This window comes from Pseudomonas tolaasii NCPPB 2192, from assembly GCF_002813445.1.
Taxonomy (GTDB): Bacteria; Pseudomonadota; Gammaproteobacteria; order Pseudomonadales; family Pseudomonadaceae; genus Aquipseudomonas; species Aquipseudomonas tolaasii.
In genome coordinates this window covers 1,834,618-1,890,013 of sequence record NZ_PHHD01000001.1, presented here as the reverse complement: position 1 = coordinate 1,890,013, position 55,396 = coordinate 1,834,618, and the positions used below count along the sequence as shown (strand labels likewise).

Genomic DNA, 55,396 nt, shown 5'->3' with positions numbered 1-55,396 from the left:
GCGCGACCGCCTGCTGCGCATCACCAAGGAAGAAGCGCAGTTGTCCAAGCAGGAAACCAGCAAAATGCTGGTGCGCGGCCTGGCCCATGAGATCAAAAACCCCTTGGGCGGGATTCGCGGCGCCGCACAGCTGCTGGCCCGCGAGCTGCCGGACGAAAACCTCAAGGACTACACCAACGTCATCATCGAGGAAGCCGACCGCCTGCGTAACCTGGTGGACCGCATGCTCGGCTCCAACAAGCTGCCGTCGCTGGCGATGACCAACGTGCACGAAGTGCTGGAGCGCGTCTGCCAACTGGTGGAAGCCGAAAGCCAGGGCTGCATCACCCTGGTGCGCGATTATGACCCGAGCATTCCCGACGTATTGATCGACCGCGAGCAGATGATTCAGGCGGTGCTCAATATCGTGCGCAACGCCATGCAGGCCATCAGCAGCCAGAACGAACTGCGCCTGGGCCGCATCAGCCTGCGTACCCGTGCCCTGCGCCAGTTCACCATCGGCCATGTGCGCCATCGCCTGGTGACCAAGGTCGAGATCATCGACAACGGCCCGGGCATCCCTGCGGAACTGCAGGAAACCATCTTCTTTCCCATGGTCAGCGGCCGCCCGGACGGTACCGGGCTGGGCCTGGCCATTACCCAGAACATCATCAGCCAGCACCAGGGTCTGATCGAGTGTGAAAGCCATCCCGGCCACACCACGTTCTCGATCTTTCTGCCACTGGAACAAGGAGCCCCATCGACATGAGCCGTAGTGAAACTGTCTGGATCGTCGATGACGACCGTTCTATCCGCTGGGTCCTCGAGAAAGCCTTGCAACAGGAAGGCATGACCACCCAGAGCTTCGATAGCGCCGACGGGGTGATGAGCCGCCTGGCTCGCCAGCAGCCGGACGTGATCATCTCCGACATCCGCATGCCCGGCGCCAGTGGCCTGGACTTGCTGGCACGCATCCGCGAGCAGCACCCGCGCCTGCCGGTGATCATCATGACCGCGCACTCGGACCTGGACAGCGCTGTCGCGTCCTATCAGGGCGGCGCCTTTGAATACCTGCCCAAGCCGTTCGACGTGGACGAGGCGGTGGCGCTGGTCAAGCGCGCCAACCAGCACGCCCAGGAACAACAAAGCCAGGAAGCCCCGCCGGCCCTGACCCGCACCCCGGAAATCATCGGCGAAGCGCCGGCGATGCAGGAAGTGTTTCGCGCCATCGGGCGCTTGAGCCACTCCAACATTACCGTGCTGATCAATGGCGAATCGGGTACCGGTAAAGAGCTGGTGGCCCACGCGCTGCACCGCCACAGCCCGCGGGCGGCCTCGCCGTTTATCGCGCTGAACATGGCGGCGATCCCCAAGGATTTGATGGAGTCCGAGCTGTTCGGCCATGAAAAAGGTGCGTTCACCGGCGCAGCCAACTTGCGCCGCGGCCGCTTTGAACAGGCGGATGGCGGCACGCTGTTTCTGGATGAAATCGGCGACATGCCGGCCGACACCCAGACGCGCTTGCTGCGGGTACTGGCCGATGGCGAGTTCTACCGCGTTGGCGGGCACACGCCGGTCAAGGTCGACGTGCGCATCATCGCCGCAACCCACCAAAACCTCGAAACCCTGGTGCATGCGGGCAAATTCCGTGAGGATTTGTTTCACCGCCTCAACGTGATCCGCATCCACATTCCCCGCCTGTCGGACCGCCGCGAAGATATTCCGACGCTCGCCCGTCACTTCCTCAGCCGCGCCGCGCAGGAACTGGCGGTAGAACCGAAGCTGCTCAAAAGCGAGACCGAGGAATACCTGAAAAACCTGCCGTGGCCGGGCAACGTGCGTCAGCTGGAAAACACCTGCCGCTGGATCACGGTGATGGCGTCCGGGCGCGAAGTGCACATCAGCGACCTGCCGCCGGAGCTGTTGAGCCTGCCGCAGGACTCGGCACCCGTGACGAACTGGGAACAGGCCTTGCGCCAATGGGCCGACCAGGCCCTGGCACGCGGGCAGTCGAACCTGTTGGACAGTGCCGTACCGGCGTTTGAGCGGATCATGATCGAAACCGCCCTGAAACACACCACCGGCCGCCGCCGCGACGCCGCCGTACTGCTGGGCTGGGGCCGCAATACCTTGACGCGAAAGATCAAGGAATTGGGGATGAAGGTGGATGGAGGGGATGACGACGAAGGTGATGAGGGCTAACCCCTCTTCCTGCTGCTGATCGTTCCCACGCTCCGCGTGGGAATGCCTCCCCGGACGCTCCGCGTCCAAGCCTCACCGCAACGTTAGATCTGTGCAATGGTGACGCGGAGCGTCACACAATGCATTCCCACGCGGAGCGTGGGAACGATCAACTTCCAGGACTGTGCACCGCTTCAATGCACCATGAACCGGCATCGGGCATGGATCCAACACCTGAAATCTCGGCTTTATTGATAAAAACCTGAAACCCGAACACACCAAAGCCCCGTATTCCGGGGCTTTGCGCTTTCTGGCGTAATTTTTTGGCACAAATTGCAAATTCTGGCACGCGCCCTGCAATAACCCTTGTACAACCCAGTTTCGGGGACCTTGGTACAGGCAGGCCGAGAATCCCCTCTTTACACCCGGGGTGCTTGATGCGAACCGCGTCGCGCTCCACACCGCTTTGGGGAACCCCGGTACAGGCAGGCCGGGGATTCCCTCTTTAACACCGAAGCCTCTGGCTTCACCCCGTTTTGGGAGCCCTGGTACAGGCAGGCCGGGAACTCCCTTCTTTACACCCGGGGCTTATGCGGCACAGCGCCCATAGCCCCAGCCCGTTTCGGGAACCTTGGTACAGGCAGGCCGGGGATTCCCTCTTTTATTGTTCCCGGAGATGGATCTCCAGCCGCCAGCGGCCATCAACCTTCTGTCCCCTCCACTCCCCGCGCAACGACCGAGCCGCCACCAGGTTCAGCAGCAAGCCGCCATCGGTCTTGCGGATGCGCCAGTTCACATCCTTGTCATTGACCTTGAGTTGCCCGCTGGCGGCCTTGCCCTGTGCGTCAAACAGCAGAGCGACGGTGCCGTCGATGTGCTCGCCGTGCAGCTTGGGTTCGCTGTTGAACCACACCACCACACCATCGGCGGCGGTCTCGACCTGCTGCAGCTCGACGGGGTCCGGCGTGGTCAGGCGGCCGATCATCAAGCCGATCATCAGCCCGACAATGGCCAAAGAGCCCATCACCCGTGGCAATAGCTTCGGTCTTGGGTCGTCTTCGGGGGTAGAATGCAGCGCATCTTTGCCTTCGGAGCCGTGCATGTTTCACGTCATCCTTTTTCAACCAGAAATTCCGCCGAATACCGGCAACGTTATCAGGCTGTGCGCCAACAGTGGCTGCCACCTGCATTTGATCGAGCCTCTGGGCTTCGACATGGACGACAAGCGCCTGCGCCGTGCCGGACTGGACTACCACGAGTACGCCACGCTCAAGCGCCATGCCGACCTCGCCAGTTGCCTGGAAAGCCTGGGCCACCCCAGGTTGTTCGCGTTCACCACCAAGGGCTCGCAGCCGTTTCATGATGTCAGCTTCGCCGAAGGTGATGCCTTCCTGTTCGGCCCGGAAAGCCGTGGCCTGCCGGCTGAAGTGCTCGACGCCCTGCCCGACGGCCATCGCCTGCGTTTGCCGATGCGCGAGGGTTGCCGCAGCTTGAACCTGTCCAACACCGTGGCGGTTGCCGTCTACGAGGGCTGGCGCCAACTCGGTTTCAAATAACACACAAACAAAATGTGGGAGAAGGCTTGTGTGGGAGCTGGCTTGCCTGCGATCGCATCCCCTCGGTATCACTGATACACCGAGGCGTCTGCATCGCGGGCAAGCCCGGCTCCCACACAAGCCCCCTCCCACATGGGGTCCTGCGTCGGGTTCGGCTTATTGAACCGTCGACGAACCTTCCTGTTGCATGCGCTGCAGCTCTTGGGCGTACAGGGCATCGAAGTTCACCGGCGCCAGCATCAGTGCAGGGAACGAACCGCGGGTGACCAGGCTGTCCAGGGTCTCACGGGCATACGGGAACAGGATGTTCGGGCAGAACGCGCCCAGGGTGTGGCTCATGGACGCTTCGTCCAGGCCCTGGATCAGGAAGATACCGGCCTGTTGCACTTCAGCGATGAAGGCCACTTCTTCGCCGTTCTTGACGGTTACCGACAGGGTCAGCACCACTTCGTGGAAGTCGCCTTCCAGGGCTTTTTGACGGGTGTTCAGGTCCAGCGCAACGCTTGGGGTCCATTCCTGGCGGAAGATAGCCGGGCTTTTCGGCGCTTCGAACGACAGGTCACGCACGTAGATGCGCTGCAGCGAAAACTGTGGGCCTTGGTCTTGCGCAGCTTCGGTGTTCTGTTGGTCAGTCATCGCAGATCCTTGTGATCTTGTGGTCTTTTAGGGGTTAGGCGAGCAGCGCATCAAGCTTGCCGGCGCGCTCCAGGGCAAACAGGTCGTCGCAACCACCGATATGCTTTTCGCCGATCCAGATCTGCGGCACGGACGTGCGCCCCGCTTTCTGGGCCATTTCGGCGCGCACCTGGGGTTTGCCGTCGACCTTGATCTCTTCGAAGGCAACGCCCTTCTTCTCAAGCAAGGCCTTGGCCCGCATGCAGTAAGGGCACCAATCGCTGGAATACACGACAACCTGGCTCATATCACTTCACCAGCGGCAGGTTATCGGCCTTCCAGCTGCCGATGCCGCCGGACAGTTTGGCGGCGGTGAAACCGGCCTTGAGCATTTCGCGGGCGTGGGTGCCGGCGTGCTGGCCTTGGGCGTCGACCAGAATGATGGTCTTGGCCTTGTGTTTCTCAAGCTCGGCCAGGCGTGCGATCAGCTTGTCCTGGGGAATGTTCAGGGCGCCAACGATGTGGCCGCCGGCGAAATCCTTGGCCGGGCGGATATCCACGACAACGGCCTCATCCTTGTTGACCAGCGCGGTCAGCTCCGACGTGCTCAGGCTGCGGCCACCGCGGCTCATTTCGTGAGCGATCAGCAGCGCCAGCAGGATGACGAAGGCACCCGCGAGCAGGTAGTGGGCAGTGGCAAATGCAATCAGGTGATCAACCATCAAGGAGGTTCCAGGGCGTTAAAATGGCGGTAAGTATACACAGCCGTCAGGGGGGGCCAACCCCCGTAAAGCGGTGACGCGGTTGGAACTTCGCTTTAAACTGCCACTCCCTTTTCAATTGTCTTCCTTTATTAGCGCCGCGAGAGGATCTATGACTACCACGCCTAAACCTTTGGTCCTGATAATTCTCGATGGCTTCGGACACAGTGAAAGCCACCACGACAACGCTGTGTACTCGGCCAACAAGCCAGTACTCGACCGCCTGACCGCTACCGTACCCAACGGTTTGATCTCCGGCTCCGGCATGGACGTCGGCCTGCCGGACGGCCAGATGGGCAACTCGGAAGTCGGCCACATGAACCTCGGCGCCGGACGAGTGGTATATCAAGACTTCACTCGCGTGACCAAAGCGATCCGCGACGGCGAGTTCTTTGAGAACCCGACCATCTGCGCGGCGGTCGATAAAGCCGTGGCCGCAGGCAAGGCTGTGCACTTTATGGGCCTGCTGTCCGACGGCGGCGTCCACAGCCACCAGGACCACCTGGTCGCCATGGCCGAACTGGCTTTCAAGCGCGGCGCCGACAAAATCTACCTGCACGCCTTTCTCGACGGCCGCGACACCCCACCGAAAAGCGCGCAATCGTCCATCGAACTGCTGGACGCCACCTTTGCAGCGCTGGGCAAAGGTCGTATCGCCAGCCTGGTCGGCCGTTACTTCGCCATGGACCGTGATAACCGCTGGGACCGTGTGGCCCAGGCTTACAACCTGATCGTCAACGGCGACGCCGAATTCAACGCCGCCACCGCCCAGCAAGGCCTGGAAGCCGCCTACGCCCGTGGCGAAAGCGACGAATTCGTCAAAGCCACCACCATCGGTGAGCCGGTGAAGGTCGAAGACGGCGACGCCGTGGTGTTCATGAACTTCCGCGCCGACCGTGCCCGCGAGCTGAGCCATGTGTTCGTCGACGCCGGTTTCAAGGACTTCGAGCGCTCGCGCCAGCCGAAAACCGAGTTCGTGATGCTGACCCAATACGCCGCCAACATCCCGGCCCCGTCGGCTTTTGCACCGGGCAGCCTGGAAAACGTGCTGGGCGATTACCTGGCAAAGAACGGCAAAACCCAGCTGCGCATCGCCGAAACCGAGAAATACGCCCACGTGACCTTCTTCTTCTCGGGCGGGCGTGAAGAACCGTTCCCGGGCGAAGAGCGCATCCTGATCCCATCGCCAAAAGTCGCCACTTATGACCTGCAGCCCGAAATGAGCGCGCCGGAAGTGACCGACAAGATCGTCGACGCCATCGACAATCAGCGTTATGACGTGATCGTGGTCAACTACGCCAACGGTGACATGGTCGGCCATAGCGGCAACCTGGAAGCGGCGGTCAAAGCCGTGGAATGCCTGGACACATGCGTTGGCCGCATCGTCGACGCCCTGGAAAAAGTCGGCGGCGAAGCGCTGATCACTGCCGACCACGGCAACTGCGAGCAGATGTCTGACGAAACCACTGGCCAGGCCCACACGGCCCACACCACCGAGCCTGTGCCGTTCATCTACGTTGGCAAGCGCGACCTCAAAGTGCGCGAAGGCGGCGTGCTGGCGGATGTGGCACCGACCATGCTGAAGCTGATGGGGCTGGAGAAGCCTGCGGAGATGACCGGGACTTCAATTCTGGTCTGATTTCTAGCGCACCCCAAAACACTGTGGGAGCGGGCTTGCCCGCGATAGCATTCTGCCAGTCAACTACACAGTTCACTGACACACCGCTATCGCAGGCAAGCCAGCTCCCACATTTGCATGTGGCGTCCGGGAGATATCTTGCCCCCCAGCCCGAATTGGGCGTTTTTTTTGCCGCGCTTGGCGGGCATACTAGGCCGTCCCTTTCCCTGGTGTCGCCCGCCTCTATGCTTCGCGCCTTGATTACCCTCGCTCTTGTCTGCCTGCTCCAACCGGCGTTTGCCGACGAGCGCGCACAAACCCAACAACAGTTGGACGCTACGCGTCAGGACATTACCGAGCTGAAAAAATTGCTCGGCAAGCTCCAGGAAGAGAAATCCGGGGTGCAGAAAGACCTGCGCGGCACGGAAACCGAGATGGGCAAGCTGGAGAAGCAGGTCCAGGAGCTACAAAAAGAATTAAAGAAGAGCGAGTCGGAACTGGAGCGACTCGACGGTGAGAAAAAAAAACTCCAGAGCGCACGCGTTGAACAGCAACGCCTGATCGCGATCCAGGCCCGCGCCGCGTACCAGAGTGGCCGCCAGGAATACCTCAAGCTGCTGCTCAACCAGCAGAACCCGGAAAAATTCGCCCGAACCCTCACTTACTACGATTACCTGAGCAAGGCGCGCCTGGCGCAATTGAAGGGTTTTAACGAAACCCTGCGCCAACTGGCCAATGTGGAGCAGGAAATCACTGACCAGCAGTCCCAGTTAAACGATCAAAAAAGCGCACTCGACGCCCAGCGCGACCAGCTCGACAAGGTGCGCAAGGAACGCCAGGTGGCTCTGGCCAAGCTCAATGACGACGTAAAAGCCCGCGACGCCAAGCTCCAGGCCCGCGAGCAGGACCAGGCCGATCTGGCCAAAGTGCTCAAAACCATTGAAGAAACCCTGGCTCGCCAGGCACGCGAGGCCGAAGAAGCGCGCCAGAAAGCGCTGATCGCCCAGCAGGAAGCCGAAAAAAAGCGCCAGCGTGAGGCCGAATTGGCGGCCACCACCGACGCTCCCGCGCCGCGCAAACCCGCGCACGCAGCGCCTGGCCCGCTGGTGTCCAGCAGCGGCGAGTCGTTTGGCGGGCCTTTTGCTTCGGCCCGTGGAAAACTTCCATGGCCAGTTGATGGTCGATTGCTGGCACGCTTTGGTGAAACCCGGGGCGATGACACCCGCGCCAAGTGGGACGGGGTGATGATCAGCGCCGCTGCCGGCAGCCAGGTCCACGCCGTGCACGGCGGGCGCGTGGTGTTTGCCGATTGGCTGCGCGGCGCCGGTTTATTGGTAATTCTTGACCACGGTAATGGCTATTTGAGCCTTTATGGCCACAATCAAACGTTACTCAAGTCGGCAGGTGATGTTGTAAAAGCCGGTGAATCCATCTCCACTGTGGGTAATAGTGGTGGCCAGGACACCCCGGCGCTGTACTTCGCTATTCGTCAGCAGGGTCGCCCGAGCGATCCCGCACAATGGTGCCGTTCCCAAGGATAGGGCCGCATCTACATTAGGAGTTCGTTCGACATGCTGCATTTGTCCCGCCTCACTTCGCTGGCCCTGACGATCGCCCTGGTGATCGGCGCGCCTCTGGCTTTCGCCGACCAGGCCGCACCGGCTGCACCTGCCGCCACGGCTGCGACCACCAAGGCGCCGCTGCCGCTGGACGAGCTGCGCACCTTTGCCGAGGTGATGGACCGGATCAAGGCAGCCTATGTCGACCCTGTAGACGACAAGACCCTGCTGGAAAATTCCATCAAGGGCATGCTCAGCAACCTTGACCCGCACTCCGCCTACCTGGGCCCGGAAGACTTCGCCGAGCTGCAGGAAAGCACCAGCGGCGAGTTCGGTGGCCTGGGTATTGAAGTGGGCTCCGAGGACGGCAACATCAAAGTCGTTTCGCCGATCGATGACACCCCGGCGTCCAAGGCCGGCATTCAGGCCGGTGACTTCATCGTCAAGATCAACGGCCAGCCAACCCGCGGCCAGACCATGACCGAAGCCGTGGACAAGATGCGCGGCAAGCTCGGCCAGAAAATCACCCTGACCCTGGTGCGCGACGGCGGCAACCCTTTCGACGTGACCCTGGCCCGCGCGACCATCACAGTCAAGAGCGTGAAGAGCCAGTTGCTGGAGTCGGGCTACGGCTATATCCGCATCACCCAGTTCCAGGTCAAGACCGGCGACGAAGTGGCCAAGGCCCTGGCCAAGCTGCGTAAAGACAACGGCAAGAAACTCAACGGCATTGTGCTCGACCTGCGCAACAACCCGGGCGGCGTGCTGCAGGCAGCGGTGGAAGTGGTCGACCACTTCATCACCAAAGGCCTGATCGTCTACACCAAAGGCCGGATCGCCAACTCCGAGCTGCGCTTCTCGGCCACCGGCAATGACCTCAGCGAAGGCGTGCCACTGGCCGTGCTGATCAACGGCGGCAGTGCCTCGGCCTCGGAAATCGTCGCCGGCGCCCTCCAGGACCAGAAACGCGGCGTGCTGATGGGCACCACCAGTTTCGGCAAAGGCTCGGTACAAACCGTGCTGCCGCTGAACAACGACCGCGCGCTGAAGATCACCACGGCGCTGTACTACACGCCGAACGGCCGTTCGATCCAGGCCCAGGGCATCGTCCCGGACATCGAAGTGCGCAAGGCCAAGATCACCAACGAGGTCGACAGCGAGTTCTACAAAGAGGCCGACCTGCAAGGTCACCTGGGCAATGGCAACGGCGGCGCCGACCAGCCAACCGGCAGCGGCACCAAAGCCAAGCCGATGCCCCAGGACGATGACTACCAACTGGCCCAGGCGCTGAGCCTGCTCAAGGGCCTGAGCATCACGCGCAGCCGTTGATATGCGCTTTGCCCTGATCATCGCCGTGCTGTGCAGCCTGGCCGGAGTCGCCCACGCGACCCCGGCCAGCGAGCCGTCCAAAGCCTACCTGACCCTCATCATCGACGACCTGGGGCAAAACCTGCCCCGGGACCGTCGCGTGCTTGCCCTGCCCGGGCCTGTAACCACGGCGATCATGCCCGACACGCCCCACGCCGCCGAATTCGCCCGCGAGGCGCACAAGGCCGGCAAGATCGTGATCCTGCACATGCCCATGGACCCGGCCACCGGCCCCTTTGCCTGGCACCCGGAACTGCCGATCGAAGAACTCGGCAAACGCCTGGACGCCGCCTTCAAGGCCGTGCCCTACACCGCCGGCATCAACAACCACATGGGCAGCCGCATGACCGCGCAACCCGAGGCCATGGCCTGGCTGATGGCCGAGTTGCAGCGGCGCAACAAGTTCTTCGTCGACAGCCGCACCAGCGCGCAAACCGTGGCGGCCGCCGAAGCCCAGAAGATTGGGCTGGCCCATGTATCACGGGATGTGTTCCTCGATGACGAGCGCACCGAGGCGGCCATCACCACGCAGTTGCAGACGGCAATCAAGCTGGCCCACAAGCAGGGCTCGGCGGTAATGATCGGCCACCCCTACCCACAAACCCTGGCGGTGCTTGAGCGCGAACTGCCCAAGCTCAAGGCCCAGGGTGTCGACTGGATTGATATCAAGCTGATGATCAGCGTGCGCAGCAATCAAGCCATGGCCGCGCACGGCAAAAACGGCACCTATCAACCAGCGCGTAGATAGTTACCGCTCAGGCCGGCACGCACTGCTCGATAGTTGGGGCTCCAACCAACTGGAGAGCTCTCCATGAAGCCCCTGCAATACAACGATCTGCTCATCAGCTTCACCAGCGAATTTCTGCCTCTGTGGAACGACAAGGGTTCGGGTGCACACCAAGCCGTCGGCCTGTGGCGCCCCACCACAGCCTCCGATGCGCTGGGTTCGTTTTTTTCTTTGGGCGACGTCGCGGTGGATCACTACCGCAATATCAATCAAGGCAAAGTCGTCGCAGTGGTCAGCGACACCAACAAAACCGATGGCACGGCCTTGCGCCCGCCGATCGACTATCAACTGGTGTGGCACGACGAAGGCAGCGGCGCGCGAAACAACGCGTCCATCTGGCGCCCACTGCCGCCCGAAGGTTATGTGGCAATGGGGCTGGTCTACGGCTTGGATTACGACAAGCCGTCACGCCATGCCGTGCGCTGCGTCAGGGAAGATCTGGTGATGATGGCCCAGGTGGGGGACCTGATCTGGAATGACAGGGGCAGCGGCGCAACCAACGACTTGAGCGTTTGGTCGATTTCCCCGTCCGATGCGTCCGCCGGCGAACTCTGCCTGGCGCCCGGCACCTTCATTGGCACTGACAGCTACACCAAAACGGGTCTTGCCGCCTATTCGCTGCGCCTCGCGCTGACCGCACAGTTCAGCGACGTGCCGCCGCCGCCCGCCCTCACCGGGCACGCCAGCCCGATGCAAGAGGAAACCATCACCACGCCACACGTGTGCGAGCTGCCATGGTTCTGTGTAAAAGACCCGGAGCTGACCGCAGTCGAACAGTTCGAGTCGTCGCCGGTTTATCGGCTGGAACGCGCCGACCGCCACCTGTTCGCGGGCTTCGGGCACAACACCGAAGCGACCAGTCAGCCGTTCATGTGGACGGCCACCAAAGGCGAAACGGGTGGCAACGCCAGGGCGCTGGCAGCCAACACCAGCATCGACCTGGGCAAGGTATGGCCGATGAGCGAGCACGTCTTCGAGCTGAATTTCTCGGCTCAATTGGACCCGAACTTCACCCACACACAACGCTCGGCGAAAGGCTGGGGCCAATCCTCGCCCCTGGAAATCATCACCTACGTGCCGCCGCAGAAAGCCGTCGCGGCGTACCTACTGCACAGTGAGTACCGTCTGCTGCGCCAGGATGGCAGCCAGGTCTGCGCCAGCGTCAACTACACCAACGGTGACCACGTATACATGAGCGAATCCACCGACGCCGAGCCGGTACCCGAGGCAATGCCGCCGGTAGAGCCTCCGCAGATGGAACCCGAGCTAGAGGTAGCGGGCCATGATCTGATCGACAATGCCCTCGTCCCGTAACTGATCGAGTGCCGCCTGCAGCCTGGCGACCACGTCATCCGGCACGTCTTTGTTGAGTGCCAGGTATAACTGGGCACTGTTGAAGCGCAAGACGGTTTTCAGCTGGGTCACCCCGACCTGCCGGGCCAGGTAACGCCCGGCCGGGTCGCCGGTGGCCCACAGGTCTATCTGGCCTTCCACCAGTTTTTGCGCATTGTCCTGGTCGCGCAGGGCAATGATCGGGTTGAGCCCCTGCTTCTCCAGAGTTTCGGCAATGGCGTCGCCTTTGTAGGCGCCGATCTTGTAGCGGCGCGCGTGCTCAAGGTCTTCCAGCTGGATCTTGCTGTCAGCCTTGGCCAGCATCACCCAATCGTCGGGGCCGATGGGGCCGACCCATTTGAACAGGGCTTCGCGGTCCGGCAGGCGCGCCATCACGAATACACCGTAACCGGGTTTTTCCAGGGCGAGTTTGTAGATTCGCTCCCAGGGGAAACGCAGGGTCAAGTTGTAGGAAATGCCGGCGCGCTTGAAGGTTTCGCGCACGATGTCCACGGCGATGCCTTCGATGTTCTCGTCCTTGGCGAAGTTCTTGCCGTTTTTCGCCATGTTGTAGGGCGGAAAGTTTTCCGTCAGCAACACCAGGGCGGTGTCAGACGGTGCTTCGGCACGGGCCGAGCCTGCCAACAGCAGGGAAGTACTGGCGAAGGCGAGCAGCAGGTGTTTGAACATGAAGGGTACCGAAATCCATGGCAAGCGCAGAGAGTGCCGCGCGCCTGCCATGGTGTCCAGCAGCGTTTAGCGAACGACGATACCGCGCGCCGCCATGTACGCCTTGGCCTCGGGCACGGTGTATTCGCCAAAGTGGAAAATACTCGCCGCCAGCACCGCACTGGCATGGCCTTCGGTCACGCCGTCAGCCAGGTGCTGCAGGTTGCCGACGCCGCCGGAGGCGATCACCGGAATGCCCAGCGCATCGCTGATGGCCCGGGTTACGCCCAAGTCAAAGCCGTTTTTCATGCCGTCCTGATCCATGCTGGTCAGCAGGATTTCACCGGCGCCCAGGCCTTCCATCTTCATCGCCCACTCCACCGCGTCCAGCCCGGTGGGTTTGCGACCGCCATGGGTGAAGATCTCCCAGCGCGGGGTTTCGCCCGGGCCCGAGACTTTCTTGGCGTCGATGGCCACCACGATGCACTGCGAGCCGAAGTGCTGCGCGGCTTCGCCGACAAACTCGGGGTTGAACACTGCGGCGGTGTTGATCGAGACCTTGTCCGCGCCGGCATTGAGCAGGTTGCGGATGTCTTGCACGGTGCGTACGCCACCGCCCACGGTCAGCGGGATGAACACCTGGCTGGCCATGCGCTCCACGGTATGCAGCGTGGTGTCGCGACCATCGACGCTGGCGGTGATGTCGAGAAAGGTAATCTCATCGGCACCTTGCTCATCGTAGCGACGGGCGATTTCCACCGGGTCGCCGGCATCGCGGATGTTCTCGAACTTGACGCCCTTGACCACGCGACCGTTGTCGACGTCCAGGCAAGGGATGATGCGTTTGGCCAGCGCCATGGTCAGTCCTCAGCCGTTGTAGGCGTCGCAGTAAGCCTGGGCTTCGGCGACGTCCAAAGTACCTTCGTAGATCGCGCGACCGGTAATGGCGCCGATGATGCCGGGCGCCTTGGCGTCCAGCAGCGACTTGATGTCACCCAGGTTGTGGATGCCGCCGGAGGCGATCACCGGAATCTTCGTCGCAGCCGCCAGCGCAGCGGTGAATGGCACGTTGCAGCCCTGCATCATGCCGTCTTTGGCGATGTCGGTATAAACGATGGCGGAAACGCCGTCGGCTTCGAACTGCCTGGCCAAATCGATGACCTGCACGGTGCTGATTTCAGCCCAGCCGTCGGTGGCGACGAAACCGTCTTTGGCGTCCAGGCCCACGATCACTTTGCCCGGGAACGCGCGGCAGGCCTCAGCGACGAAGGCCGGGTCTTTCACGGCTTTGGTGCCGATGATCACGTAGCTCACGCCCGCCTTGACGTAGTGCTCGATGGTTTCCAGGGAGCGGATACCACCACCGATCTGGATCGGCAGGTTCGGGTAGCGTTTGGCAATGGCGGTGACCACTTCACCGTTGACCGGCTGGCCTTCGAAGGCGCCGTTCAAGTCCACCAGATGCAGGCGACGGCAGCCCCCTTCCACCCATTTGGCAGCCATGCTCACCGGGTCATCGGAGAACACAGTGGAATCTTCCATGCGGCCTTGGCGCAGGCGTACACACGCGCCGTCCTTGAGATCGATAGCGGGGATAATCAGCATCTGGCAAACCTTATTCGATATTCAGCAATGCTTGGGAAATCAGGGTTTCTCAAGCGACCACAGGTCGCTTTCGAGGCTTTCGAACCTTTCTTTGAGGAGCGTCTGCGTGTCGAAAATCGCCCTGTTGTAATAGTGCGGCGCAACTTCGGTGGTAAACAGCTCAAGAATCTCGGCGACCTCGAACGAGCCCAATTTGAGCTCGAAACGGTCTTCCATGAAGCGCTTGATCTTCTGCGTGGCCTCACTCTCCTGCTCGGGCGTGAGGTTCAGGATTGGCGGCTTCGTCTTCTTGGCCATTTACCAGCGCCCGTCCCACGCAGCGAAGTTCTGCAGCAATTGCAGGCCATGGGTATGGCTCTTCTCCGGGTGGAACTGCACGGCAAAGCGCGAACCTTCGGCCAGCGCTGCGGCAAAATCGACGCCGTAATGCCCGCCGCCCACCACCTGGCGCGGGTTACCGGCGGTGATGTAGTAGCTGTGCACGAAATAGAAACGCGCCAGGTCCGGAATGTTGTGCCACAGCGGGTGATCCACCGCCTGGCTGACTTCGTTCCAGCCCATGTGCGGGACTTTCAGATGGGCGCCGTCTTCGTGCAGGTCTTTGCCGAAGAACTTCACCTGGCCGGGAAACAGACCGATGCAGTCAACGCCGTCGTTTTCTTCACTGCGCTCGAGCAAGGCTTGCATGCCCACGCAGATCCCGAGGAACGGGCGGTCCTGGCTGACTTCGCGTACCAGGCTGTCAAAGCCCAGGCGGCGGATCTCGCCCATGCAATCGCGAATCGCGCCAACGCCCGGGAACACTACCCGGTCGGCTTCGCGAATCACGTTGGCATCGCTGGTGATCAGCACCTTGCCGGCCCCTACGTGTTCGAGGGCCTTGGCCACCGAGTGCAGGTTACCCATGCCGTAATCGATAACCGCGACCGTCTGCATTACAGAACGCCCTTGGTCGACGGCATTTGCCCGGCCATGCGCTCATCGAGCTCCACGGCCATGCGCAGCGCGCGGCCGAACGCCTTGAACACGGTTTCGATCTGGTGGTGAGTGTTGGTGCCGCGCAGGTTGTCGATGTGCAGGCTGACGAGTGCGTGGTTGACGAAGCCCTGGAAGAATTCCTGGAACAGGTCAACGTCGAAGCCGCCCACGGTGGCGCGGGTGAAGGGTACGTGCATCTGCAGGCCTGGGCGGCCGGAGAAGTCGATCACCACGCGCGACAGCGCTTCATCCAGCGGGACATAGGCGTGGCCGTAGCGACGGATGCCTTTTTTGTCGCCGATGGCCTTGGCAAACGCCTGGCCGAGGGTGATGCCTACGTCTTCCACCGTGTGATGGTCGTCGATATGCAGGTCGCCCTTGCTGACGATATCCAGGTCGATCAGCCCGTGACGGGCGATCTGGTCCAGCATGTGCTCAAGAAAAGGTACACCGATATCAAATCGGGCCTTTCCGGTGCCATCCAGGTTGATCGAGGCTTTGATCTGGGTTTCCAGAGTGTCGCGCTCGACGGATACCTTACGTTCGGCCATCACCAGCTCCGCAAAATCATTGGGCGAAAAAGGCAGCCATTATAGGGGCGCGGGCGCCAAACAGAAACATCGGAGGGGATAAGACTGATGGAGTGTCGGGGATAGACATGTGCATACAACCGGGCGCTCCAGGATGGTGCACCCGACTGAAGAGAAATGAAGATCAAGTGTGGGAGCTGGCTTGCCTGCGATGCAGGCACCTCGGTCATTCAGCGAGACCGAGGTGATGCTATCGCGGGCAAGCCCGCTCCCACAGGGTTAGTGGAACAGTACTGCAGTTTTCTGCAGGGTCACCCACACGCCCCACGCCAGCGGAATACCCACCACCAGCCAGGCTGCAACAGCCATTGGCACGGTGCCGGGGGCCGCTTTCCACTCCAGCGAAGTGGTTGCGTCCGCGCCCTTGTCGTGGCCCAGCGCCTGCTCGGCTGCCAGTTCGGCGTCGGTCATGAAGTACTTGTCGGCCACCGGACGCACCAGCAGGTTGCAGATGAAACCCAGCACCAGCAGGCCGGCGAGGATGTACAAGGTGATGTCGTAGGCCGCAGCGCGCGGAACGCCGATGCTCAGTTGATACTCACGCAAGTAGTTCACCAGCACCGGGCCCAGCACGCCGGCAGCGGCCCAGGCGGTCAGCAGGCGACCGTGGATCGCGCCGACCATTTGCGTACCGAACAGGTCCGCCAGGTAAGCCGGAACCGTCGCAAAACCACCGCCGTACATCGACAGGATGATGCAGAACGCCGCCACAAACAGCGCCACGTTGCCCAGATGCCCCAGGTTCGGGATCAGCGCGTACAGGGCAAAGCCCAGGGCGAAGAACACGAAGTAGGTGTTTTTACGGCCCAGGTAGTCGGAGAACGACGCCCAGAAGAAACGGCCACCGATGTTGAACAGGCTGAGCAAACCGGTGAAACCTGCAGCGATGGCGGCGATGGAAGCCAGTTGGCCTGCATCCAGTTGGCCGAACGGCACATCCACGCCCAGCAACTTGCCACCAAACACTTCCTGCAACAGCGGCGAAGCCATGCCGAGGATGCCGATACCGGCAGATACGTTCAGGCACAGCACCAGCCACACCAGGCGGAATTGCGGGGTTTTCCAGGCCACGTTCACGTGCACGTGACGGTGGGTGATCATTGCGTTGCTGGCTTTCTTCGCCGGCGCGGTCCAGCCCTCAGGCTTCCAGCCGGTCGGCGGAACGCGGTACGACAACGCGCCACCGATCATGAACACAAAATAGATAACGGCCATGACCACAAAGCTCTGCCACACACCAACGCTGGTTGGCGACGCAAAGTGACCCATCAGGGCCGCTGCCAGCGGGGCGCCAACCATTGCGCCGCCGCCGAAGCCCATGATCGCCATGCCGGTGGCCATGCCGCGCTTGTCCGGGAACCACTTGATCAGGGTCGAGACGGGCGAAATGTAGCCCAGGCCCAGACCGATACCGCCGATCACGCCGGAGCCGATCCACATCAGCCAGATCTGGTGGGTATAAATACCCAGCGCCGAGATCAACAGGCCGCCGCACCAGCACAGCGCCGAGACAACGCCCGCCTTGCGTGGCCCGGCATGTTCCAGCCAGCCGCCCCAGATCGCTGCCGAGCAGCCCAGGAAGATGAAGAACAGGGTGTAGATCCAGCCCAGCATGGAAATCGGCCAGTCGCACTGGGACGAGAAGACTTGCGCGATAAAGCTCATGTCCGGCGCGCAGGCGACCGGCGCGGTGATCCCCAGCGCTTTGGACAGTGGCAGCCAAAACACCGAGAAACCGTAGGCCATGCCGATGCACAGGTGAATGGCCAGGGCGGCCGGTGGAACCAGCCAGCGGTTGAAGCCGGGCTTGGCGATTATGCGTTCCTTGGACAGGAACGCAGGCTGTGCAGCAGTTGAACCTGCCACAGTGCTAGTGCTCATTGGTGTTTCCCCCAGTTATTAGTATGTGTCCGCCAGGCGCTCTCTCCCTCGGCCTTGCACGCAGAGCGTTGGCCGTTGTTGTTGAGTAAAGCTCCATTTAAGCGCGACGTTGTGTCGCAGACGACAGACGAACCTGCGCAGATTAGCACCTGCCGATGACAGAAAAACCAAACTGATATCACCTTTTTCGCGTTACCTGATTTGTTTGACGCCAAAATCCTGTTTCGCACCCCGCAGATACAATGTAACGATCCGTGAACTGACGCACGTCGCCTGGCGTTATACTCTTCGGCTAAATTTTGAAATCGACATACAAGGACTCGCCCATGAAAGCGTTCGGCAAAATCCTGGGTCTGGTACTTCTCGGGCTGTTGCTGATCATTGTGGCCCTGGGCTTTGCCCTGACCCACCTCTTCGATCCCAACGATTACAAAGACGAGATTCGCCAGATTGCCCGCGACAAGGCCCACATCGAGCTGACGCTCAATGGCGACATCGGCTGGAGCCTGTTCCCCTGGCTGGGCCTCGAACTGCATGAAGCCAGCGTGGCGACCATGACCAACCCGACCCAGCCTTTCGCCGACCTGCAAATGATCGGCCTGTCGGTGCGCGTGCTGCCGCTGCTGCGCCGCGAAGTGCAGATGAGCGACGTTCGCGTGGAAGGCCTTAACCTGCGCCTGATCCGCGACAAGCAAGGCCACGGCAACTGGGAAGACATCGGCAAGAACGTCACCGAGACCACGGCCAACTCGCCGGTTCCTGCTCCGGCGCAAACCCCGGCAGAACCCGAACCGGAAAAACCGCCAAAACCGATCCGCCTGGACATCGACAGCCTGACCATCAACAACGCCCGCGTTGAATACAACGATGAGCAGACCGGCAAGCAGTTCAGCGCCGAAAGCATCCAGTTGAGCGCCGGCGCGGTCCACGAAGGGGCCAGCGTTCCACTCAAGCTCACCGCATTTCTGGGCAGCAACCAGCCGCTGATGCGCATCAAGACCGAGCTGAACGGCAACCTGCGCATCCAGCGTGCCTTGCAGCGCTACCAGTTCGAAGACATGAAGCTGAGCGGCGAAGCCACCGGCGAGCCGCTGCAAGGCAAGACCGTGACCTTCTCCACCCAGGGCCAATTGCTGGTGGACTTGGCGGCGAACATCGCCGAATGGACCAACATCAAGCTATCGGCCAACCAATTGCGCGCTTTGGGCGAACTGAAGGTCAACGACCTGAGCAAAACCCCGCAGCTCAATGGCGCACTGTCCATCGCGCAGTTTGACCTGGCCAAGTTCCTCGACAGCGTCGGCCATCCCTTGCCGCCGATGGCCGAGGGCAGCCTGAGCAAGGTCGAGCTGGTCAGCCGCCTCAAGGGCACGCCGACCAGCGCAGCCCTGGAAGACCTCACCCTGAAGCTTGATGGCAGCACCCTGACCGGTCGCATCGCCGTGGACGACTTCGCCAAACAATCCCTGCGCGTACAGCTCAAGGGCGACACGCTCAACGCCGACAACTACCTGCCGGCCAAGTCCGAGTCCGCCAAAGGCGCCGCCGCAGCCCGCCAGGCCGAAGTGCAAAACAGTGAAGCCGGCGCCATGGCCGCTGGCGGTACCACTCCGCTGCCGGAAGCGCCGACCAAAGGCGCGTGGAGCACCGACAAACTGCTGCCGTTGACCCGCCTGCGCACTCTGGATGTGAATGCCGACCTCGCGTTCGGCCAACTGACCCTGAGCAAACTGCCGATCCAGAACGCGGCGCTCAAAGCCTCCGGCGTCGACGGCCAGCTCAAGCTCGACACCCTCAGCGGTGGCCTTTACAACGGCACGTTCCAGGCCAACGGCACGCTGGATGTGCGCCAGGACATTCCGGTACTGGCGCTGCAAACCCACATCAAGCAAGTGCCGGTCGAGCGCATCCTGCAAGCCCAGGGGCAAAACCCGCCGGTGAAGGGCCAGATCACCCTCGACAGCAACCTCAGCGGCCGCGGCAACAGCCAGAAGGCGCTGATCGACAGCCTCAACGGTACCGCGAGCTTTGTGATCAACAACGGCATGCTGCTCAACGCCAACCTTGAACAGCAACTGTGCACCGGCATCGCCCTGCTCAACCGCAAGACGTTGAGCAGCACGCCGCAAGGCAAGGACACGCCGTTCCAGGAATTGCGCGGCAACCTGACCTTCCGTAATGGCGTGGCCAGCAACCCGGACCTGAAAGTGCGCATTCCGGGGCTGACCGTTAACGGCAACGGCGACGTCGACCTGCGCGTGCTCGGCATGGACTACCGCGTGGGCATCATTGTCGAAGGTGACCAGCGCGAAACGCCGGACCCGGCCTGCCAGGTGGGTTCCAACTTCCAAGGCATCGAAGTACCGCTGCGCTGCCGTGGCCCGTTGGAACTGGGCGCCAAGGCCTGCCGCCTGGACAAGGACGGCCTGACCCAGGTCGCAGTCAAGGCCGCCGGCAACAAGCTCGGCGAGAAGCTGGAAGAGAAACTCGACAAGGTCAACCCACAGCTCAAAGATGCTTTGAAAGGCCTGTTCAAACGATGAGAAACGAGCAGTTTTCAACGGCGGTGCTCGACTGGTACGACCGCCACGGTCGCCATGACCTGCCCTGGCAACAGGGCATCACGCCTTACAGGGTGTGGGTCTCGGAGATCATGTTGCAGCAGACCCAGGTCAGCACCGTTTTGAATTATTTCGACCGTTTCATGGCGTCCCTGCCAACGGTCGAGGCCCTGGCCGCCGCGCCGGAAGATGAAGTGCTGCACCTGTGGACGGGCCTGGGTTACTACACCCGCGCGCGCAACCTGCAGAAGACCGCCAAAATTGTCGTCGCCGACTATGGCGGCGAATTCCCCCGCGACGTGGAAAAGCTCACCGAGCTGCCGGGTATCGGCCTCTCCACCGCGGGCGCCATCGCCAGCCTGAGCATGGGCCTGCGCGCGCCGATCCTCGACGGCAACGTCAAACGGGTGCTGGCGCGGTTTACTGCGCAAGAGGGTTACCCGGGCGAGCCCAAGGTGGCCAAGCAGCTGTGGGCCACCGCAGAGCGCTTCACGCCCCATGACCGCGTCAACGCCTACACCCAGGCAATGATGGACATGGGCGCCACCCTCTGCACCCGCAGTAAACCCAGCTGCCTGTTGTGCCCGCTGGAAAAAGGCTGCGAAGCGCACATGCTCGGCCTGGAGACACGCTACCCGATCCCCAAGCCGCGCAAGACCATTCCGCAAAAGCGCACACTGATGCCGCTGCTCGCCAACGCCGAAGGCGCGATTCTGCTTTATCGCCGCCCTTCCACAGGCTTGTGGGGCGGCCTGTGGAGCTTGCCGGAGCTGGACGACCTGCAAGACCTCGAACACCTCGCCAACCAGCACGCGCTCGAACTGGGCAAGCAGCAGGAATTGCCGGGGCTGATCCACACCTTCAGCCACTTCCAGCTGGCGATCGAGCCGTGGCTGGTACAGGTCGAGGAAACCGCCCATCACGTGGCCGAGGCCGACTGGCTCTGGTATAACCTCGCCACCCCGCCGCGCCTGGGCCTTGCCGCCCCGGTGAAAAAACTGCTGAAGCGCGCGGCCGACGTATTGAACGCAGGAGTTCCGTCATGACCCGCACCATCATGTGCCGCAAGTACAAAGAAGAATTGCCAGCCCTGGAGCGTCCTCCGTACCCGGGCGCCAAGGGCCAGGACATTTTTGATCATGTCTCCGCCAAAGCCTGGGGCGACTGGTTGAAACACCAGACCCTGCTGATCAACGAAAAACGCCTGAATATGATGAACGCCGAAGATCGCAAATACCTGGCGGGCGAGATGGACAAGTTCTTTTCCGGCGAAGATTACGCCAAGGCCGACGGCTACGTACCACCTGCTCAATAATTGATCAAAAACCGGGGTCGGCACGTAAGCGACGGTAATAATTAAATATTTTTTGAAAACTTGCTTGACGACCCCCTGAAAAACCCGTTTAATGCGCCCCGTTGCCCAGATAGCTCAGTCGGTAGAGCAGGGGATTGAAAATCCCCGTGTCGGCGGTTCGATTCCGTCTCTGGGCACCACTAATACCGAAAAACCCCAAGCGAAGATGATTCCTTGGGGTTTTTTATTGCCTGCGATTTAGTGGCCGCGAACTCCGGCCAACCCTGAGGGTTATTTATCGCGCCGCTCAATCGTTTAGGGGTTACTGAATTTTCTGTTGCAAGGTAGTGATTGAATGACCCGGTACTTGTTCTGCGCACTGATGCTGCTGACGGCGCTGCTCAGCGGCTGCGCCACACACATGGATGTTTCGATCAACGCAACACCGGACCCGGACTATCACTTTGATCGACAGGCCCCGGTACTGGTGACCACTTCCGTCGGCGGCAGCGCGCAAAGCACGTTGAATGCCCGCTACTACCTGCGCGACATGGTCAGCGCCATGAAGGATCAGGGCTTTCGCGAGGTGTACACCGACACCACCCTGCCCAAGCAGCATGCCCCGATCAAAATGACCGTTCTGCTTGATGTCGACAGCCGCCAGGTGACCTACCGGTACACCGCGACCGAATACGGCCAGGTGCCCACCAGCACGACCACTCAATGCAAGAAGAACAAGAAAAAAGACGACCAGTTGACCTGCACCAGCAAACCGAACACCACCTACGGCCCGGTGGGCACGTCAGAGCGAACCGGCTACACCACGCTGACCACCTTCACGGCCACTGCACGGGATGAAGCGAGCAGGCGCGCGGTGTACCTGCTGCGGGTGATGTCTTACAACGAAGACTGCGAGGCCACCAAGGTCGAGGCCTTTCTGGTGGAACAAGGCCTGCAGAACCTGAATTTCCAGGACCGCGTGCATCGCAACTACACCGTCACGATGCCCGAGGGCTACCAGTGCAAATGACCTGCACCGGCCTAGTTGAGTAGAAACACCATCAGCGGGTTGTCATTCAGGCGCCCTTCGAACGCGGGCGCCTGCTGCTCCATCGGTGTTCCCTTGAGCAGAGCCGCCTCTTTGCGGGGCACCAACACCCATGAGGGACGCGGCAAGGTGTTCAACTTTTCCGGCTCATTGCCACCGACAAACAGCGGCTGTTCCTCATGGTCCAGGTTCATCATGTAGCGCACCGCCCAGGTGTCGCGCCCCAGGTCGACAAACACTAAAGGCCCAGGCTGCGAGGCACGTAACGCCTCCACCCGGGTGACGAATGTGCGGGTGTCGAATTGCAGGTCCTTGGCCGGATCAATCACCACTGTCAGCAGCAGCCACTGCGCCGCCAAAGCGATCACGCTGAGCGACACCAGGCGCAACTCACGGCGCCAGGCAACCAGCGCCGCCACCTGCAGCACCAGCAACACACCGATCAGCAGCGGCAGCAACACGTCGGGCCAGTAGCCGTGTTTTTGCCACGCATGCCGACACACAAACAACACCACCACGCACAAGGCCGGTAGAGCGGCAACAAGCCACTCATAGCAGCGGCGCACGCCCAGCAGCCAGTTTTGCGCCTGGAGCAGCCCATAGGCGGCGACAGCCGCAAACATCGGCACCATTGGCAGGATGTAATACGCGCGCTTGAAGTGCGGCACCGACAGTCCGAGCAGAATCATCAACCCGCAGGCGCCGAGTCGAACCACCAGCAGTACTTCATCGTTGACCCAGCGCTCGGACCAACGATGGCGCAGCGCGATCAGGGTCGCCAGCGCCAAAGGCACCACCGGGAAGTAACGGTACAAACTCAATTTGAAGTAGAAATAAAACGGCTCGCCCGATTCATCCAGACGCCCGACCACCTGCATCCTGAACACATCATTGGCGAAAGCATCGCCGCCGCTGAAACGCGCGAGCTTCATCAACACCCACCAGCATGCGCCGAGCAGTACCAACCCGACAAAACCGTGGATCAGCACTTGCTTGACCCTCGCGCCAGGGCGCCCCAACGCCCAGTACACACACACCACGCCACACACTTCGATCAAGCCCAGCGGCCCGCGAATCGCGAATGCCAGCACAAACAACGGGAATACGGCCAATTGCCTTGCCCGCGAACCCAGGCGCTCGCCACTGTGCAACAGGTAGAAACTGCCGACACAGAGCAGCGCGATCATCAGGTCCAGGCACACCGAGCGCGACTTATCGAGCAACTGGGTGGTGAGCAGGGTCAGCAACACTGTCAGCAAGGCCCAGGGCCGGCTGGACGGCGCCAGCAGGCGATAGATCAATGCGATGACACCCGCGGACGCCAGCGCCGTCGGCAACACATTAGCCAAGTGGTTCGGCGCACCAAACAGGCGGGCAAACACAAAACTGAAAAAGGTCGCAGTGCCGGGATAATCCGGATACGGCTGACCATAGGTGGTCGGGAAAAGGCTCGCGCCGTTGCGAAACATTTCCTGCAAGAACAGCGCCCAGCGTCCGTCAAACCCTTGGGGCTGCTCGTTCCAGATTCCCAGCGTAAACAGCAACAAGGCAATCAGGAAAATGCCCAGGGACTCCAGGCGAAAACGGCTGCGATGATCCATCAGTATTCCTTCCAGGTAAGGTGCGCCGACACAATGGTGCCGACTCCCCCCCTGAATAACGCCTGAACAGACCGATAGATTTCCGGGTTTATCGACGAGCGCGCCACACCAGCGCCGGGATCAGCCGGATGTAGAGCAGCTCGCCCACCAGCTCCACCAGGGTTTGCAGAATCACCGCCGTCGCCGCCAGCCCACGCACGTCTTCGGGCAAGGCCAGCGCCAGGGGCAACACCACCAGCGAATTGCGGGTCGCTGCGCTGAATGTCACCGCCCGCGCCGTCATGGCCGGCAACGCAAACAGCCGTGCCGCCAGCGCGCCTATCAGCGGGGCCAACAGCAGGAAACCCACATACACCGGGATTACCGGCATCAGCAAACCGATATCCCGCACAACGAAGGTGATCTGCGAACCAACCACTACAAACAAAACCAGCGCCATGGCCGGCACCGGCAGCCACGCCCAAGCCGTGTTCCAGGCATTGATAACGCTTGAGCGCCGGGCCAGGGATGTCGTCAGCACGGCCAGCACCATGGGCAGCACAATCAACAGCAGGAATGCCTCGACGAATGGCCCTACGGCCACCACGACCTCCGACTCCGCCCCCAGCATGAACCCCAGATACACCGGCAGCAGCACCAGCTGCAGCAGCAACAGAATCGGCGTCGCCGCCAGCATCAGCCGTGAATCGCCCTTGCCGATATGAGTGAACACCACCACGTAATCGATGCACGGCGTGAGCAACACCAACAATGCGCCAACCAACAGCGCCGGGCGCTCCACGAGCCCACGGGTCAACACCCAGACCAGCAACGGCACCAGGATGAAGTTGGCAAGCAGCAACGCGCAGATGAAGCGCTTGTTGCCAAGCCCCTCGCGCAGATCGAGGAAGGGGATTTGCAGGAACATGGCGTACATCAGCACGGCGATGGCGGGCGTGACCAGCGTGCCTAGCCCATGGGCAGCCAAGGGCGCGAGCACGCCAAAAGCAGCCGCCAGGAGGACGGCGATGAAGTAGATCGGGATCTGGTTGTGTTCGAGGGTGTCACGGCTCATGAAGAGGCTCGGGTAGATCGCAAGGGGGCAAGCCCATGCCCCCCTCTTCAAAGGTCGAGCGAGACAGAGCGAAGATCAAGGATATTCCTGGCGGGCGTGCAGCACCGTCAGAATTTCAATCCAGCCCGCAACGCGATAAACAACCAGGTAATCGGGATGGACAACAATTTCCCTGGTACCCGATACCTTTCCCAACCGGTATAGGTAAGGATGCAGCGGCAGCGCTGTCGTGGCCTCTTCTATTGCCTCATTCAAATCGCTGGCCGCCGCAACATTGCGCTCAATAATGTATTCCAGAATTGCCCTGAGTTCGGCCTGCGCTTCGGGCCGCCACTCAACCCTCATCACGCTCTTTACGCCGCGCCTCAAGCAAGGCCCGCATCTCAGCCATGACTTGATCATGCGGAATACTCGGCCGCGGATCATCAATCGAAGCCTGCACCTTGGCGCGAAACCAGCGGTCGTAGCTGTCGGCCTGCTCTTGCGTTTCAAACTCGGAAACGATGGGCGAAAGTGGGGTACTCATAAAGGCCTCCGTGGTGGATGCCTGCCAGTCTAATCGGTCCATGGTTTACTGTCGTTCCTCTCGGAGGTATGGCCTTGTCAGCAATCGCCGAAGGTTAAAGAGCCTATTGAAGCGAGCACAAGTGCTGGCAAACTGACGATATGTAACTAAAAAAATAAAAACCGACATGGGCTGATAACCAATGAACTTGAATGACGCCGCCTCGCGACTGCCGGCCAGCACACTCAGCCACCATCAGAGCGAACCCTTCAAGGAGCCCGCCGCCGACGGTTATCCGATCGGCGGCTTCACCTGGCGCCACATCCGCACCGAGCCCACGCGCCCTGTGGTGATCATCAACGCCGCCACCTCCGTACGTTGCCGCCACTACTCGCGTTTCGCCGATTATTTGTTCGCCCATGGTTTCGACGTCATCACCTATGACTATCGCGGCATCGGCGAATCGCGAACAGGCTCGCTGAAGGGCTTCAAGGCGTCCTGGTCGGATTGGGGCGTGCTGGATTTCGAGGCGATGCTGCAACGCGCCTTGCGCGAGTTCCCGGGGCAGCCGATTGACGTGGTCGCCCACAGCTTCGGTGGCTGTGCAGCCGGCCTCGCAGCCTCAGGCGCGGCCATTCGGCGGGTCGTGACGGTCGGCGCCCAGTTCGCCTACTGGCGCGATTACGAAGCCGGCACGCGCTGGCGGATGTTCGGCAAATGGCATGTGGTAATGCCACTGATGACGGCCCTGTGCGGCTACTTCCCCGGCAAGCGCATGGGCTGGCTGGAAGACACCCCGGCCGGCGTGGTGAAGGACTGGGCAACCGCCACACCAAAGTACGAAACACGCCCCAGCGGGAAGGCCCTGGGCGAGCTGCCCTTTGGCCGCGTGAAGGCGCAGGTACTGGCCATCAGCATCTGCGACGACCCTTTCGGCACGGTCGCGGCCATTGAACGGTTGCTGGGTTATTTCAACGCCAGCGAGCGCACCCACCTGCGAATCGCCCCCGAGGACATCGGCGAAAAACACGTGGGGCATTTCGCGTTCTTTCGCAGTGAATATCAGGACCGGCTGTGGCCGATTGCACTGGCGTGGCTGCAACGGGGCGCACTGGCACACGACACACCAGGGCGCCGGGTGGCGGATCACGCTTAGATTCCCTTGGGATTTGCCACAACCTGCGCTTCAATACGCCATCCAGATCCACACCCCAAGGACGTTGAGCCCATGGCCTCGCCGAACAAACAGCAAAAACGCGCCCACCGGGCAAAGGCCAAGGCCAAGCAAAACCGCACTCAACGCGCCGTCGCGACCAAGCCGGACGCCTTCGCCGGCGATGACAGCCGCATTGACCTTGAATCGGTGGACTTGACCGAGTTGTTTGTGGCGATGCGCGTCGCAGGCGAGACCAGCCAACAAGCGCTGTGTGTGACGTTCCTGGCGCACCCGTTGCTGGCGCTGGTGCTGGAACAGGAAGGCGAGGAGGAAGCCACCGATTTTATTCTGGCGGCGCTGATCGAATATCGGCAGTGGGCCACGGACAGCGATGACGAAGCGGCTGCGCTGGCGTGGATTGAATCGCCGCAGTTCCAGGAGGACTACGTAGCGGCCTCCAAGGCCCTGGCCAGCTTCCAGGACTGATACAAAACCAAATGTGGGAGCGGGCTTGCCCGCGATGGCGGCGTATCAGGCGAACAAGCTGTCGACTGTCAGTCCGTCATCGCGGGCAAGCCCGCTCCCACAGGGTTTAGCGGCGACTCATCAATTGAGTACCGCAGCGCCCACCTTCTGCGCTTTGCGACGGCTCGATACCATCAAGCCCGCCACCACCACCAGCAAACTCAGAATACCGGTCGCGATAATCTCGACCCGGTGCGCTTCCTGGAACAGCATGATGGTCAGCGTACCGACGATGAACACCATCACCGCGTAGGTCAGGCCTGGGAACAGCCACATTTTGAACACGATCTTCTCGCCCGCCGCCGTGCGCTTCTGACGCATGCGCAGTTGCGACACCGCGATCACCAGGTACACCAGCAACGCGATGGCGCCGGAGCTGGCCAGCAGGAATTCGAACACCGCCGCCGGCGCTACATAGTTGGCGAATACCGCCAGGAACGCCGCGCCTGTGGAAAGCAACACCGCCCAGTAAGGCGTGCCGCTCTTGTTGGTGCGCTTGGACACAGCCGGTGCGTCACCGCGACGGCCCAGGGAGAACAGCATCCGCGAAGCGGTGTACAGCGCCGAGTTCAGACAGCTGGTTACCGCAACCAATACCACCAGGTCGACGATCAGCTTGGCGTTAGGAATGCCCATGCGTTCCAGAACGGTCTGATAGGAACCTACCGCCGCCAGGGTCGGATCGTTCCAGGGCACCAGGGACACCACGATGAAAATCGACAGCAGGTAGAACAAACCAATCCGCCAGATCACCGAGTTGGTGGCCTTGGTGATTTGCTGGCCCGGGTTCTTGGATTCGGCGGCCGCGATGGTGACGATCTCGGTGCCCATAAAGGAGAACATGGTGGTCAGAATCGCCGCCAATACCGCGCCCATGCCGTTTGGCATGAAGCCTTGAGTGTCGAACAGGTGCGAAACGCCGCTGACCTGGCTGGTCGGCAGGAAGCCGAAAATCGCCGCCAGGCCGAGGATCACAAAGCCCACAATCGCCACAACCTTGATCAACGCGAACCAGAACTCGAACTCGCCGTAGTTCTTCACGCTGAACAGGTTGGTCGCAGTCAGCAACAAGGTAATGACCAGGGTAAACACCCAGATGGCCACATCAGGGAACCAGGCATGCAGGATGGTTGCGGCGGCGTTGGCTTCCAGGGGAATCACCAGCACCCAGAACCACCAGTACAGCCAGCCGATGGTGAAACCGGCCCAGTGGCCGATCGCACGGTCGGCGTAGGTGGAGAACGAGCCGGTGTCGGGCGAGGCCACGGCCATTTCGGCCAGCATGCGCATCACCAACACCACCAGCGTGCCCGCCGCGGCATAAGCCAGCAGTACGGCAGGCCCGGCTGCAGCTATCGCATGGCCGGAGCCGACAAACAACCCGGCACCAATAACGCCGGCAATCGACAGCATGGTGACGTGACGCGGTTTGAGCCCCTGTTCGAGGTCATTGGAGCTTTGCGTACTACTCATTGACACACCTTAGCGAGGAATTGCGAAAACGGTCCGCCCGGCCTGCAGTCTTTCTCGTGAAAAGAATCCAACGGGGCGTTCTTTATTTTTTACGCAAGATTTGCGCCAAAATGTTACAGAGCCACGATTGACGCGGCCTGCAGAGGTTTTCAACGGCGCTCGCAAGTCCTTGAGAACAATAGCATTCCGCTATAGCGTTACCGAGCGACCCACCTTCACTGCAAATAAACGCACCATAAACACACACAAAAAGTACGTGACGCCCCATAAAAGGGCTGATATGGACCGTTTGCCCGGTTAACCCTTCCAACACCCGGCCAAAGCTGGCACCATCGCGCCCTTTTTTACGCGAAGCCTGTGGATTTATCGGGTTGAAACGTCTGTAGGTTGTTGATAGCGCGACACGCTGCTGTGCCGATGCGACACCCTGCCGCAGACCGCCCGTTTACCGCCCGCCGGGCTGTTGGCTGTCATCCGAACGCTATGCTAGCTTGGCGCCTCGCCAGGAAGGCGGCCCAACAGCAGGATCGCAACGAACACAATGAGGACCGCACATGGCCGAGGCCACGCCCGCGCTTGAAATCCGCAACTTGCATAAACGCTATGGTGAGCTTGAGGTACTTAAAGGTATCTCGCTGACCGCTCGCGACGGCGACGTGATCTCGATCCTGGGTTCCTCCGGTTCCGGCAAGTCCACCTTTTTACGCTGCATCAACCTGCTGGAAAACCCGCACCAGGGCCAGATCCTGGTGGCCGGCGAAGAGCTCAAGCTCAAGGCCGCAAAAAACGGCGAGCTGATGGCCGCCGACGGCAAGCAGATCAACCGCCTGCGCAGCGAAATCGGTTTTGTGTTTCAAAACTTTAACCTGTGGCCGCACATGAGCATCCTCGACAACATCATCGAGGCCCCTCGCCGCGTGCTCGGCCAGAGCAAAGCCGAAGCCATCGAAGTGGCCGAAGCCTTGCTGGCCAAGGTCGGCATCGCCGACAAGCGCCACGCCTACCCGGCGCAACTGTCCGGCGGCCAGCAACAACGCGCGGCCATCGCGCGCACCCTGGCGATGCAACCCAAGGTCATCCTGTTCGACGAGCCAACCTCGGCCCTTGACCCGGAAATGGTCCAGGAAGTACTTAATGTGATCCGCGCACTGGCCGAAGAAGGCCGCACCATGCTGCTGGTCACCCATGAAATGGGCTTCGCCCGTCAGGTGTCCAGTGAAGTGGTGTTCCTGCACCAGGGCCTGGTCGAAGAGCAAGGATCGCCACAGCAGGTGTTTGAAAACCCGCTTTCGGCGCGCTGCAAACAATTCATGTCCAGCAACCGCTAACGGAGCAACATGCATGCAGAACTATAAAAAATTCCTTCTGGCCGCAGCCGTCTCGACGGCGTTCAGCGCCACGGCCATGGCAGAAACCTTGAAAATGGGGATCGAGGCGGCCTACCCGCCCTTCAACAATAAAGACGCCAGCGGCAACGTGGTGGGTTTTGACAAAGACATCGGCGACGCCCTGTGCGCCAAGATGAAAGTCGACAAATGTGAAGTGGTCACTTCTGACTGGGACGGCATCATCCCGGCCCTGAACGCCAAGAAGTTCGACTTCCTGGTGTCTTCGCTGTCGATCACCGATGAGCGCAAGCAAGCCGTCGACTTCACCGACCCGTACTACTCCAACAAGCTGCAATTCATCGCGCCGAAAGCCACTGCGGACTTCAAGACCGACGCGGCCTACCTCAAAGGCAAGACCATCGGCGCCCAACGCGCGACGCTGGCCGGCACCTACCTGGAAGACAAGCTGCCGGACACCACCGCCAAGCTGTATGACACCCAGGAAAACGCCTACCTCGACCTGACTTCCGGGCGCCTCGACGGCATCCTGGCCGACAAGTACGTGCAGTACGAGTGGCTCAAGAGCAAAGACGGTTCGGCCTACGAGTTCAAAGGCGACCCAGTGGTGGAAAGCGATAAGATCGGTATCGCCGTACGCAAGGGCGACCCGCTGCGCGAGCGCCTGAACAAAGCCCTGGCAGAGATCAAGGCAGACGGCACCTACAAAAAAATCAACGACAAGTACTTCCCGTTCAGCATCGAATGATCTGAACGACCTGACCGGCGCGCCCACTTGGGTGCGCCGGCTTTCAGCAATGCCTGCCGCGATATGAAAACACCATGAATTTCGATCTCTACGGATTCGGCCCGGCGCTTGCCGCTGGCGCGCTGATGACCGTCAAACTGGCGCTCACGGCCCTGTGCCTGGGGCTGGTGCTCGGCCTTGCCGGTGCACTGGCCAAGACGTCCCCGTACAAGCCGTTGCAATGGCTTGGCGGCGCTTACTCGACCATCGTTCGCGGTATTCCCGAACTGCTGTGGGTGCTGCTGATTTATTTCGGCACGGTCAATTTGATGCGGGCCCTGGGGGAGTTTTTTGGTAACCCCGACCTTTCCCTGAGTGCCTTTGCCGCCGGCGTCATCGCCCTGGGCCTGTGCTTTGGCGCTTACGCCACGGAAGTGTTTCGTGGTGCGATCCTCGCCATTCCCAAGGGCCACCGTGAAGCGGGTGTGGCGCTGGGCCTGTCGAAGTTCCGGATTTTCACCCGGCTGATCATGCCGCAGATGTGGCGCATCGCCCTGCCGGGTCTTGGCAACCTGTTCATGATTTTGATGAAGGACACCGCGCTGGTGTCGGTGATCGGCCTGGAAGAAATCATGCGCCATGCGCAGATTGGTGTGACCGTGACCAAGCAGCCGTTCACCTTCTTTATGGTCGCGGCCTTTATGTACCTGGGCCTCACCGTGCTGGCGATGACCGGCATGCACTTCCTGGAAAAACGCGCCGCCCGCGGCTTTGCAAGGAGCGCCCAATGAGCGGTGACTACAGCTGGCTGTCGCATTTCGATTTGGGCCTGAACTGGGCCGTGATCATCAAATGGCTGCCCAAACTGGCACAGGGCGCGACGTTGACCCTGGAACTGGTCGCCATCGCCGTAATCGCCGGTTTGCTGCTGGCGATTCCGCTGGGCATCGCGCGCTCCTCGCGCCGCTGGTACGTGAGCGCCCTGCCTTATGCTTATATTTTCTTCTTCCGCGGCACGCCGCTGCTGGTGCAGCTGTTTCTGGTCTACTACGGCCTGGCGCAGTTCGATGCCATACGCGAGAGCTTCATGTGGCCATACCTGCGCGACCCGTTCTGGTGTGCCACCGCGACCATGACCCTGCACACGGCTGCCTATATTGCCGAGATTCTGCGCGGCGCGATCCAGGCCATTCCACCGGGTGAAATCGAAGCGGCGCGGGCTTTGGGCATGTCCAAGCCGAAGACGCTGTTCTACATCATCCTGCCCCGTGCCTCGCGCATCGGCCTGCCGGCCTACAGCAACGAAGTGATCCTGATGCTCAAGGCCAGCGCCCTGGCCAGTACCGTGACCTTGCTGGAACTGACCGGCATGGCGCGCACGATCATCGCGCGCACCTATTTGCCGGTCGAGATTTTCTTCGCCGCCGGGCTGTTCTACCTGCTGATGGCCTACATCCTGGTGCGCGGTTTCAAACTGCTGGAACGCTGGCTGCGCGTCGATGCCTGCCAGGGACGCTGAGGCGTGCTTTAACGCACTCGATGCGTTTCTGATCGAGCACCAAGGGCTGTGGAAACCACGGCCCTTTACCCACCTGCACTTGCCCTGGGAAACCGAGCACGCGGCGCTGGCCCAGTGGCTGCGCGAGCGCTCGCTGGCGGATGCCGAAGCCAGTCATAACCACCCCCATCAGTTGGCCGCGCCCGCGCCTTTTCCACAGCTCGCCGAACAGGCACAGCGCCTGAGCGCTGTGGATAAGTTGCCCGCACACGCCCTGGAAACCGCGCGCCATCGCCTGAATGTGGATGTGCCCGGCCGCAAATGGCAACAGATTGAGGCCTTCGGTGCTGCGCTGCAATTTGCGCAACAACCTACGCACTGGCTGGACTGGTGTGCCGGCAAAGGCCACCTTGGCCGCCGCCTGTTGCAACCCGGCCAGCAGCTGACCTGCCTGGAATACGACCCGGCCTTGATTGCCTCAGGCCAGGCCTTGAGCGAACACCACGGTTTGCCCGCCACTCATCAACTGCAAGACGTGATGGCGGATGTGGCGATCACCGCCGAGCACACCCCCGTCGCCTTGCATGCCTGCGGCGACCTGCATGTGCGCCTGCTGCAACTGGCCAGCGCTGCCGGCTGCAGGCAACTGGCGCTGGCGCCTTGCTGCTATAACCGTATCGGCGCCGACAGTTACCAGCCGTTATCGGCTGCGGGCCGGGCCTCGCACCTGCGACTGTCGATTGAAGACTTGGGCCTGCCCTTGAGCGAAACCGTCACCGCCGGCAACCGCGTACGCCAGCAGCGCGACACCTCCATGGCCCGGCGCCTGGCCTTTGACCGTCTGCAACGACAGTTACGCGGCTGCGATGAATACCTGCCCACACCGTCCCTGCCTGCCAACTGGCTGGACAAGCCCTTCGCAGACTACTGCCGCGAGCTGGCAAGCCTCAAAGGTTTATCCACAGGCGAACGGAATTGGGCCGAACTGGAAGCCCATGGCTGGCGCCGATTGGCCGAAGTGCGCAATCTGGAGTTGGTACGCGGATTATTCCGACGCCCACTGGAAATATGGCTGGTGCTGGACCGGGCACTTTTCCTGTCGGAACAGGGCTACAAGGTTGAGATAGGCACCTTCTGCGAGCCCACCCTCACCCCACGCAACGTGATGGTGTTGGCCGAGCGCGATTAGGGGGCAAGATGTGCCGTGCGCGCCCTGTGGATAACTCTGTTGATGGAATCTTTACGGAGGCTGTAAGCCCGTGCGTTACAGGTCAAAACCCACGCTGGTCATTTTTTGTTCACACAATAAAATGCACACAAAACAGGCAGTTGCAGCGTGTTGAGAACGGCTCCACAAAATGGCTGTTTCGTGACAGTGTCAACCAACCGATTGTGCATAAGCAGTTGGCGATAAGCGTATAAACCACGCTTTAGGCGCGCCTTTTAGGTGTCTTCAACAGCTGGCAAATCTCGTTGAAATCGTCACTGGCCAGCCTTTTGGCCACGTTGTCCAGCGGGTCGGCGGCAAACGCCAGAGCCTCGTTAAGCTTTATGTCGCGGTGCACCTCCAGCGGCGCCTTGCCCAGCCGCTGCTTGAACGCCTCGACCATGTCCAGGCTGAACGCGTTGCTCTCATCCACCTGGTTGACCACCACATGCACCGTGGGCGGGCATTCGCCTTCAAGGTGCGGCGCGAGCAACACATCCAGATGGTCGAGGGTGCCCAGGCACGCGGCGTCGGCTTGCACGATCACCAACACCACGTCGGCCACACTCAGCGCTTGATGGAAGTACACATTGTTGCCGGCGGGCGTATCGATGATCACTGTCTGTCGCTCGCTCAACCCCAGGGAGGCGAGGCGTTGCGCGAGCCAGTGGGGTTCGTGTTTAAGCCAGCGCTCGAGGTTTTCCTGTTGCTCGATATCGATATCGCCAAAGGTAATCACCTGGCAACCCTCGAAACCGAGCTGCTGCAAGTGCGCCCACGGCCCGTGTTCCAGGCTGGTGCGACCAAGACCCGGCAGTGAAGCACTGACGCCGAAGTGATGGTGCAAGGCGTTTTGCGGGTCCAGGTCCAGCGCCACCACCGATTCGCCGTGGCGTTGCAAACCACTACTCAGCGCCGTGACCAGGGTGCTGCGACCCACGCCACCATTGATCGACACCAACGCCACCACTTTGGGGCGCAGCGCGATAGTTTCAGTGGGTCGGGGGTGGTTGTCACCGGCAGGCACGCTGCCAAAGAAGTGCATGCGCGCCTCGATGCCTTGGGCATCATGGGTAACGTTTTTGCCGAACAAGGTCAGCAGTTCTTCACTAAGGCTCATAGCCCGCTCCTCACGACGCAGCTTAAAGACGTGAAGGGTCGGCAAGCAGGTACTCACCGCAGGTCTTTTTATAGGCGTCCCAGTGGAAGCATTCTGTGACAGAGACGGCAAAGTGTCATTATTTTGATGTTTTAACTGGTTATTTTTTAGACAAACGGTAAATAGTCAAATTAATGGCCAAGCCTTTTTCTAATGCAAGCGCCCCTTGAGCGCCCGGCATAACGCGTTCACATCCTGGCAGCCGATGCTATTGAGCAGAGGGTCCAGCGGGTCGTTTCCGTAGGCTTGCGCTTCGCGGAACGAGGGGTCACGGTGAACCGCGCCCAGCACCGCGTCGCCAAGGCGCAGCTTGAACACCGTGGCCATGTCCTGGCTGAACGCGTGAGCACCGTCGACCTGGTTGATCACATAGAAGCGTTCCGCGGGCGACCCACCCTCAAGGTAAGGTGCGAGCACCTCATCCATGTTGGCCAAGCGGCGGAACGAAGCAGCGTCGGGTTTGACCACCACCAGCACCACATCGGCCATCGACATTGCCTGGCTGAGGTACACCGTGTCTCCTGCCGGCACGTCGATCACCACCGTGTCCTGACCACTAAGGCCCAAACCGCCGAGGCGCTTGCCGAGAAATTCGAGGTCCTGGCCCAACCAGCGCGTCAGGCTTTGCTGCTGCACCGGGTCGGTTTCACCAAACGCCACCAGTCGACAGCCGGCAAACCCGCGCTCGGGCAGCGCCTGCCAGGTTTGATTGAGCAGGCTGGTAGCGCCAAGGCCCGGCAGATCAGCACCGGGACAGAGGTGATGGCGCAACGCATTTTGCGGGTCCAGATCCAGCGCCAGTGCCGGGTGCCCCTGACGCTGCAAACCACTGGCAATCGCCGCCGCCAACGTGCTGCGCCCCACGCCGCCGGTGGCAGACACCACCACCACGACTTTCGGCGCCAGCGGGTCCGAATACAACTCGCCACGCGGGCCTTCCACCAACTCGGGCGGGCACACACAGTTCGCCGCGCCCTGGTTCAATTGATCCAGCAAACGCTGCAAAGGCACGGAGGCCGATTCCTGCGTTACATCGGGTTCTCGAAAAGAGTGCATACCCAGCGCGGTGTATAGCTTTGAAATGTGATCTGCACGCCCCACTGACCGCCTCCTCCTCTCGCGAACCACTGTTTTTGTTAGACGGGCATTGTGTGATATCACGCTGATGGTGTCAGTATTTTGCTGTTTGTTACAAAATGCTTTCAGATGAGTGGCATGGCGCCATTTTTATGGCTCAAGAGGGGCTTTTGAATATTCGCTTATGAATCAACCGACTAAAGAATTTTTGTACGATTTTTGATCAGTCCGCACGGATTTTCACCAATCTCACTTCCCCTTCGTATCAGCACGTACATAAATCCAACGCCAATACACAGCGAGACAAAACCCCCACCGGCAGACACAGCCCGGATACCTCCCAGGCATTCAATGGCCTCACCCCAACCATTGACCTCAGAGGCCACCGCCATGAACCCCAACAACTGGAAAACCCTCATCGCCGCCAGCCTGTTCGCCGCCAGCTTCGCCGCCCACGCAAACACCAACCACAAACCCGACATCCAGCGCGTGCTGTCCACCACCGAAGACACCCGCTCCGGCTGCGGCGTGGTCAACGCCCACCTGACCTACCTCGACTCCAAAGGCCAGACCCAGGTGCTGAACTACATGAAATTCACCGACGACTGCGGCGATGGCAACTGAGCCGTCCAAGCGCCGTGTAAAGCGGCCTTTGGTGCAGGAAAAAGCTGCAATCGCAAAAAAACCTCTGCATCTGCAAAAATAGTCAGAATTCAGGGGTTTACAGAAGCTTGCCAATCGCTATAATCGTCGCCCTAACACGCCGGTATAGCTCAGTTGGTAGAGCAACTGACTTGTAATCAGTAGGTCCCGGGTTCGACTCCTGGTGCCGGCACCATATAAAACAAGGCCTCGCAGCGATGCGGGGCTTTGTTGTTTCTGCCAAACGTACAAATAGACGTACATTGTTTTCCATTGCGCCTGAGTTATCCACAGAATCGAGCGGTGCCGTTTATCTGAAAAGCCAGCCCTCCCCCGGCGTCCAGCCAACCGAATACAATCTCCTAAAACTGTAGTGAAAAATTCAAAGGCCGCTGGTAATCTTCCGGCCACGTTCGCCAGACATTTAGGGATGGAGGCGAAAATAGAAGCCCTGGAGCCGCGAACCTCCGGGGCTTTGCTTTTCCAGGAGGATATCCGCGTAATTGGCTGTCATAACAACATTTGGTACCGTCCGCTCACGCTCATCGGTATTGAGGGATGGTGGTGGCAATAGAGGTGCTGGAGGTATGGCGAATTCGGGGCATCGTCACTCTACTATTGAGTAGATGACGATCGACACAGCTAAAACCCAGGCTGAGGTCAGCAAAACCCCCATGCATGGGTGGTAATAATCCATCGTCACTTCCTTATACCTAAATCCTCCTTTCAAATCAGCTTAGCGTAAAACCGCGCGCGCATACGCCAGTCAATCCCGCAGCGCGATCACGGCACCATCCCCATCGTCAGTAATGGCGAGAATTCGTTGAGCATGGCTGGGTCAAATCGGTTTCCAACATGCTAGATTTTTTTTCAACCTGCTGCAGGTGTGATTTGACTAGCCCTCGTATAACTTGTGAAACAGTTCTGTCCTCAAAAATCGCAGCTTTTACCAATCTCTGTTTGGTCTGAGCATCAATTAGAATTGTGATCCTTTCAATATCTTTTTGCATGTTAACCTGTATATCTGCAAGCCTTAAAACCATACCGCTACACCCAACTTGCAAGGCCCTCTTGCCCAGTCGGAGACCCAATGATGGCGCTTGTGACTAAATTTGATGCACGCTCACATAAGCGCCCTGCTATTTTGGCTCGATCATAAGCCGCTGCCAACTCTCCCGCTCTCCAACCTACCCGCTGAGCAGGTCGGAGAGCACCATGGTGGCGCAGGAGGCTGACGCGCGTCCTTTTTCGCCGCGCCTGAATTATCCACAGAATCGAACCATGCTGCCTATCTGAAATACCGCATCCCCTGGCGCACTGCCGACCGAACACAATCCCTTTTTTCTGGCTTTACTTCCGCACCGACTCACACGTTTAATCAAGGCGGGACGCTGACGGGCAGCAAGACAGCATGCACGCTTAGTTATCCGCCAGCGATCCCACTCATTTAGTTTCAATCATTTGAGCTGGTTGACAGATCGGGCAAATCGCTCCAAACCCTGGTTGACAGAACCCCGAATTCGCCATAACGGGATTTTCCGTGGCGAAATCCAGATAACGGGATTCGGTCCGAATGGTGCGCCTGCTCCGCTTTTCCTACGTGGATTGAGGTGCATGCTAATTTTCACGACCACGAATGTATGTCAATTCGCAATCGCCCTGACGTACGCCTGGCACGTTCGCAGCGCGATCAGTCCTTGATGCCTATCGCCGGTGATGGCAAGGATTTGTTGAACCCTCTGCATTCTTGAGTTCAGCTGTTGTTTCTGTCCATACTCCCCCGTCAACTGTCAACCGAAAACCCATCATGGCCCTCACCAAACCCAACCAGCAGCTGCGCCGCGACCTGGCGCAAATAGGCTTAACGCTAAAAGCAGGAACTCTCCAGGAGGCTGACAATGGGTCATTCTGCTGAGTATCAAACCGAGCTGTACATCAAGCAGCTTGAGCAGATGGCCCAAAACCTTTTTGATCAGAGCAAGAAATTCCGTGATGGCGGCCTTGAGGATATGGCGGATTCGACGTTCGAACAGGCTTCTCAACTCCTGCGCGCAATTGGTCAACTGAGAAAGATCATGGAGGAATAGGCATGACCCTCACCAAGCCAAACCAAGACCTCAAACGTGACCTGCAAGGCATCGCCTCCGACCTCAAGTGGTCAGCCGTAGAGCTGATGAGGATTGCGGAGCGACTTAGCCTTGCAGGGAACGAGGCGGACGCCCAGGCCGTGCTGAAGATGTGCACGGTGCTTCATGCGGACGAGGATCGGCTGGCTGTGTATGCGGACGAGGTGAAGGCGGGGCAGATAAATCGAAGCAAGCCTGAATAGGCGCATAGTTTGGCGCGGAGGGATGCTGTAGCCTCTCGCTTTCGGACGGGCAGCCATAGTCTTAAATAGACAGAATCACGCACGGAAGCAACAATGGAAGACATGAGCAAAGCATCGCTACAAGTCGTTTATGACGGGCCCGCGCTTCAATCGCACGAGATGGAGGTGCGTGATCTTGCGCCCGCCCTTCTGGCTCTCGGGGAGCTTTTCGAAGAGGCAAACGCCACGCTCAACGATGGCCGAACCAAGCTCTCCGTCAGCGTCAAAGGATCATTTAAAACTGGCAGTTTTGGAATTGATCTTGGCGTAACGCAGAGTCTGATTCAGCAAGCCCAGGATCTTTTTGCCGGTAGCCCGGTTACCGCAGCGGCGAATCTGATCGCCCTGCTCGGCTTTACGAGCCTAACAACGAGGGGTGTTTTTCAGCTCATCAAGTGGGTTCGCAATCGAGATATCACAAAAGTTGAAATCCTTAGCGATGGCGTTGTCAGGGTTTTCTGCGATCAGGAGCATTTCGACACCGAGGAAAAGGTGTTAGCGCTGTTCCGAAATTGGAAGCTACGCAAGGCTTTCCAAGACGTAGTGCACAAACCGCTCCAGCGGCCGGGAGTTGATTACTTCGCCGTTCGCGAGCCTGATGGCGATTTCGTAGCGGCATCAGAAACGGAAGCCGAAAACTTCATCGCTCCCGAGCAGGAAGAGGAGCGACTTGATGAGAGTGAGCGAGTGGCCAGCCTTCAGTTGGTGAACATCGCCTTTCGCGACGAAAATAAATGGAGATTCCACGATGGCGCGTCCACGTTCTACGCGTCAATTGTTGATCCAAGTTTCCTTTCGATGATTGAGAGTGGCGATCTGCGATTTGGCAAGGGAGATATCTTAAGGGTTCGCCTAAAGGAAATTAAAACCCTTGTGGGCGATCAGTTGAAGGCCGAGCACCAAGTTTTGGAAGTGCTTGACCATCGCCGCTCTGGCACTCAGCTAAAGCTTCCAATTCAACACCCCGATTGAATCAAGCCCGGCCCAGCGCCGGGCTTCTTGTATCTGCCCTTACCTTCAGTAATCTGGCGATCAGCGGGCATTACTACACATTCTCATGGGCTAGACTTGGGTTGAGCTATGGAGGAGCCGCGCATGGAAAAGTCGAAAACCGCACAAGAGATTCGAGCGCTTCTACTCAGCCAGCGCCCCGACCTTAAAGAGGATCTTGCGAAGATTTCAGAGCTTCGCTTGTGATTGCGTCCAGGTCCTTCTGGTGTTCGGCGCCCTGCTCCGCAAGCTGCTCAGCCAACCGCTTGCCCATGCGCCAGTCCTGCACCTGCCACGCCGCGCCGGCGGCGCCAGCCATCAGCACCAGGATCAGCACTGCGAGCCCGGCCAGCTTCTGGACCGGCATCATGCCAGCGCCCGCCGCACACCTTCAGCCAGCACCGCGTCTGGATAGGCATACCCCGCGTTCTCGTGATGAATGATTGCCTTGACGAAACCGGCCATTACCGGCGCCCGGGCCAGATCAATCTCTGCGCCTGGCTGGGTGCCGGTATTCGCCTCCACGGCCCGCACGTAAGCGACGGTGTCGTTCTCAACTGACGGCGCCCACCGACTGATGATGGCCTTGACCGTCTTCAATCCGTGCTTGCGCTGGTAGGTCAGCAACACTTTGCCCAGGGCGCGTATGCCGTTCTCCGGCGTATCGAAGCGCGCGAATCGCTTCTCTACGGCAGGATCGGGCTTCAGTTGGCCCAGCCACTGATTGGCCGGACTGTAATCAATATTGCCCGGGTTGCGATTGCGCACCCCACGGGTTTCTGTAATCGGCATACTTTTCTCCAGGCGAAAAAAAACCGCTCAAGGCGGCTGTGGTGCATTTGCGTTGGTCAGGCTTCGGGCGTTACGGGATCTTCCGCAGGTTGCGCTTCCTGTGGCATCTCCACCGCTGGAGCATCAGGCACCAGAATGTGCAGCGTGATCATGTGCTTCAGGTCGTATGGCTTCCCGTCCTTGGTCACCGTCACGACCAACACCTGGTCATCGAATTGAATGTCCACGTCCGCCCGAGAGTCCACCTGGTTGACGGTGTACCCCCAGCCGTCATCCACTGGCGGGAACGGAACCATGCCGAGGCATCCTGTGATGTAATACACGCCAACCGACTCGCGGGATGATCCCACCACCCCGGCGCCATTGGTCACGAAGTCGTAGGTCGCGCCAGTCGCCCCGAGGACATTGATTGCTGCTCTTGCCATGGTCAGATCGCCTTCAAGGTGCCGTCAGCGGCACGCGTGGTGTTGGTGTCGTCATAGATTTTCCGCCACGGCGTGGTAGCGCCGTTCGCCAGAGTGACGCGCGAGTAGAGGCTGCCATCGAGGATGTTCGCTGCGAGCTCACTTTGACGAAATCCTTCTGGATACTTGATCGTTATCAGCGTTGAGTAAGGGGCGGCGGCTGGAACGTCAGCATTGCTGCTGGTCGTCGAGAACTGTGTCTTCTGCACCAGGCTCAAGGCTGTTCCCTGAGGGATTCCGATAGCCACGCCAAGCAGCCCGCCCGCGCCAACCGCCATTACGTTCCCAGTCGCAGAACCAACAGTCGCTGTAGCAGCCGAGCCAAGCCCAAGGCCCGCACGAGCATCCGCTTGGGTTTTTCCGCCGGTACCACCTTGCGAGACTGAGAGCGCCGTTGTTAAACCTGACAAACTGGTGATATCAGTATTTGCACCGGCGCCCGACAGCTTTTTCCAGGCACGCCATGAAGAAAGCGACTGCGTCCGGAAGTATTTAGAATCTTCATCAAGGGCCAAGAATTCCTGGCCAGCGAATGTTGCATTTGATCCCGGGTGGACGATCAACACCCCCACCTTTCGGGTGCCGAGAATGAGGAAGTTCCCCAAGTACTCCCCACCGGCGCGATAGCCATCCGGGTTTACGTCACCCAAATAAGGCATGTTGTCCTTTGCGCCAAGCCCGCCGTAGCCCATAGGCAATAACCGCCCAGGCGTCGTATCCGAAAGGCTTGTCGCGATGTCGGCGGTTATCGAAGTGCCAATCGTGGTGCGACCGGTCCCGCCCTTTGATACGGGCAAAATATCGTAATTGCCAGTGGTGCCCAGCGCTGCCAGCTTCGGCCCGAACTGATTATTCAGGTTGTTGAAGGCATCCGAGAGCATCTTGTCGTAGCCCTGCACCGGCATGATGGCGTAGGCGCCCCCGCTGACTGACGGGCCTTTGTACGCAGGAATGATCGAAATGACCGTAGCACTCGCGACGTTGCCAACCTCATAAGTGAAGCCATCAGGCCCGATGAACGAATCGCCGTTTCTGCTGCTCGCGGCGAAGTCCACGCCGATTCCAACTACTGTATTGCTGTTAGTTTGAACAGTGACCGAGCCCGCTCTTTGCCAAACCATGTATTTCTCCAGGAAAATAATTATCTAACGGCAGCATAAATACTGCCCCAAGACTTGGACATCGGAATCACAAACCCTACCAAAATCATTGTGGCATTGGCTTTGCGAACAATAATGGAAGAAACAATGAATCCGTTCGAAAATCTCCAATATTCTGAAGATAAACCGACACCGTGTTGGCGGCGTAATTGAAACCACAGCTGAGTTTAGAAAACGTATCATTACCCGGAAGATCATATGCAATATTATTGATAAGCATATAATCGCCGGTATTGAATGAGGCAGGTGCTAGATACGTGTAAAGCCATCTGCCGGGCGATGGATTTTCTGCACTGACAAACGTCCATGTAGTGACTACACTTGTGAATTGGGCACAAGGCGTTCCATTGTCAAATAAAAGCTTTGAATTACCATTCCACAACCTCAATCCATATCCTGCAGTCGGCTTTGATTCGTAAGCGGCTAAAAAATAATTTCCAACTCCAGCCGCTTCATTAACAAAGCCAGTCCAATTACCGGGCCCACCAAGAAGCCTGACCCATTGAAAACCGCCGCTTACATCTGGCCTCGCAAAAATTAAAGGGGGTTCAAGCGAAGTGATTGGCGTTGGAAATGCGGCACCTTTAACACCATTCTCCCCATACCTTGCGGAGTACAGTACAACAAGCCTGGAAAACTCAGAGTCGAGTGTTACTACGCCTGAGCTATTGGTAAATGTGAGACCATACGTCATTTCAACCTCACTTATATTTTAATACCAGCAGCCTTTGCGTGCTTATACCAATTCGTCCATTCGGCATATTCCTGTTTGAGAACCAAACCCTGACCCCACCCGATAATACTTGGGCATCAAACTGAGAGTTGCGAACATTTTGACTACTCGTACTTCCGGACCAGGGCTCGTTGGGCAAGCAAATGGCCGTGTGATTTGAAGGCTCTACTCCTGGGATTGCTATGTACACACTCCGACCTGAACCTGGCACTGAAGAGTCTATAAGCGCCGAGTAAACCACCCTTACAGTGAAAGAGTTTTCATCCAGTTGAAGACCGCCCGAAGCCCCCCAAATCCTTGCTCCATAACTCATTCACTTAAATCTCCGATTTGAACGCGTTTGATGCCGTTAACATCCCAAAACCGCAACGATCGATTCGTCATAATCGAGCGGCCTTGACCAGGAACCACCCCGTTAATCTCAAACGTTCCGTCGAAGAACAACTTCCATCCACTGGTACCCGCCACGTAGTTATTCGACTGGATGTAGTTGCCGATCTTCGCGTTAGTGATGGTTCCGTCCTGGATAAAGGCCGAGCGGATGAAGGTCTGCCCGCCGGTGACCGAGAACGGCGACACCGGCGTGCCGTTGGCCAGGTTCAGCAGCATGAAAGTGTCGGCACGCACGACGAACTGCGACGACACCCCGGACGGATCGACCTGCAGGCCCAGGCCAAACGATGCGGCGTACTTCTGGCCGCCCGCTGCGGTCTCCATCTTCACAGACCAGATCGTCGACAAATCACCGCTCAAATCGGCTACAGCCTTGCTCGTGGTCCGAATGGTCGCCTCGTTGGCTCCCACTTTTGCATTGAGCTGAGTGAGACTTTCCGCCGTAGCCGTGCGATCGGTTGCCGTCACGCGCTCAAGGTTGGTGAGCTTGGCGCCGTTGTCACCGACAGAAGCGTCGAGTGTGGTAAGGCGCTGCGCTGTGGCCTCTTGAGCAGACGATCTAACCGACTCTTCCCGAGCAATAGCCGCAGTACTCGACCAGCCTTTGAGCGCATCGATCTTGGAGCCGTTACCTGAGTCGTCTCTGGTGGCCGCGCGCAGAGCATTTAGCGTCGAAGCCTGCGCAACCACCTTGCCGTCGACGGTCTCGATGTTGGTTTTGTTCAGCGCGACCTGCTGCGCCAAGGCGCCGACAGTGCCGACGGTCTGCCCAACGTCGAGCCAGAAAGCGGGACTCGGCGGTGGGGTGTTTGTCGGCACGTCTGCAGTGGCCTGGTACAGCCTTTGGCCCTGGCGCACGGTGTCGCCCGCGGTGTAGGTCTTTTGGGCGTCGTACAGCAGGATGTCGTCGAGCGCGTCGATCTGGTCCTGCAGGCCCGGAATCTTGTTGATGTCGCTGAGCAGGTCCTCGCCCAGCTCTGTCTTGCTGATCTTCCCAGCCAGCATATTCAGGATTGGCCCTGCGTCCGAACTGGCCTGCCCCACCACCCCGCCGGCAACGGGATAGAACGGGCCGACGTTACCGGTACGGTCCACCAGACGCGCCCAGAAGAACAGCGTTGCACCCGCAAGCAGCTGCTGCATGCGGTAGCCGGCCTGCGGATAAGCCAGGTCGGCCAGCTTGGTGGCCACCGACAAGTCGTTGGCTGGTGCGTACCAGATCTCGGTGCGCTGGGTATCTTCAGCGCCAGGCGGGAAGCCCCACTTGATGCCGATGCCGAACAGCTCGCTGGTGGTGGTCAAGAACGCCACCGCCGGGGGCAAGCCGACCTTGCCGGTCAACACCACTTCCGGACTTGCTCCCCAAATTGAGGTGACGTCCATCGCGCTGACGGAGCTCACGCGAGCGACGTAGCGCCCGCTGTAGATGCCCTCAACGTCCGCACCAAGATTCCCAGTGCGCGGGAGACGCACCCAGTTGCCACTGTCCTTGCGCCATTCCACGTTATAAGCAATTGCGCCTGGCACCGAATCCCACGTGATGCGCATACCAGTAACCGCAATCCCTTGAGACACGACGCTGCGCGACTCAAGAGTGATATTTTCCGGAGGAGACATCACCCCTGGCGGGATAACACTCGTAGGCTGAGGATCGATCCGCGCGCCCGTGTCGATAGCCTGGTACTTAAGCGGCTCATGCTGAGTGGCAGCAATTTTAAATTGGTGCAGCCCTTGCGGCTCAATGGTCTGCACGCGAAAGCGCATCACTGCGAGGTCGGCACTTTCCACGGACCAACTGCACTCGGGCTCTGGCAACTCCGAATAGTCGGCCATCACAGTAACGAGACGACCAGATACCGATTTAACGATGCGCCCCTCAGACTTGCCGCTCGGCAGGTTTAGGATCAGTCGATCCTCCTCATGTACCTCGGCGTCAATGTCCAGTGTGATCACGCGCTTGGTGGCCGCACTGATGCGACCGCCGTTCGCGCGCCCTGAAAACAGCTCATCAGCCACGCAGATGATCTGCCCAGGCTCAACGTTACGGCCCTCCATGCCAGTCGTGAAGCTGACCGACCACTCTTCGTACTGCTCAGACTTGAGCGCCCAGATACCGTGACGGATAGCCTCGCCTTCAACGGTGCAGGCAAAGCGAGAGATATCCAACATGCGATGGCCAAGGACACCGATGAGCTCGTCATTGGTTACCGGCGCCGGCTGGGTTTTGAACTCGTTTTCCGGATTGTCCCAGGCTACCTTGGCGCGGGTATGTCGATCAGGAAACGCAGCGGCGACATATTCAAACTCGCCGATGATGTTCGAGCGAGTGAAGACGTAGCCATCCTCGTTTCCGGGAATGTCCGCCACCATAGTGACCTGCGAACCGTTCCAGCAGCTGCTGCCTCGGAACACGCTGGCCAGGTCTGAAAGCAGTGCATAGCCCTCAATCGAATCCTGAATGTAGACGTTGGTGGTCATGCGCGGCTGCAGGCCGCCCTTCCCATCCGGAACCATCACATCGCAGTAGCGGCCAATCTCGTACAGCGTCCAGTGATCAACCATATCAGCAGTGATGCGGCGGCCCAGGCCATAGCGGCGGTGCAGCAGCAGGTCACGCCAGATCCAAACCGGGTTGTTGGTGTAGGCCAGCTTGAAGGTGCCGTTCCAATCGCCGGTGTAGGTCCGTGTTTGCGGGTCGTAGTTGGTCGGCACCTGCACGATACGACCGCGCATCAGGCCGGCGAACTTCGGCGTGTCTTGGAACTGCTTGGCGTCGAACCGCAGGCCGCCCAGTGCCAGGTTCGGATAACGCAGTTTTTTGTCGATGACTTCCGTCAGGCCCTTGATGCGCATCAGGTCCGCAAAGTTGGAGTCGTTGCGGTTCGGAGTCAGTCGACGCACACGCACCAGCGCACTAGTGAAGCCCTCTGGCAGATCAATTCGGTGGGTTCGCTCGTACTCGGTCGTTCCCTTATCATCCAGCGTTGCAGACAGAATGGTCTGGTAGCTGCCCCCATTGACCGACAAGTCAATGGCGTAGTCGATGCGGTAACCGATCTGGTCGCCGTTGGTTTTGACCTGCCAGATTTGAGGCCAGGACAAGCGGATTCGCACAGCAGACAACTGCTGGTCGGTAATTGCGTGCGTCCAGGCGTTGTCAGACTTCAACTCAACCGGCAGGCCTTGTGAGGCCTCGTTCTCGATCGCTGGAAAACCCGCAATGTGCTCTTGGTCAACAGTGCCCGGGCGAAAGTCCCAGATAGTGCCCGGGAAGTTTTCACTGCCGTCAGGGGAGATCAGTGGCGTGCCATTCAACTTGATCGAGCGTAGGCCATCGACCGGACCTACGATAGGCCCCTCGCTCAGGGCGTAGAGCAGCTTCACCGTGGCGATCGACAGCGCGCTATCGGGCGCTTTGTAAGGCGTATATGGCTTCTTTTCTCCGCCCTTGCCGCCCAAAACGAGGGCAGCAGTAGGCCGGCGTCGGCGCTTTGCAGCGGGCGCTGTTGCGGTTTTGGACATGGGTTTTCCTTACTGCTGATCTTCCGAGAAGACGCCAGCTGAGATGAGGGCGCCGCCGATATCGCGCTCGCCATAGAGCAATGGTTTGCAGCGGCCCTGAGCCATGGTGGTGACGGCCCCGCCGAACGCATAGGACGGCCGGTTGCCGTCGCCCTCCTTGTCGAGCACACCCACCGGTGAAGGGGACATACTCATCGCGATACCGCCGATCATCAGGCCGGCACCTGCAGCCACCAGGTAGTACTGCTGAGTGATGGCGCCGATCACCACCAGGGCCAGGCCCGCGATAGTGGCGAACAGGCCCCCGCCTTTACTGCCTATCACGATCGGTGCGATGCGAATCGGCTCGACGGTATCCTGGCGCATCTCAATTTCGCTTTCGCTGAGATTCGTCTTCCCGCGGAACACCGCATAGGTCAGGCCGCGCTCCTCGGACATCCGGAGGAATCGCCTGAATCCAGGAATCTTTACGCAAAGGGCGTGCACAGCCTCAGATGGCGAAGCGACCGCCAGGTGGTGCACACGCCCAAAGCGGGCGCCAAGCACGCCGTACAGCATTACCAGCACCACCAGTGGCTGCGGGCGAACCGCTGTGATCATGGCCATCAGTCAACCTCCGGCACTCGTTGGTGCCGAAGAATCAGCACGGTGTAGTCAGCCCACATGCCGCCGTATACGTCGCGGGTGGATTTCTTGTTGTAGCGGTGATGCAGGAATGTGCCGGGGGCCGGGTGCAGATCAGGGGCGCTGGATAGCAGGCCGTCACCCAAATAAATGCCGGCGTGGTTCGGAGCGTCGGCATTGATTTGCATGACGATCATGTCGCCCTTGCGCGGCATTGACACTGGGTAAAAACCGGCCTCTTCGTAGTACTTCTCGTAGAGGCTTTCACCGTCGTTCCACCAGCCATCCCGGCGCGGGTAGTTCGGCAGCTCAATGTCATACTCGCGCTCGTAGTAGTCACGACACAGCGCGTAGCAGTCCAGCAGCCCATGGCCGAACTCGCGACCAATGAGCGGAGCTTGGTAGCCCTCGGGCTTGAACTCGAAGTACTCGCCGGACGGCCAGCTCACAATCCCCCATGGTTTTTCGTGCAGCTCGCAGCTGACGCGATCGGTCATGCTGGGTACCGGCGGCACGTCGGGATGACTGTGAATGATCATCGTCACCTCACCCCGATCTTCAGCATCGCACTTGTCTTCCGGATTGATGATGAAGTGCTCGCTCGGGGTCTTGGCATCATTGCGACATGGCACGTACTTTAGGCGGCCCGCCTCACGGATCACGACGCCACAGCTTTCCTTCGGAAACTCTGCAGCGGCGTGAGCCTGGATCTGTTTCAGCATCGTCTTGTTCATGAATTACCTATCCAATAAGCGCAGCGCCTGGGGCTCCGCCGAATGGCAGCGGATTGCCCCGGCCGTGGCGTATCTCGCAATCGCTCGGGAGCCCACCGCAGCGATCAAGCGCGGGGTCGTCCACCGGGTTGCCGTCGAGGTCGAACATCTTGATACCGGTGTAGTTACAGTCAGGGCCTCGATACTCGCCCCACAAGCACCACTCGCACCGGTTCATGATCAGACCGCCAGGCAACATCTGCCCCTTCACTGCGGTTGGGGGGGCCAGAGAGAAAACCACCTCCTCACGTCCCAGGCTGGTCACCTGGTTTATATAGGAGATATCCAGCCGCTCCATTGTGCTGGCCGCTGGGTTGCCCTCAGGGAAGTTCACGGCGTCCAGGTACTTTGCATAGGTCTGACGTACCGTCAGCTTCACACCGCTCATACCTTGGAACCGGCGACACAGGGCGGTGATCGCGCCGTCGATGTTGCTGATCTTAAGCATCGGCGTGGAGTTGTTGCCCTCAACGCTACGACCGAATCCACCGGTTTCGTAAGGACGGGGCAGATACACATCGCCCTTCCAGATAATCGGCGCGGACTGCTGGTGAGCGTGGTACCGCAAGATACCCATTCCCCGCGCCTCTCCATCCAGTTCGATCAGCTGGATCAGATCGCCGGGCTCAAGCTTCTGGTCGTCCAATGTGATCATGGGTTGAATACCTGCTGGAAGGTGGTGCTGAGGGTGTATTTCTTCTTACCGTGGGTTTGCAGTTGCCAGCCACCGGTTGTGATAAAGGCGCCCTGGGTTTCAAGCGGCGGCGTCCAAAAAAAGTGGTTTGCGCCCTTGTGCCGCTTAAAAAAATCCCTGATCGCTGTGATGTAGGCCTCGCTGCCAGTGAACGACACCGAGTAGGTGCCGGACACATTGTTGATGCCGACCGACAGGCGCTGGCTGTAGCCGTTGCCAAACTTCGACTCCAGCGTGTCTGTCTGGTCATCACCAGACGAGCCAACCCGCGGCGACCAGGTGAATACCTCTGCCATCAGCTGTTCCTCCGATTGTTTGGATCGAGCAGACCGTTCTGGCCTTTTTCCTGCTGGATCACCTGCCTGGCGATCTTGGGCATCTCGGAGCGAGCGGTGGCCAACAGTGCCAACCCCATTTGCTCGTAGCCTTCCGGCGAGTTGACGGTGCCGCCTGACCCATCGCCATTGATGTGCAGGTGAATCTCTGGAGCTGCGCCAGATCCGCCGCCAGCAGTAACTGCTGGAGCGGTGAAGGCGGGCGAGATGCCGGGGCTGCCGACGAATCCGCCGCTTGCATAGCCAGGTTTGCCGCTACGGTTGAGGCCAATCAGGTAGTCCTTCATGCCTGGCTGGTCGACCACCTCCTTGCGGATAACAACCTCCCCGCCGTGAACCACGCCCTTCGGCTCGAACTTGCCCCCCGGCCCGGTGTAACCTCCCTCCGAGAATCCGGCCAGCGCCATGCCGGCAACCATGCCCGCATTGGCGTAACCAGAAGCAAGAAGGGCAGCGCCCACCGGGATACCGCCGAGGATGGTCAGTTCCGCCGGCGCTTTGGCGGCAGCGATCTGCGCATTCATGATGATCGACGCAACCGCGAAGGCCTTTTGCGCGACAAACAATGCCTTGTACGCACCGGACTGCTCACCGGCGATCTTGCCAACCATGTCGGCGGCCTGGCCCGACAGTTCGCTAAAGGCGCCGATCACGGCAACCTTATAGGCGCCCTGAATATCGGCAAGCCTGGACTGATTCGTTTTGTTGATTTCAGCGACGCGATCAAGGTACTGCTGCTCGCTTGTAAGCTTCTGAGCATGCAGCTCAGCCTGCATTGCGAGTTGCTTGTCATGCCACTTTTTGAGCGTTGCTTCTGCCTCTGCAGCCTTGATCATTTCACCGGAAGCGCCACCTACAGACGCATCTAGCCCCGAAAATTTCGGCGCTTTCTCGATGGATGCTTTTGATATCGCATCGGCGCCATCCCGGTATTGATCGGCCTTCAACCCTCCCTGCTTATTGATACGATTCAGCTCTTCGTATCGTTTCTTGGTTGTTACAAGCAGGCTGTTTTCCTGCTTTTGGACATCACCCATCAAATCCTTGTAGGCTTTTTGACTATTCAGGTGATCCAGAGCAATGGCTGCTCGCTCAAGCTCGACCTTCTTCGCTGCGTCGAGTTTGCTCAGCGTACCCTTTGTGGTCTCAAACTCAATTTTGGCGAGCTCGGTTTTCCGCCCATGAACCTCAGTCTGCTCATTCAGAGACCTCAGTGTCCGGCTATAGCTGTCTTCGAGCTGCTTTGCATCCTGCTTTGCTTTGTCCGAGGCCTGCTTTGCTACCCTGGCAGACTCTTCGCGTGCCTTCTTCGCTTTTTCCTCGGCATCAGCCTGCGTTGCGGCTGCACGCGCCTTGGCCAAGATGGCCTTGCCTTCAGGGGTTTGATCGAGGTTGTCGATAGCCCCTTGGCGGTTAACTTCACCCAGGGATGTGGCGTCTTTGAACTTGGCGCCCTTTTCCGTAAGGGAGGCGATACGCTTTTCCCATGCGGTAACAAGTTCGGCGCTCGGGGGTTTAATGCTCTGCAAGCCGGCGCTGACACCCTCGGCGGCACCCTTCGCGTCGACCATCACGCCGTTGAGCGCGCCAATCTGATCGCCAAGCACGCCGACCTTGAGGATGTTCTCCTGATACTTGGCAGCCAGCGCCTCGAGCGTGCCCTGAACCTCCTTATTGGCTCCAGTGTTTTTAACGAGGTTCTGGGTCGACTGGTCAATATCAACGCCACCAGCAATACCGCGCCGGAAGTTGCCGGACGCGGCGGTACGTTGGTACTGGTTAGCTGTGAAGCGCTGACCGCCCAAGTAGTCGCCGGATGGGCCTTGGGCAACTGCCTGCATCTCCTTCACAATCTCGGCGGCTTTTTTCTTCGCCTCGGCCTGCTCCTGAATCATCTTGTCGAGAACAGGTCGGCGCTGGGCGTTTCCAAGGCCTTCCCACTCCTTTCGGAGATCCGAGATCGGTCTTTTCAAATCGATTGCAGCGGTATTCGCCGCGTTTGCCCCGTCTCGGAAAAGCAAGAAGCTCGCGGCGGTTCCTGCAGCAAGTGCAGTCAAGCCAACCGGGCCTCCCAGTAACCCCATGATGCCTGACGCAGATCGCCCAATCAGAGACCCTGCTGCTGCCTGGGAACGCTGCGCGACCGCAAGCGCCCTGCTTGCCTCAAGGTCTGCAATTTTGGCAGCTGTCAGCGCTCTCTGTGCGACGGTTGCTTCCGCCGTTGTGGTAGCGAATGCAACCTGCCGGCTCGCCGCGATGACATCCGCCTGGGCCACCCTGAGCGAGGCGGCAGCGGCATCCACTTGTGCCGCTGCGCGACCGACTGATGCGGAAATTGCCTCTCGCGTAGAGACCACAAGTGTGCGGGTGGCCTCGGCGCCGCGCTTGGCTATTAAAGCGATACCGCCAGCAGCAGCAACAGACGCGAGAGTCGAAAGGTTGTCAGCTGCAAAGTTAATGGCGGCGGCGAGCTTTGTGGTTACCTGTACGCCGTCATCTACGGTGCCGACATACTCCAGCAACGCGTCCTTCATACGAATGCCGGCATCTGCGACAGAGGTTTTCATGCCGTCCGTCTCTTTGCGCATCTTGCCGACCTGGCTGATCCAGGCCTTGGCAACCACGTCGATGGTCAATTTCCCATCGGTCGACATTTTTCGTAGCTCGTCTCGGTTTTTACCGAGCGAGTCTTGCAGCGCCTGGAGCAACCGCGGAGCCTGCGTAACGACAGCATTGAAGCCATCGCCTTGCAGCTTTCCGCCTTCAAGGGACTTACTGACCTGATCAATTACCGCAGCGGTGGCTTGACCCTTCGTTCCGCTCACAGCCAAACCGAGAGACAGGGCCTCAGTTACGTTCAGCGCGTCATTGGCAGTGCCGCCGTAATCCTTGAGCACGCCAGTAATGCGGATGAACAGTTCGGCGTTCTCCGCAAACGACTTGTACGTGACCTTGCCTATATCCATGAGGCGGGTCTGCGCTTCGGTAAACTCGTTCTGAGATCCGGTGGCGATTTTAAGGCGTGAGGAAATTTGCCCCCACTCATCCGACATGTGAATCAGGCTTCCGACGGCCAAGGCGCCCGCCATTGCTTTCGCATACCCACCGACTGCGCTGGTCAAAGACCCCAGGGCTCGCTCCTGCGCCGCGATGGCGGCTTCTTGCGACCGCCACGAACTCACAGCCTCGCGATTGCCATTGGTGATGGTGCGCAAGTAGCTCTGACCCATACGCCCGGCGCGAGCCATTTCTCGCTGATACGCGCTGGTTTCGGCGGACACGCTTACAACCAACGAGCGCAGAGTTTGTCCCGCCATGCTTTTCTCTGGGCATAAAAAACCCGGCACGTGGCCGGGTTTTAATGTGCAAACAGGTTTTAGAAAGTCAGCTTCAAATCTTCGACTGAAGCGTTAAGGAAAACTTCTCTTACATCGCCGCTGGGCGACCTGACGACAATTTTGTGGCCATCTGAATCATTTCTAATCGCGAGAAGACCCTGCTTAACGCTCAGTGGACCGCCGGCGGCCATGCCATTCACAGACATAATGTAATAGCCTGGGCCGATGTAGGCAGCGATGGCGGAGTCCTCTGCTATCTCCTTTACCAGGGCGCCCGGACCATCTGCGGGATTAGGTAAATACTGAGCTGCATTCATTTTGTAAACATCTCTGAGCATCGCGATCACGACGCCCAGCACGACCGTAAAAGCCAAACTCAACAGCCCGCCGAATATCATTGGCCAGTTGAACTCCGTTTTGTACAGCCCGTAGCCCGTGTCCAGCTTGAAAGTGCCAAAGTTAAAGACAAATAAAGCCGACAGAGCAATCGATACAAAAAGAACTATCCAGCAGAAAAAAATCCATCCGTCCCACTTATCCCTGCCCATCTGCCACACCCTCATCCGCATAAAAACGCCACTTTAGCACCTGAAAGGCCGCATCTTCCATGATGCTAACCGGCCTCGTCAGCGGCACTCGCCATCAAGAACGTCCTGAACAACTCCTCGCCTTGCTCCGCTTCGCGCTCCTCATCAACCGGCGTGACCGCGTCAGGCTTCCACTTCGGTATCAAGTCCAGCGCTGAAACCTTCGCGCCCTGTGCCTGGAAGGCGGCGGCAGCAGTAACAGCTGCGAGAATGTCTCCTCTCGAGTCACTGATTGGCGAGCCCTGGTCGTATGCCATCCACAAAAGCAGCTCCTCGGCGCTCATCCGTTCGCGCAGATCCTGCAATGTCATGCCCAGGCGAAGCGCAAGCGCCAACATGAATGTCAGCGCCGGCTCCGCCGTCAGTCGTTTCCCGCTGCTTCCACCGGATCGGGGGCGTCAGCATCTGCCGCAATGCCGCTCAGCTCGAACGCTTTCGAAACGAGCAGGTCGTGCACCGGGCTGAACGCCTCGGCTACCTCGTCGACATCGGCATCACCGAACACCCTGGCGCCCGACTCATCGAACAGCGTTCGTGTCAGTACAAACGCATACAGTGGAGCGGACGACACCTCGACTGATTCTTCCTTGGCAACATCCTCACCGTCTGCCGGGGATTCGCTCAAGCCGGCTGATTGGCGTGCCGCCAGGATCAATTCAGTCGCACGCTTGCGGTACTCCACCCAGTCGCCAGCGCTCAGCGCCCGAACCGTGACCTTTGCGCCGTCCCACTCTGGTACCACCATCTCTTCGCGCTTGAAGTTTCGCAGCGGGTCAAGTGCGAACGCGCGCAGACCGCCCTCGGCGGCTTTTACCCGAGCCATCAGGGAGTCACCGGAGCAGGGTCAAAGGATACGGCGCCGGTGATACGCACGTTGAACGTGCCATTCACGGTGCCGTTCGGTGCGGCGTCCCAGGTAAATTGGGTGACCAGGCCAAGAAAGCTCGAGGACGAACCGTCCTTGAATACTGTTTTGTAGGCGCGGGGCTCACCGTCGTCACGGGCTGTCCGGAGCACGGTCTGCGCCTCATCGTCAGCTTTCCAGTTGCCAGACATACTGAAAGTGCCGTTGTCAGCCAGGCCCACGGTGAACTCTTTGGCCTCACTGGCCAGCACCGTTACTTCGATTTCGTCCGACTGACCGCCCTGGAACTGGGGCTGCTTGATAGTGACGGACAGGTCCGCCCAGGTCAGCGCGTCATCCTTGGGGTCAAGGGTGGTGGTTTTGGAAACGCTGAGAGCCGTGCCCTGCGTTTTGACGAATTTAGCTTTCGTTGGGTTTTGAGCGGCCATGTGGCCTCCTATGGTTGCAGGGTGTATTCCCAGCTCACGCTGAAAAGTTTGGTGTCGCTTTCAAATGCGTCCGGTAGGCGATCAGCACTGCCGGTAGTGAAGTCGGCGCCATCCGTGGTCATCGCGGTGAAGGCCTCGTCTGCAAGGGTCAGCGCCTGGAGAAAGCTTTCCCCCCAGGCATCGAGCTGAATTGTCAGGTCGCTGGAGCCGTCCCAACCCGCGAGCGTGAAACCGGTGGTGCTGCTGACGGTTTGAATGACCAAGCGCGGCTGGGCGGCGTCCTCAGGCGCAACACCGAAGTACACTCGCCCGTCGACCAGAGGCGTGAGCCTGTCGATGAGGGATTTCTCAATCATTGGGTTTACCGGGTGATGGCGTTGTCGATGCCTTCAGCCAGCTTGTCAGCGACGGCCTTCTCGATCTGAGGCAGGCTGCCGTCCCAGGCGGGCCGGATGAATGGATGGGCCTGCATCTTCGATGTACCCAACTCCAAAAACTTCCAGTAGAACGGGGCATCCCATTCGGTTTTGCTGGTGCGCCCCTTCTTTCCTGAGCGCTTGAGCGCCTTCGACTGCTTGCCAGCGGGCTTCTTGACCCGAATCCCGGCAGTGGCTCCACCGGGCGTATCGGACTGCTTGAGCCTTGTTGCGGTGATGTTCCGCTTCAGCTTTCCGGTGCGAACCGGTGCCGCCTCCCGCGCCTTGTCCCTGGCAACCCGTGCGCCGGCCATGACTGCATCCCGGACGATCTTGTTGCCAACAGACTTGGCCAGCCTTTCAAAATCCGCCTCAAGCTCGCCAAGCCCCAGCACTGTCAGCGATCCGTTGCTCATTTGGGTTTCACCGTTTTGCACATGAGTTTCAGCATGTCCCGCTGGTTGGTGGCCAGCGGCGCGACAATTTCGTAGGTTATGCCTTCGTGCACCAGGTGCTGACCCGCCACCACGTCCTTGCGGTAGCGGATGTTGATCTCGGCAGT

Annotated in this window: 59 protein-coding genes and 2 tRNA genes (2 of these 61 running past the window's edge); 25 read left to right on the top strand and 36 right to left on the bottom strand. The window is 59.7% G+C overall.

All coding sequences use genetic code 11. From position 1 onward, the window contains the following. Nucleotides 1-748: the 3' portion of a nitrogen regulation protein NR(II) gene (gene glnL / locus ATI14_RS08840; protein WP_016972262.1), read on the top strand. It extends 338 nt beyond the left edge of the window; the window shows 748 of its 1,086 coding nt (coding positions 339-1,086); its start codon lies off the left edge, out of view; its stop codon occupies nt 746-748. After that, complete coding sequence (gene ntrC / locus ATI14_RS08835; RefSeq protein ID WP_080520343.1) at nt 745-2,181, top strand: nitrogen regulation protein NR(I); 1,437 nt, start codon at nt 745-747, stop codon at nt 2,179-2,181. The genes glnL and ntrC overlap by 4 nt, the downstream gene beginning before the upstream one ends. Nucleotides 2,182-2,821: 640 nt before the next feature. On the opposite strand, the gene ATI14_RS08825 is transcribed toward ntrC, so the two are convergent. Then, nucleotides 2,822-3,262, bottom strand: a complete 441-nt coding sequence (locus tag ATI14_RS08825) for a hypothetical protein (RefSeq protein WP_016972260.1) — start codon at nt 3,260-3,262, stop codon at nt 2,822-2,824. Here ATI14_RS08825 and ATI14_RS08820 point away from each other — a divergent pair. Continuing rightward, on the top strand, nt 3,261-3,716 hold the full coding sequence (locus ATI14_RS08820; RefSeq protein ID WP_010213874.1) for a tRNA (cytidine(34)-2'-O)-methyltransferase: 456 nt from the start codon (nt 3,261-3,263) through the stop codon (nt 3,714-3,716). The genes ATI14_RS08825 and ATI14_RS08820 overlap by 2 nt on opposite strands. A 156-nt stretch (nt 3,717-3,872) precedes the next feature. On the opposite strand, the gene secB is transcribed toward ATI14_RS08820, so the two are convergent. The 3 genes from secB to ATI14_RS08805 are packed head-to-tail and all read right to left on the bottom strand — an operon-like array spanning nt 3,873 to nt 5,053. Beyond that, nucleotides 3,873-4,352 (bottom strand): protein-export chaperone SecB, encoded by a 480-nt coding sequence (gene secB, locus ATI14_RS08815; RefSeq protein WP_003171119.1) that lies wholly within the window; start codon nt 4,350-4,352, stop codon nt 3,873-3,875. A 34-nt stretch (nt 4,353-4,386) separates the two neighbouring features. Beyond that, a complete protein-coding gene (grxC, locus tag ATI14_RS08810) occupies nt 4,387-4,638 on the bottom strand; it encodes a glutaredoxin 3 (RefSeq protein WP_016972259.1) in 252 nt (83 codons plus the stop codon). A gap of 1 nt (nt 4,639) precedes the next feature. Further along, entirely contained in the window at nt 4,640-5,053 is a 414-nt protein-coding gene (locus tag ATI14_RS08805) for a rhodanese-like domain-containing protein (RefSeq protein WP_016972258.1), read from the bottom strand. Nucleotides 5,054-5,204: 151 nt separating this feature from the next. On the opposite strand from ATI14_RS08805, the gene gpmI reads away from it, so the two are divergent. The 5 genes from gpmI (at nt 5,205) to ATI14_RS08780 (ending at nt 11,738) form a co-directional block, all read left to right on the top strand. Further along, a complete protein-coding gene (gene gpmI, locus ATI14_RS08800) occupies nt 5,205-6,731 on the top strand; it encodes a 2,3-bisphosphoglycerate-independent phosphoglycerate mutase (RefSeq protein WP_016972257.1) in 1,527 nt (508 codons plus the stop codon). A 224-nt stretch (nt 6,732-6,955) separates the two neighbouring features. Beyond that, the gene (locus tag ATI14_RS08795) at nt 6,956-8,251 is read left to right on the top strand and encodes a murein hydrolase activator EnvC family protein (RefSeq protein WP_016972256.1); all 1,296 of its coding nucleotides are present in this window, start codon (nt 6,956-6,958) and stop codon (nt 8,249-8,251) included. A 30-nt stretch (nt 8,252-8,281) separates the two neighbouring features. Continuing rightward, nucleotides 8,282-9,598: a S41 family peptidase gene (locus ATI14_RS08790; RefSeq protein WP_080520345.1), complete on the top strand. Its 1,317-nt coding sequence runs from the start codon at nt 8,282-8,284 to the stop codon at nt 9,596-9,598. Nucleotide 9,599: 1 nt separating this feature from the next. After that, nucleotides 9,600-10,385, top strand: coding sequence for a divergent polysaccharide deacetylase family protein (locus ATI14_RS08785; protein WP_016972254.1), 786 nt, complete (start codon nt 9,600-9,602; stop codon nt 10,383-10,385). Nucleotides 10,386-10,448: 63 nt separating this feature from the next. Beyond that, nucleotides 10,449-11,738, top strand: a complete 1,290-nt coding sequence (locus tag ATI14_RS08780; RefSeq protein ID WP_016972253.1) for a Vps62-related protein — start codon at nt 10,449-10,451, stop codon at nt 11,736-11,738. Here the strand turns inward: ATI14_RS08780 and ATI14_RS08775 are convergent. The 7 genes from ATI14_RS08775 to ATI14_RS08745 form a co-directional block, all read right to left on the bottom strand. After that, entirely contained in the window at nt 11,691-12,446 is a 756-nt protein-coding gene (locus ATI14_RS08775; RefSeq protein ID WP_016972252.1) for a substrate-binding periplasmic protein, read from the bottom strand. The genes ATI14_RS08780 and ATI14_RS08775 overlap by 48 nt on opposite strands. A gap of 66 nt (nt 12,447-12,512) precedes the next feature. Beyond that, on the bottom strand, nt 12,513-13,283 hold the full coding sequence (gene hisF, locus ATI14_RS08770) for an imidazole glycerol phosphate synthase subunit HisF (protein WP_016972251.1): 771 nt from the start codon (nt 13,281-13,283) through the stop codon (nt 12,513-12,515). A gap of 9 nt (nt 13,284-13,292) precedes the next feature. After that, nucleotides 13,293-14,030, bottom strand: a complete 738-nt coding sequence (hisA, locus tag ATI14_RS08765) for a 1-(5-phosphoribosyl)-5-[(5-phosphoribosylamino)methylideneamino]imidazole-4-carboxamide isomerase (RefSeq protein ID WP_016972250.1) — start codon at nt 14,028-14,030, stop codon at nt 13,293-13,295. A 39-nt stretch (nt 14,031-14,069) separates the two neighbouring features. Then, nucleotides 14,070-14,327, bottom strand: a complete 258-nt coding sequence (locus ATI14_RS08760) for a DUF2164 domain-containing protein (RefSeq protein ID WP_016972249.1) — start codon at nt 14,325-14,327, stop codon at nt 14,070-14,072. Then, entirely contained in the window at nt 14,328-14,966 is a 639-nt protein-coding gene (hisH, locus tag ATI14_RS08755) for an imidazole glycerol phosphate synthase subunit HisH (protein ID WP_016972248.1), read from the bottom strand. It abuts the gene before it with no gap. Then, entirely contained in the window at nt 14,966-15,559 is a 594-nt protein-coding gene (hisB, locus tag ATI14_RS08750; protein ID WP_016972247.1) for an imidazoleglycerol-phosphate dehydratase HisB, read from the bottom strand. The genes hisH and hisB overlap by 1 nt, the downstream gene beginning before the upstream one ends. Nucleotides 15,560-15,817: 258 nt before the next feature. Next, entirely contained in the window at nt 15,818-17,479 is a 1,662-nt protein-coding gene (locus ATI14_RS08745) for an OFA family MFS transporter (RefSeq protein ID WP_016972246.1), read from the bottom strand. Between the two features lie 326 nt (nt 17,480-17,805). On the opposite strand from ATI14_RS08745, the gene ATI14_RS08740 reads away from it, so the two are divergent. The 5 genes from ATI14_RS08740 to ATI14_RS08720 all read left to right on the top strand — a co-directional run bounded on the left by ATI14_RS08740 (nt 17,806) and on the right by ATI14_RS08720 (nt 22,364). Next, complete coding sequence (locus tag ATI14_RS08740; RefSeq protein WP_017254022.1) at nt 17,806-20,022, top strand: AsmA family protein; 2,217 nt, start codon at nt 17,806-17,808, stop codon at nt 20,020-20,022. Further along, a complete protein-coding gene (gene mutY / locus ATI14_RS08735) occupies nt 20,019-21,086 on the top strand; it encodes an A/G-specific adenine glycosylase (RefSeq protein WP_016972244.1) in 1,068 nt (355 codons plus the stop codon). Before ATI14_RS08740 ends, mutY begins: the two co-directional genes overlap by 4 nt. Continuing rightward, nucleotides 21,083-21,355: an oxidative damage protection protein gene (locus ATI14_RS08730; RefSeq protein WP_016972243.1), complete on the top strand. Its 273-nt coding sequence runs from the start codon at nt 21,083-21,085 to the stop codon at nt 21,353-21,355. Before mutY ends, ATI14_RS08730 begins: the two co-directional genes overlap by 4 nt. A gap of 103 nt (nt 21,356-21,458) precedes the next feature. After that, nucleotides 21,459-21,534: transfer RNA gene (locus ATI14_RS08725), tRNA-Phe, on the top strand. Nucleotides 21,535-21,689: 155 nt separating this feature from the next. Then, nucleotides 21,690-22,364 (top strand): YajG family lipoprotein, encoded by a 675-nt coding sequence (locus tag ATI14_RS08720; protein WP_016972242.1) that lies wholly within the window; start codon nt 21,690-21,692, stop codon nt 22,362-22,364. 11 nt (nt 22,365-22,375) lie between these two features. Here ATI14_RS08720 and ATI14_RS08715 read toward each other — a convergent pair whose 3' ends face one another. The 4 genes from ATI14_RS08715 to relB all read right to left on the bottom strand — a co-directional run bounded on the left by ATI14_RS08715 (nt 22,376) and on the right by relB (nt 25,563). Continuing rightward, the gene (locus tag ATI14_RS08715) at nt 22,376-23,983 is read right to left on the bottom strand and encodes an ArnT family glycosyltransferase (protein WP_016972241.1); all 1,608 of its coding nucleotides are present in this window, start codon (nt 23,981-23,983) and stop codon (nt 22,376-22,378) included. An 88-nt stretch (nt 23,984-24,071) separates the two neighbouring features. Continuing rightward, entirely contained in the window at nt 24,072-25,037 is a 966-nt protein-coding gene (locus ATI14_RS08710; protein WP_016972240.1) for an arsenic resistance protein, read from the bottom strand. Nucleotides 25,038-25,112: 75 nt separating this feature from the next. Then, nucleotides 25,113-25,382, bottom strand: coding sequence for a type II toxin-antitoxin system RelE/ParE family toxin (locus ATI14_RS08705; RefSeq protein ID WP_016972239.1), 270 nt, complete (start codon nt 25,380-25,382; stop codon nt 25,113-25,115). Further along, nucleotides 25,372-25,563: a type II toxin-antitoxin system RelB family antitoxin gene (gene relB, locus ATI14_RS08700; RefSeq protein ID WP_016972238.1), complete on the bottom strand. Its 192-nt coding sequence runs from the start codon at nt 25,561-25,563 to the stop codon at nt 25,372-25,374. The genes ATI14_RS08705 and relB overlap by 11 nt, the downstream gene beginning before the upstream one ends. Nucleotides 25,564-25,744: 181 nt before the next feature. Between relB and ATI14_RS08695 the strand changes: the two genes are divergently transcribed. Continuing rightward, entirely contained in the window at nt 25,745-26,698 is a 954-nt protein-coding gene (locus tag ATI14_RS08695) for an alpha/beta hydrolase family protein (protein WP_016972237.1), read from the top strand. Between the two features lie 72 nt (nt 26,699-26,770). Continuing rightward, nucleotides 26,771-27,184 (top strand): hypothetical protein, encoded by a 414-nt coding sequence (locus ATI14_RS08690; RefSeq protein WP_016972236.1) that lies wholly within the window; start codon nt 26,771-26,773, stop codon nt 27,182-27,184. Between the two features lie 120 nt (nt 27,185-27,304). On the opposite strand, the gene gabP is transcribed toward ATI14_RS08690, so the two are convergent. Continuing rightward, nucleotides 27,305-28,696: a GABA permease gene (gabP, locus tag ATI14_RS08685; RefSeq protein ID WP_016972235.1), complete on the bottom strand. Its 1,392-nt coding sequence runs from the start codon at nt 28,694-28,696 to the stop codon at nt 27,305-27,307. A gap of 554 nt (nt 28,697-29,250) precedes the next feature. On the opposite strand from gabP, the gene ATI14_RS08680 reads away from it, so the two are divergent. The 5 genes from ATI14_RS08680 (at nt 29,251) to ATI14_RS08660 (ending at nt 33,456) form a co-directional block, all read left to right on the top strand. Beyond that, on the top strand, nt 29,251-30,024 hold the full coding sequence (locus ATI14_RS08680) for an ABC transporter ATP-binding protein (RefSeq protein WP_010213906.1): 774 nt from the start codon (nt 29,251-29,253) through the stop codon (nt 30,022-30,024). A gap of 13 nt (nt 30,025-30,037) precedes the next feature. After that, nucleotides 30,038-30,790, top strand: a complete 753-nt coding sequence (locus tag ATI14_RS08675) for an ABC transporter substrate-binding protein (protein ID WP_016972234.1) — start codon at nt 30,038-30,040, stop codon at nt 30,788-30,790. Nucleotides 30,791-30,864: 74 nt separating this feature from the next. Then, nucleotides 30,865-31,560 (top strand): ABC transporter permease, encoded by a 696-nt coding sequence (locus ATI14_RS08670; RefSeq protein ID WP_017254012.1) that lies wholly within the window; start codon nt 30,865-30,867, stop codon nt 31,558-31,560. Nucleotides 31,561-31,598: 38 nt separating this feature from the next. Beyond that, entirely contained in the window at nt 31,599-32,288 is a 690-nt protein-coding gene (locus ATI14_RS08665; protein WP_026082978.1) for an ABC transporter permease, read from the top strand. Beyond that, nucleotides 32,269-33,456: a methyltransferase gene (locus ATI14_RS08660; RefSeq protein WP_016972232.1), complete on the top strand. Its 1,188-nt coding sequence runs from the start codon at nt 32,269-32,271 to the stop codon at nt 33,454-33,456. Before ATI14_RS08665 ends, ATI14_RS08660 begins: the two co-directional genes overlap by 20 nt. Nucleotides 33,457-33,697: 241 nt before the next feature. On the opposite strand, the gene bcsQ (ATI14_RS08655) is transcribed toward ATI14_RS08660, so the two are convergent. Together bcsQ (ATI14_RS08655) and bcsQ (ATI14_RS08650) are read right to left on the bottom strand one after the other, a co-directional pair. Beyond that, a complete protein-coding gene (bcsQ, locus tag ATI14_RS08655) occupies nt 33,698-34,594 on the bottom strand; it encodes a cellulose biosynthesis protein BcsQ (protein WP_016972231.1) in 897 nt (298 codons plus the stop codon). Nucleotides 34,595-34,783: 189 nt separating this feature from the next. Then, nucleotides 34,784-35,644, bottom strand: a complete 861-nt coding sequence (bcsQ, locus tag ATI14_RS08650) for a cellulose biosynthesis protein BcsQ (RefSeq protein WP_080520346.1) — start codon at nt 35,642-35,644, stop codon at nt 34,784-34,786. Nucleotides 35,645-36,100: 456 nt separating this feature from the next. On the opposite strand from bcsQ (ATI14_RS08650), the gene ATI14_RS08645 reads away from it, so the two are divergent. The 5 genes from ATI14_RS08645 (at nt 36,101) to ATI14_RS08610 (ending at nt 39,692) form a co-directional block, all read left to right on the top strand. Continuing rightward, nucleotides 36,101-36,334 (top strand): DUF2790 domain-containing protein, encoded by a 234-nt coding sequence (locus ATI14_RS08645; protein ID WP_017255250.1) that lies wholly within the window; start codon nt 36,101-36,103, stop codon nt 36,332-36,334. Between the two features lie 138 nt (nt 36,335-36,472). Further along, nucleotides 36,473-36,548 (top strand) — tRNA-Thr (locus ATI14_RS08640). 1,702 nt (nt 36,549-38,250) lie between these two features. Beyond that, nucleotides 38,251-38,439 carry a hypothetical protein gene (locus ATI14_RS08620; RefSeq protein ID WP_080520347.1) on the top strand — a complete coding sequence of 63 codons (189 nt, stop codon included), beginning with the start codon at nt 38,251-38,253 and terminating at the stop codon, nt 38,437-38,439. 2 nt (nt 38,440-38,441) lie between these two features. After that, a complete protein-coding gene (locus tag ATI14_RS08615; protein WP_080520348.1) occupies nt 38,442-38,681 on the top strand; it encodes a hypothetical protein in 240 nt (79 codons plus the stop codon). Nucleotides 38,682-38,774: 93 nt separating this feature from the next. Next, nucleotides 38,775-39,692 carry an LAPAL motif-containing putative phage structural protein gene (locus tag ATI14_RS08610; RefSeq protein ID WP_056861762.1) on the top strand — a complete coding sequence of 306 codons (918 nt, stop codon included), beginning with the start codon at nt 38,775-38,777 and terminating at the stop codon, nt 39,690-39,692. 184 nt (nt 39,693-39,876) lie between these two features. On the opposite strand, the gene ATI14_RS08605 is transcribed toward ATI14_RS08610, so the two are convergent. The 18 genes from ATI14_RS08605 to ATI14_RS08520 form a co-directional block, all read right to left on the bottom strand. Further along, a complete protein-coding gene (locus ATI14_RS08605; RefSeq protein ID WP_177006759.1) occupies nt 39,877-40,080 on the bottom strand; it encodes a hypothetical protein in 204 nt (67 codons plus the stop codon). Then, complete coding sequence (locus tag ATI14_RS08600; protein WP_080520349.1) at nt 40,077-40,502, bottom strand: structural protein; 426 nt, start codon at nt 40,500-40,502, stop codon at nt 40,077-40,079. Before ATI14_RS08600 ends, ATI14_RS08605 begins: the two co-directional genes overlap by 4 nt. A gap of 56 nt (nt 40,503-40,558) precedes the next feature. Beyond that, nucleotides 40,559-40,927 carry a phage tail protein gene (locus tag ATI14_RS08595; protein ID WP_100831483.1) on the bottom strand — a complete coding sequence of 123 codons (369 nt, stop codon included), beginning with the start codon at nt 40,925-40,927 and terminating at the stop codon, nt 40,559-40,561. 2 nt (nt 40,928-40,929) lie between these two features. Beyond that, nucleotides 40,930-42,087, bottom strand: a complete 1,158-nt coding sequence (locus ATI14_RS08590; protein WP_100831482.1) for a hypothetical protein — start codon at nt 42,085-42,087, stop codon at nt 40,930-40,932. 85 nt (nt 42,088-42,172) lie between these two features. Further along, the gene (locus tag ATI14_RS08585; protein WP_080520054.1) at nt 42,173-42,820 is read right to left on the bottom strand and encodes a hypothetical protein; all 648 of its coding nucleotides are present in this window, start codon (nt 42,818-42,820) and stop codon (nt 42,173-42,175) included. A 348-nt stretch (nt 42,821-43,168) separates the two neighbouring features. Further along, a complete protein-coding gene (locus tag ATI14_RS08580; RefSeq protein WP_100831481.1) occupies nt 43,169-46,774 on the bottom strand; it encodes a TipJ family phage tail tip protein in 3,606 nt (1,201 codons plus the stop codon). A gap of 9 nt (nt 46,775-46,783) precedes the next feature. Next, on the bottom strand, nt 46,784-47,380 hold the full coding sequence (locus tag ATI14_RS08575; RefSeq protein WP_080520353.1) for a tail assembly protein: 597 nt from the start codon (nt 47,378-47,380) through the stop codon (nt 46,784-46,786). Next, complete coding sequence (locus tag ATI14_RS08570) at nt 47,380-48,132, bottom strand: C40 family peptidase (protein ID WP_080520354.1); 753 nt, start codon at nt 48,130-48,132, stop codon at nt 47,380-47,382. Before ATI14_RS08570 ends, ATI14_RS08575 begins: the two co-directional genes overlap by 1 nt. Before the next feature lie 7 nt (nt 48,133-48,139). Next, nucleotides 48,140-48,826 (bottom strand): phage minor tail protein L, encoded by a 687-nt coding sequence (locus tag ATI14_RS08565; RefSeq protein WP_080520355.1) that lies wholly within the window; start codon nt 48,824-48,826, stop codon nt 48,140-48,142. After that, nucleotides 48,823-49,161, bottom strand: a complete 339-nt coding sequence (locus ATI14_RS08560) for a phage tail protein (protein ID WP_080520356.1) — start codon at nt 49,159-49,161, stop codon at nt 48,823-48,825. Before ATI14_RS08560 ends, ATI14_RS08565 begins: the two co-directional genes overlap by 4 nt. Beyond that, complete coding sequence (locus ATI14_RS08555; RefSeq protein ID WP_157814514.1) at nt 49,161-52,415, bottom strand: tape measure protein; 3,255 nt, start codon at nt 52,413-52,415, stop codon at nt 49,161-49,163. The genes ATI14_RS08560 and ATI14_RS08555 overlap by 1 nt, the downstream gene beginning before the upstream one ends. Before the next feature lie 161 nt (nt 52,416-52,576). Beyond that, nucleotides 52,577-53,086, bottom strand: coding sequence for a hypothetical protein (locus tag ATI14_RS08550; protein ID WP_130886739.1), 510 nt, complete (start codon nt 53,084-53,086; stop codon nt 52,577-52,579). 65 nt (nt 53,087-53,151) lie between these two features. Next, nucleotides 53,152-53,463, bottom strand: a complete 312-nt coding sequence (locus ATI14_RS08545) for a phage tail assembly protein T (RefSeq protein WP_196775047.1) — start codon at nt 53,461-53,463, stop codon at nt 53,152-53,154. 23 nt (nt 53,464-53,486) lie between these two features. Further along, nucleotides 53,487-53,948: a phage tail assembly chaperone gene (locus tag ATI14_RS08540; protein WP_080520359.1), complete on the bottom strand. Its 462-nt coding sequence runs from the start codon at nt 53,946-53,948 to the stop codon at nt 53,487-53,489. After that, the gene (locus tag ATI14_RS08535; RefSeq protein ID WP_080520360.1) at nt 53,948-54,418 is read right to left on the bottom strand and encodes a phage tail tube protein; all 471 of its coding nucleotides are present in this window, start codon (nt 54,416-54,418) and stop codon (nt 53,948-53,950) included. Before ATI14_RS08535 ends, ATI14_RS08540 begins: the two co-directional genes overlap by 1 nt. 8 nt (nt 54,419-54,426) lie before the next feature. Continuing rightward, complete coding sequence (gp17, locus tag ATI14_RS08530) at nt 54,427-54,774, bottom strand: tail completion protein gp17 (protein ID WP_080520361.1); 348 nt, start codon at nt 54,772-54,774, stop codon at nt 54,427-54,429. A gap of 5 nt (nt 54,775-54,779) precedes the next feature. Then, entirely contained in the window at nt 54,780-55,250 is a 471-nt protein-coding gene (locus ATI14_RS08525; RefSeq protein ID WP_080520362.1) for an HK97-gp10 family putative phage morphogenesis protein, read from the bottom strand. Beyond that, nucleotides 55,247-55,396 carry the 3' portion of a phage head closure protein gene (locus ATI14_RS08520; RefSeq protein WP_231124358.1) on the bottom strand. The gene runs 156 nt beyond the window's last position, so only the last 150 of its 306 coding nucleotides appear in the window; its start codon lies off the right edge, out of view — the gene reads right to left on this strand; its stop codon occupies nt 55,247-55,249. The genes ATI14_RS08525 and ATI14_RS08520 overlap by 4 nt, the downstream gene beginning before the upstream one ends.

Bases quoted from the DNA above. Each gene is read 5' to 3' on its own strand.
- ntrC (WP_080520343.1), top strand. From the start codon at position 745: ATGAGCCGTAGTGAAACTGTCTGGATCGTCGATGACGACCGTTCTATC.
- ATI14_RS08820 (WP_010213874.1), top strand. From the start codon at position 3,261: ATGTTTCACGTCATCCTTTTTCAACCAGAAATTCCGCCGAATACCGGC.
- ATI14_RS08825 (WP_016972260.1), bottom strand. From the start codon at position 3,262: ATGCACGGCTCCGAAGGCAAAGATGCGCTGCATTCTACCCCCGAAGAC.
- secB (WP_003171119.1), bottom strand. From the start codon at position 4,352: ATGACTGACCAACAGAACACCGAAGCTGCGCAAGACCAAGGCCCACAG.
- grxC (WP_016972259.1), bottom strand. From the start codon at position 4,638: ATGAGCCAGGTTGTCGTGTATTCCAGCGATTGGTGCCCTTACTGCATG.
- ATI14_RS08805 (WP_016972258.1), bottom strand. From the start codon at position 5,053: ATGGTTGATCACCTGATTGCATTTGCCACTGCCCACTACCTGCTCGCG.
- gpmI (WP_016972257.1), top strand. From the start codon at position 5,205: ATGACTACCACGCCTAAACCTTTGGTCCTGATAATTCTCGATGGCTTC.
- ATI14_RS08795 (WP_016972256.1), top strand. From the start codon at position 6,956: ATGCTTCGCGCCTTGATTACCCTCGCTCTTGTCTGCCTGCTCCAACCG.
- ATI14_RS08790 (WP_080520345.1), top strand. From the start codon at position 8,282: ATGCTGCATTTGTCCCGCCTCACTTCGCTGGCCCTGACGATCGCCCTG.
- ATI14_RS08785 (WP_016972254.1), top strand. From the start codon at position 9,600: ATGCGCTTTGCCCTGATCATCGCCGTGCTGTGCAGCCTGGCCGGAGTC.
- ATI14_RS08780 (WP_016972253.1), top strand. From the start codon at position 10,449: ATGAAGCCCCTGCAATACAACGATCTGCTCATCAGCTTCACCAGCGAA.
- ATI14_RS08775 (WP_016972252.1), bottom strand. From the start codon at position 12,446: ATGTTCAAACACCTGCTGCTCGCCTTCGCCAGTACTTCCCTGCTGTTG.
- hisF (WP_016972251.1), bottom strand. From the start codon at position 13,283: ATGGCGCTGGCCAAACGCATCATCCCTTGCCTGGACGTCGACAACGGT.
- hisA (WP_016972250.1), bottom strand. From the start codon at position 14,030: ATGCTGATTATCCCCGCTATCGATCTCAAGGACGGCGCGTGTGTACGC.
- ATI14_RS08760 (WP_016972249.1), bottom strand. From the start codon at position 14,327: ATGGCCAAGAAGACGAAGCCGCCAATCCTGAACCTCACGCCCGAGCAG.
- hisH (WP_016972248.1), bottom strand. From the start codon at position 14,966: ATGCAGACGGTCGCGGTTATCGATTACGGCATGGGTAACCTGCACTCG.
- hisB (WP_016972247.1), bottom strand. From the start codon at position 15,559: ATGGCCGAACGTAAGGTATCCGTCGAGCGCGACACTCTGGAAACCCAG.
- ATI14_RS08745 (WP_016972246.1), bottom strand. From the start codon at position 17,479: ATGAGCACTAGCACTGTGGCAGGTTCAACTGCTGCACAGCCTGCGTTC.
- ATI14_RS08740 (WP_017254022.1), top strand. From the start codon at position 17,806: ATGAAAGCGTTCGGCAAAATCCTGGGTCTGGTACTTCTCGGGCTGTTG.
- mutY (WP_016972244.1), top strand. From the start codon at position 20,019: ATGAGAAACGAGCAGTTTTCAACGGCGGTGCTCGACTGGTACGACCGC.
- ATI14_RS08730 (WP_016972243.1), top strand. From the start codon at position 21,083: ATGACCCGCACCATCATGTGCCGCAAGTACAAAGAAGAATTGCCAGCC.
- ATI14_RS08720 (WP_016972242.1), top strand. From the start codon at position 21,690: ATGACCCGGTACTTGTTCTGCGCACTGATGCTGCTGACGGCGCTGCTC.
- ATI14_RS08715 (WP_016972241.1), bottom strand. From the start codon at position 23,983: ATGGATCATCGCAGCCGTTTTCGCCTGGAGTCCCTGGGCATTTTCCTG.
- ATI14_RS08710 (WP_016972240.1), bottom strand. From the start codon at position 25,037: ATGAGCCGTGACACCCTCGAACACAACCAGATCCCGATCTACTTCATC.
- ATI14_RS08705 (WP_016972239.1), bottom strand. From the start codon at position 25,382: ATGAGGGTTGAGTGGCGGCCCGAAGCGCAGGCCGAACTCAGGGCAATT.
- relB (WP_016972238.1), bottom strand. From the start codon at position 25,563: ATGAGTACCCCACTTTCGCCCATCGTTTCCGAGTTTGAAACGCAAGAG.
- ATI14_RS08695 (WP_016972237.1), top strand. From the start codon at position 25,745: ATGAACTTGAATGACGCCGCCTCGCGACTGCCGGCCAGCACACTCAGC.
- ATI14_RS08690 (WP_016972236.1), top strand. From the start codon at position 26,771: ATGGCCTCGCCGAACAAACAGCAAAAACGCGCCCACCGGGCAAAGGCC.
- gabP (WP_016972235.1), bottom strand. From the start codon at position 28,696: ATGAGTAGTACGCAAAGCTCCAATGACCTCGAACAGGGGCTCAAACCG.
- ATI14_RS08680 (WP_010213906.1), top strand. From the start codon at position 29,251: ATGGCCGAGGCCACGCCCGCGCTTGAAATCCGCAACTTGCATAAACGC.
- ATI14_RS08675 (WP_016972234.1), top strand. From the start codon at position 30,038: ATGCAGAACTATAAAAAATTCCTTCTGGCCGCAGCCGTCTCGACGGCG.
- ATI14_RS08670 (WP_017254012.1), top strand. From the start codon at position 30,865: ATGAATTTCGATCTCTACGGATTCGGCCCGGCGCTTGCCGCTGGCGCG.
- ATI14_RS08660 (WP_016972232.1), top strand. From the start codon at position 32,269: ATGCCTGCCAGGGACGCTGAGGCGTGCTTTAACGCACTCGATGCGTTT.
- bcsQ (WP_016972231.1), bottom strand. From the start codon at position 34,594: ATGAGCCTTAGTGAAGAACTGCTGACCTTGTTCGGCAAAAACGTTACC.
- ATI14_RS08645 (WP_017255250.1), top strand. From the start codon at position 36,101: ATGAACCCCAACAACTGGAAAACCCTCATCGCCGCCAGCCTGTTCGCC.
- ATI14_RS08620 (WP_080520347.1), top strand. From the start codon at position 38,251: ATGGGTCATTCTGCTGAGTATCAAACCGAGCTGTACATCAAGCAGCTT.
- ATI14_RS08615 (WP_080520348.1), top strand. From the start codon at position 38,442: ATGACCCTCACCAAGCCAAACCAAGACCTCAAACGTGACCTGCAAGGC.
- ATI14_RS08610 (WP_056861762.1), top strand. From the start codon at position 38,775: ATGGAAGACATGAGCAAAGCATCGCTACAAGTCGTTTATGACGGGCCC.
- ATI14_RS08605 (WP_177006759.1), bottom strand. From the start codon at position 40,080: ATGATGCCGGTCCAGAAGCTGGCCGGGCTCGCAGTGCTGATCCTGGTG.
- ATI14_RS08600 (WP_080520349.1), bottom strand. From the start codon at position 40,502: ATGCCGATTACAGAAACCCGTGGGGTGCGCAATCGCAACCCGGGCAAT.
- ATI14_RS08595 (WP_100831483.1), bottom strand. From the start codon at position 40,927: ATGGCAAGAGCAGCAATCAATGTCCTCGGGGCGACTGGCGCGACCTAC.
- ATI14_RS08590 (WP_100831482.1), bottom strand. From the start codon at position 42,087: ATGGTTTGGCAAAGAGCGGGCTCGGTCACTGTTCAAACTAACAGCAAT.
- ATI14_RS08585 (WP_080520054.1), bottom strand. From the start codon at position 42,820: ATGACGTATGGTCTCACATTTACCAATAGCTCAGGCGTAGTAACACTC.
- ATI14_RS08580 (WP_100831481.1), bottom strand. From the start codon at position 46,774: ATGTCCAAAACCGCAACAGCGCCCGCTGCAAAGCGCCGACGCCGGCCT.
- ATI14_RS08575 (WP_080520353.1), bottom strand. From the start codon at position 47,380: ATGGCCATGATCACAGCGGTTCGCCCGCAGCCACTGGTGGTGCTGGTA.
- ATI14_RS08570 (WP_080520354.1), bottom strand. From the start codon at position 48,132: ATGAACAAGACGATGCTGAAACAGATCCAGGCTCACGCCGCTGCAGAG.
- ATI14_RS08565 (WP_080520355.1), bottom strand. From the start codon at position 48,826: ATGATCACATTGGACGACCAGAAGCTTGAGCCCGGCGATCTGATCCAG.
- ATI14_RS08560 (WP_080520356.1), bottom strand. From the start codon at position 49,161: ATGGCAGAGGTATTCACCTGGTCGCCGCGGGTTGGCTCGTCTGGTGAT.
- ATI14_RS08550 (WP_130886739.1), bottom strand. From the start codon at position 53,086: ATGGGCAGGGATAAGTGGGACGGATGGATTTTTTTCTGCTGGATAGTT.
- ATI14_RS08545 (WP_196775047.1), bottom strand. From the start codon at position 53,463: ATGTTGGCGCTTGCGCTTCGCCTGGGCATGACATTGCAGGATCTGCGC.
- ATI14_RS08540 (WP_080520359.1), bottom strand. From the start codon at position 53,948: ATGGCTCGGGTAAAAGCCGCCGAGGGCGGTCTGCGCGCGTTCGCACTT.
- ATI14_RS08535 (WP_080520360.1), bottom strand. From the start codon at position 54,418: ATGGCCGCTCAAAACCCAACGAAAGCTAAATTCGTCAAAACGCAGGGC.
- gp17 (WP_080520361.1), bottom strand. From the start codon at position 54,774: ATGATTGAGAAATCCCTCATCGACAGGCTCACGCCTCTGGTCGACGGG.
- ATI14_RS08525 (WP_080520362.1), bottom strand. From the start codon at position 55,250: ATGAGCAACGGATCGCTGACAGTGCTGGGGCTTGGCGAGCTTGAGGCG.